Here is a 48,743-nt window from a genome sequence, read left to right on the forward strand (position 1 = left end):
GCACGGTCTCGGCGTTCCAGGACCCGTGGCACCCGGCCGTGCTCCGCCTCGTCGGCGAGGTCGGCCGCGCGGGAGCGGCGCTGGGCAAGCCCGTCGGGAGAGGGCGGGGCCGGGTCCCGCAGGCGCCTGATGCGACCCGGTGAGGGTCGCCGTCACGCTCCAGGGGCTGCCGCGGCTACCGGCGCCGTGGGCGCCGGGGCCGGCCGCCTCGCGTGACGCTAGGCGTCACGCGTCGTGGTCGGTGGTGAGGAAGGTCGCGAGCTCCTCGAGCACGGCCTGCTCGTTGTCGCCCTCGACGCTGACGGTGAGCTCGTCGCCGTGCTCGATGCCGAGCGAGATGATCCCGAGGATCGACGCGGCGTTGACCGGGGTCGCGTCGCCCTTGGCGACGAGGACCTTCTGACCCGACTTCGCCGCGGCCTGGCTGAAGAGCGAGGCGGGGCGGGCGTGGAGGCCCTTCGACGATGCAACCTGCACGGTGCGCTCGACCATGAACGTTTCTCCTTGATCCTGCAGTCGCGACTGCATCAGTGGTGCCCGGAGTCGGGCTCGCCCGGACGGACCGGGCGGGTGGAGGAGTCCCCGTCCGCGCCTGCGACGACCGCGCGAGCGGCGAAGAGGACGGGCAGGGTCTCGAGCACGGCATCGGCACCGTGCGCTCCGAAGACATCGGACGGGAGGAGGGCGGCCGCGGCTCCCACGAGCTCCGCACGGTGGCGGAGTCCGTCGAACTGCGACTCGAGGTGCGGCCCCACGAGGAGGACGTCGGCCTCGGGGAGGGAGTGGTCGAGACCGGTGAGGGTCTCGGAGCGGAACACGGCATCCATGCCGCGCTCCTTCGCGCCCGCTCGCAGCCGGTGGGCCAGGAACGTGCTCGACGCGCCTGCACCGCAGACGATCAGGATCTTCCGCACCTCGTTCGCCTCCTCGCGTCCGGGTCGTGATTCATCCAAGCATCCCCTCGGAGGGGCGGCACCCTCCAGCAGACAATCTTCCGCGGGGGCGGAAGACGGCCCCTTCCACCCGCGGCGCGGGGGCTCCCGGGCGCGTCGCCGGGGTGATTGACTGACGGGACGTACGACTCGCCGCCCGCGTCCTGCGGGCCCGCGGCAGGGTCGTGGCGCTCCCGGCGCCCGCCCCGACCGCACGCCTGGAGCCTGATGCCTGACAACCGCGAACGACTGCTGGAGTACCTCTCCCGCGCCGACGGCTGGGTGACGGCGCACGAGCTCGCCGACAGGCTCGGAGTCACCACCCGCAGCGTCCGGAGCTACGTCACCGCGGTGAAGGCGCAGGCCGCCCCGCTGGAGCCGGTCGAGTCCTCCGCGAACGGCTACCGGCTCGCGCGCGAGGCGTACGCGGCCTACCTGGAGGCGCAGCGCAGCCACGACGTCGAGCCCGACACCCCGCGCGACCGGCTGTACAGCATCGTCCGCCGCCTGGTCGACTCCGACGAGGGCCTGGACGTCTTCGCCCTCGCCGACGCGCTGTCGGTGAGCGAGTCGACCGTCGACGCCGATCTGCGCCGGGTGAAGGCCCTCGCCGACGAGGCCGGCCTCGGGCTGGTCCGGCGCGGCCCGTCGGTGCGCCTCGAGGGCAGCGAGGAGGCCCGCCGCCGCCTGATCTCGCGGATGTTCCGCGACGAGAGCGCGCAGGGCGTCTTCACGCTCGACGACGTCCAGCGCGAGTTCGCCTCCCCCGGCCTCGGCGCCTTCAAGACCGAGCTGCTGGCCGAGCTCGAGACCCGCGGCTACTACATCAACGACTACGGCGTGAACAGCGTCCTCCTCCACATCGCGATCGCCGTCGACCGCGTCGCCCGGGGCATCGGGGACCCCTCCGGCTCCCGCCCCTCCCCCGCGATCCACGGCGAGCTCGCGGCCCTGCTGGCGGAGCTGGTGGAACGGCACTTCGCGACGCGCCTGACCGACGCCGAGCTCGCCCAGCTCGCGATCCTGATGACGACGCGGGTGGCGACGCCCGGGCAGAACGAGCCGGTCGCCGCCGTGGTCGAGAACTACCTCGACCCGGAGGACCTCGCCGTCGTCCGCGAGCTCGTCGCCGACGTCAACCGCGAGTACCTGGTCGACCTCGACGACGAGGGCTTCATCGTCCGCCTCGCCCTGCACGTGCGGAACCTGATCGCCCGGGCCGCCGAGGGCGGCTACTCTCGCAACCCGCTCACCCGCTCGATCAAGACCAGCTACCCGATGACCTACGAGATCGCCGTGTTCCTGGCGAGCGGGCTGCAGCGCCGGCGGGGCGTCGTGGTCAACGAGGACGAGATCGCCTACATCGCCCTCCACGTCGGCTCGTTCCTCGAGCGGGTGTCCCGGCGGGAGGAGCGTCTGTCCTGCGTGATCGTCTGCCCCAACTACTACGACCTCGCTCACATGCTGCGCCTGCGCGTCGAGCGCTCGCTCGGCACCGAGGTGGAGGTGCGCTCGCTGATCACGCGGAGCGACGTCGACTGGGACCGGCTCACCGCCGACCTCGTGATCACCACGATCGACGAGCGCCCCGCGTCCGATGACGTCGTGGTCGTGCAGCCGTTCCTCACCGACCACGACGTCGAGACGGTGCGCCGGGCCATCGCCCGCGTCCGCCGGCACCGCCGCCGCGCGCAGATCAAGGACGAGCTGCTGCAGTTCTTCGACGAGGAGCTGTTCTTCCGCAACGTGCACGCGCGCGACGAGGCGGCGATGATCCGGATGCTGGGCGAGCGGATGATCGCCGGCGGCATCATCGACGAGGACTACGTCGACGGCGCCATCGAGCGCGAGCGGATGAGCTCCACGGCGTTCACCGACAACCTCGCGGTCCCGCACGCGATGGCGATGAGCGCCCGCCGCACCTCCATCGCGATCGTCGTGAACGACACCGCGATGGAGTGGGGCGAGCAGCGGGTGAACGTGATCGCGATGATCGCGTTCGCCTCGGCCGGCCGCAGCACCTTCCAGTCGGTGTTCGACCAGTTCGTCGAGGTGTTCGCCGACCGGGCGGAGGTGCAGCGCCTCATCCGGCGCTCCACGGACTTCGGCGGCTTCATCGAGGAGCTGGTGCGGGTGATCGACAGCTAGCCGACACCCGCACTCCGGGTGGAGCCGGAGGGCGCTGTCGCCCTCCCGCTCCCGCGCTTCGCGGGCGCCCGACGGACCCCCGCCGGGCGCGAGAGGCCACGAGGAGCCTCCTTCGCATCGGATCTGAGGAGCTCCGCGTCGGGGCCTCTAGGCGAAGGGCGTCGGCACGATCCCGTAGGGGGCGAGGCCGGCCGCGCCGCCGTCGGCGAGCGTGGTGACCCAGATGCCGTCGTGGTGCACGGCGACGGAGTGCTCCCAGTGGGCGGCCATGCTGCTGTCCTCGGTCGCGACCGTCCACTCGTCCTCGCGGACGAAGGTCTCGGCGCTGCCCGCGGTGACCATCGGCTCGATCGCGACGACGAGTCCCGGCTTCACCTCGGGGCCGCGCTGGCGCACCCGGTAGTTGAAGACCGGCGGAGCCTCGTGCATGGTGCGCCCGATGCCGTGGCCGATGTAGTCGGTGAGGATGCCGTAGACGCGGCCCGAGCGCTCGGCCTCGTCCTCGATGTACTCCTCGATCGCCGCGCCGACCTCGTTCAGATGGCGGGCGGAGGCGAGGGCGGCGATCCCCCGCCACAGGGATCCCTCGGTCACCCGCGAGAGCTCGGCGCGTGCCGCGACCTCCTCCGGGCGGGAGGGATCGGGCAGGACCACCGTCATCGCGGAGTCGCCGTTCCAGCCGTCGATCTCGGCGCCGCTGTCGATGGAGACCAGGTCGCCCGGCTCGAGCACGCGCCCGCCGGGGATTCCGTGGACCACCTCGTCGTTGACCGAGGCGCAGATCGTGTGCCGGTAGCCCGGGACGAGCTGGAAGTTCGAGCGGCCGCCGAGCGCGACGATCGCCGCCTCGGCGATCGCGTCGAGCTCGAGCGTGGTGACGCCCGGGCGGACCGCCGCGCGGACCGCGTCGAGCGAGGCGGCCGTGGCGAGGCCCGGAGCGAGCATCGACCGCAGCTGCGCGGGCGTCTTGTAGAGCGAGGAGTGGAACGCCACGGCTCAGGCGGCCGGGGTGTCGAGGCGGCCCACGCGGTGGCCCTCGAGGGCGACGACGATCCGCTCGGTCACCTCGTCGACCGGCCCGAGGCCGTCGACCACGACCACGAGCCCGCGGGCCGCGTAGACGTCGATGAGCGGAGCGGTCTGCTCCTCGTAGAGCGCGAGTCGGCGCCGGATGACGTCCTCGGTGTCGTCGCTGCGCCCCTGCTCGAGCGAGCGCTTGAGAAGGCGGCCGACGACCTCGTCGGGATCGGCCGTCAGCTGGACGACCGCGTCGAGCCGGTTGTCGTCCGCGGCGAGGATGCGGTCGAGCTCGTCGACCTGCTCCGTGGTGCGCGGGTAGCCGTCGAGCAGGAACCCGGTCGACGCGTCCGCCTCCTGGAGGCGGTCGTGCACGATCGCGTTGGTCAGCTCGTCCGGCACGTAGCGCCCGTTGTCGAGGTAGGCCTTCGCCTGGAGACCGAGGTCGGTCTCGTTGGCGACGTTCGCGCGGAAGATGTCCCCGGTCGAGATGGCGGGCACCCGGAGGATGTCGCTCAGCCGAGCGGCCTGGGTCCCCTTGCCTGCGCCGGGAGGGCCGATCAGCAGGAGACGGAAGCCGATCGGGTGCGACGTCATCGGAGGAGTCCTTCGTAGTGGCGCTGCTGCAGCTGGGAGTCGATCTGCTTCACCGTCTCCAGGCCGACTCCGACGATGATCAGGATGGACGTGCCGCCGAAGGGGAAGTTCTGGTTCGCACCGACCAGCGCGAGGGCCACGAGGGGCACGAGCGCGATGAGGCCGAGGTAGACCGACCCGGGCAGCGTCACCCGGGTGAGCACGTAGTTGAGGTACTCGGCGGTCGGGCGGCCGGCGCGGATGCCGGGGATGAAGCCGCCGTAGCGCTTCATGTTGTCGGCGACCTCGTCCGGGTTGAAGGTGATCGCGACGTAGAAGTAGGTGAAGCCCACGATCAGGAGGAAGTACAGCGCCATGTAGAGCGGGTGATCGCCCTTGGTGAGGTAATTCGTGATCCAGGTGACCCAGACCGGGGCCTCCTGGCCAGCGGCGGGCTGGTTGAACTGCGCGATGAGCGCGGGCAGGTACAGCAGCGACGAGGCGAAGATGACGGGCACGACGCCGGCCATGTTGACCTTGATCGGGATGTAGGTGTTGTTGCCGCCGTAGGTGCGGCGGCCGACCATCCGCTTGGCGTACTGCACGGGGATCCGCCGCTGCGACTGCTCCACGAAGACCACGGCGACCACGAGCACGAGGCCCACGCCGAGGACGAGGAGGAAGGTCTCGAAGCCGCGCGACTGCGCGATCGACCACAGGGAGGTGGGGAACTGGGCGGCGATCGAGGTGAAGATCAGCAGCGACATGCCGTTGCCGATGCCGCGCTCGGTGATGAGCTCGCCCATCCACATGATGATCCCGGTGCCCGCGGTCATGGTGATGACCATGAGGAGGATGGAGTACCACTCGTCGGTGATGATGAGCGCCGAGCACTCCGGGACGCCGGAGTTGCCGAAGAGGGCGCCCGAGCGGGCGACGGTGATCAGCGTCGTTGACTGGAGGACGCCGAGCGCGATGGTGAGGTACCGCGTGTACTGGGTGAGCTTGCCCTGACCGGACTGCCCCTCCTTGTACAGGGTCTCGAAGTGAGGGATGACCACGCGCAGCAGCTGCACGATGATCGACGCCGTGATGTACGGCATGATCCCGAGCGCGAAGATCGACAGCTGGAGCAGTGCTCCACCGCTGAAGAGGTTCACGAGCTCGTAGAGACCCGAGGTGCCCTGGTTGCCGGCGAGACAGGCCTGCACGGCGCTGAAGTCGACGAACGGAGCAGGGATGAAGGATCCCAGCCGGAAGATCGCCACGATCGCGAGGGTGAAGCCGATCTTGCGGCGGAGGTCGGGGGTGCGGAAGATCCGCGCAACGGCGCCAAACACTACCTAAGGTCTCCTGCTCAATTCTGTGGTGCGGGATACAGGTCGAGCTTGCCACGCGCTCCCGGAGGGAGTCGGCGTGACAAGCTCGACCGACAAGCTGCTGGTGCTACTTGATGGATCCGCCCGCAGCGACGATCTTCTGCTCGGCAGAGCTGGAGACCTTGTCGACCGCGACGTTCAGCTTAACCGCAATGTCGCCGTCCCCGAGGACTTTGACCTTCTCGTTCTTGCGGACAGCGCCCTTGGCGACCAGGTCGCCGATGGTGACGTCGCCGCCCTGGGGGTAGAGCTCCGCGAGAGCGGACAGGTTCACGACCTGGTACTCGACCCGGAACGGATTCTTGAAGCCGCGGAGCTTCGGGGTGCGCATGTGCAACGGCATCTGCCCACCCTCGAAGCCGACGCGCACCTGGTAGCGGGCCTTGGTGCCCTTGGTGCCGCGACCGGCGGTCTTTCCCTTGGAGCCCTCACCGCGACCCACGCGGGTCTTGGCCTTCTTGGCTCCGGCAGCGGGGCGGAGGTGGTGGACCTTGAGCACGTGCTCCTTGGTCGCCGGCGCCGCCGCGCCCTTCGTGGTGGTCGCCTGCGCGGGAGTCGTGGACTCCGCGGCGGCGGCCTTCTTCGTCTCAGCCATTAGTCAATCTCCTCGACCTTCACCAGGTGGGCGACGGTCTTCACGTATCCGCGGTTCTGGGCGTTGTCCTCGCGGACGACGCTCTGACCGATCTTCCTGAGGCCGAGCGAGCGCAGCGTGTCGCGCTGGTACTGCTTCTCGCTGACCTTCGACTTGATCTGGGTCACCTTGAGCTGGGCCATCAGGCACCTGCCTTCGCGTTGGACGCGGCGGCGAGGGCGTCGGCCTCGGCACGGACGAGACGTGCCGGCGCGACCTGGTCGAAGTCGAGACCACGACGAGCGGCGACGGCGCGCGGCTCCTCGAGCTGCTTCAGAGCCTCGACGGTCGCGTGGACGATGTTGATGGTGTTCGACGAGCCGAGCGACTTGCTCAGGACGTCGTGGATGCCGGCGCACTCGAGGACGGCGCGGACGGGACCGCCGGCGATGACACCGGTACCCGCGGCGGCGGGGCGCAGGAGCACCACACCGGCGGCGGCCTCACCCTGGACGGGGTGCGGGATGGTCGAGGCGACGCGGGGGACGCGGAAGAAGTTCTTCTTCGCCTCCTCGACGCCCTTGGAGATGGCGGTCGGGACCTCGCGGGCCTTGCCGTAGCCGACGCCCACCAGTCCGTTGCCGTCTCCGACGACCACGAGCGCGGTGAAGCTGAAGCGACGGCCGCCCTTGACGACCTTCGACACGCGGTTGATGGTCACGACGCGCTCGAGGAACTGGCTCTTCTCGGCGTCACGGCCACCGCGGTCGCGGCCACCCTGGTTGCGGTCGCGGCCGCCGCGGCGGGGCTCACGAGCCTCCTGCTGCGGCTGCGTGGACGCAGCGGTCTCGACGGGGGCCTCCGACACAGCGGCGACCTCGGGTTCCTTGTTCTCTGCGGCGCTCACAGGTTGAGCCCTGCCTCTCGTGCTCCATCGGCGATCGCGGCGACGCGACCGGCGTACTTGTTGCCTCCGCGGTCGAAGACGACCGCCTCGACACCGGCGTTCTTGGCGCGCTCGGCGACGAGCTCGCCGACCTTGCGGGCCTTGGCGGTCTTGTCGCCGTCGAACACGCGCAGGTCGGCCTCGAGGGTCGACGCCGACGCGAGGGTGCGGCCCTGAGCGTCGTCGACGACCTGCACGAAGACGTGGCGGGCCGAGCGGTTGACGACGAGGCGGGGGCGCTCGGCGGATCCGACGACCTTCTTGCGCAGACGGTCGTGACGACGACCGCGCGCAGCGGACTTGCTCTTTCCTCTGGTTCCGAGTCCCATGATCACTTACCGCTCTTTCCGGCCTTGCGGCGAACGACCTCGCCGGCGTAGCGCACGCCCTTGCCCTTGTAGGGCTCGGGCTTGCGGATCTTACGAATGTTGGCGGCCACCTCACCGACGGCCTGCTTCGAGATGCCGTGCACGGTGAGCTTGTTGTTGCCCTCGACCGTGAACGAGATGCCCGCGGGCGGGGTGACGACGACCGGGTGCGAGAAGCCGAGCGCGAACTCGATGTCCGAGCCCTTCGCCAGCACGCGGTAACCGGTTCCGACGACCTCGAGGCCCTTGGAGTAGCCCTGCGTGACACCGATGATGTCGTTCGCGATGAGCGTGCGGGTGAGGCCGTGGAGCGAGCGCGACTCGCGCTCGTCATCGGGACGCGAGACCAGCACCTGGCCGTTCTCGACGGACACCTGGATGGGGCTGGCGACCGAGACGGTCAGCTCGCCCTTGGGGCCCTTGACGGTCACAGCGGATCCGGCGACGGAGACGTCGACGCCCGCCGGGATCTCGATGGGGAGTCTTCCAATACGCGACATGAGGGGTTACCACACGTAGGCGAGGACTTCCCCACCCACGCCCTTCTTCTCGGCCTGGCGGTCGGTCAGGAGACCGCTCGAGGTGGACAGGATGGCGACGCCGAGGCCGCCGAGCACGGTGGGGATCTCGGCCGACTTCGCGTACACGCGGAGTCCGGGCTTCGAGACCCGCTTGATGCCGGCGATCGAGCGCTCGCGGTTCGGGCCGTACTTGAGGGAGATGGAGAGCGTCGTGCCGACGCGCGCCTCCTCGACCTTCCAGTCGGCGATGTAGCCCTCGGTCTTGAGGATCTCGGCGATGTTCGCCTTGAGCTTCGAGCCCGGGAGGGTGATGGAGTCGTGGTGCGCGGAGTTCGCGTTACGGATTCTGGTCAGCAGATCTGCGACCGGATCAGTCATGGTCATGGCTGATGGTGCCTTTCTCGCCTGGTTTCGGCACCCTTTACAAGAGTGACGACCTGTGGTGTGGGACGGCGCCGACGACGTCGACGCCCATGCGGCCGCGCGAACGCAGGCCAACGAGCCATGCTACATGGCGGAGGTCCTGCGGTCGAGGGCCGATCGTGCACGGGATCCGGGGATCCCGCGTGGCGCCCGCCGCCGGCTCCGGACGGACCGGTCCGGCGGCGGACGCACGACGAGGCCGGAGGGCGGTTCTCACCGTCCCCCGGCCTCGAGGCTTGCTGCTTACGCGTTGTCCGACGACTTGAACGGGAAGCCGAGCTGCTTGAGCAGCGCGCGACCCTCGTCGTCGGTCTTGGCGGTGGTCACGACGGTCACGTCGAAGCCGCGGACGCGGTCGATGCGGTCCTGGTCGATCTCGTGGAAGATCGACTGCTCCGTGATGCCGAAGGTGTAGTTGCCGTTGCCGTCGAACTGGCGGTCCGACAGACCGCGGAAGTCGCGGATGCGGGGCAGCGCCACCGAGAGCAGGCGGTCCAGGAACTCCCAGGCGCGGTCGCCCCGGAGGGTGACGTGAGCGCCGATGGCCTGGCCCTCGCGCAGCTTGAACTGCGCGATGGACTTGCGGGCCTTGGTGACCTGCGGCTTCTGACCGGTGATGGCGGTGAGGTCCTTGACCGCACCGTCGATGATCTTGCCATCGCGGGCGGCCTCACCGACACCGGTGTTGACGACGACCTTGACCAGGCCGGGGACCTGGTGGACGTTGCCGAAGCCGAACTGCTCCTTGAGAGCGGGGATGATGTCGGCCTGGTACTTGGCCTTGAGCCGCGGCTGAACCTTCGCAGCCACTGCGGTGGTGTCAGTCATTACAGTTCCTCACCCGACGCCTTCGCGTAGCGCACGCGAACGGTCTTGGTCACGCCGTCCTTGGTGACGGCCACGTTGCGGTGGCCGACCCGGGTCGGCTTCTTGGTCTTCGGGTCGACGAGCGCGACGTTGGAGATGTGGATCGAGGCCTCGACGGTCTCGATGCCGCCCTCCTTCGAGCCGCGCTGCGTCTGGCCGACGCGGACGTGCTTCTTGACGAAGTTCACGCCCTCGACGACGACGCGGTTGCGCTCGACCAGCACCTCGAGGACCTTGCCCTGCTTGCCGCGGTCTCCACCGCGGGCCTGGGTAGCGCCCGAGATGACCTGGACGAGGTCACCCTTCTTGATCTTGGCCATGACTAGATAACCTCCGGTGCCAGCGAGACGATCTTCATGAACTTCTTGTCGCGGAGCTCGCGACCGACCGGTCCGAAGATGCGGGTGCCACGGGGGTCCCCGTCGTTCTTGAGGATGACGGCGGCGTTCTCGTCGAACTTGATGTACGAGCCGTCGGCGCGACGGGTCTGCTTGATGGTGCGGACGATGACGGCCTTGACCACGTCGCCCTTCTTCACGTTGCCACCGGGGATCGCGTCCTTGACGGTGGCGACGATGATGTCACCGAGGCCCGCGTAGCGGCGGCCGGAGCCTCCGAGGACGCGGATGGTGAGGAGCATCTTGGCGCCGGTGTTGTCGGCGACCTTGACTCGGGATTCTTGCTGAAGCATGTGTCTCTCCTGCTAACTCAAGTAGGCCGCGGCCTACTTGGCCTTCTCGAGGATCTCGACCAGGCGCCAGCGCTTGGTGGCGCTGAGGGGACGGGTCTCGCTGATGACGACGGAGTCGCCGATGCCGGCGGAGTTCAGCTCGTCGTGGACCTTGACCTTGGACGTACGGCGGATGACCTTGCCGTACAGCGGGTGCTTCACCCGGTCCTCGACCTCGACGACGATGGTCTTGTCCATCTTGTCGCTGGTGACGTAGCCGCGACGGGTCTTGCGGTATCCGCGAGCGCCCGCCTCCTTCACGTCGTGGGCGGCCGACTCGTGGCCGGCGCTGTCATTGACGGTTGCCATTACTTGGCCTCCTCGTTCGACTCGGTCGCCTCGACCTCGGCCTTGGCGGCCTTCTTGGTCTTGGGCTTCTTCTCCGCCTTGGCCGGGGCCTCGACGGGTGCGGGGGTGGCGCGGATGCCCAGCTCGCGCTCACGGATGACCGTGTAGATGCGGGCGATGTCGCGCTTGACGGCACGCAGGCGGCCGTTGGTGTCCAGCTGACCGGTGGCCGACTGGAAGCGGAGGTTGAACAGCTCCTCCTTGGCCTTCTTCAGCTCGGTGACGAGACGCTCGTCCTCGTAGGTGTCGAGCTCGGCGGGGGCGAGCTCCTTGGATCCGATCGCCATTACGCGTCTCCCTCCTCGCGCTTGATGATGCGTGCCTTGAGGGGCAGCTTGTGGATGGCACGGGTCATGGCCTCACGAGCGAGCTGCTCGTCGACGCCGGCGACCTCGAAGAGGACGCGACCCGGCTTGACGTTCGCGACCCACCACTCCGGCGAGCCCTTACCGGAACCCATGCGGGTCTCGGCGGGCTTCTTGGTGAGCGGACGGTCGGGGTAGATGTTGATCCACACCTTTCCGCCGCGCTTGATGTGACGCGTCATCGCGATACGAGCGGACTCGATCTGACGGTTGGTCACGTAGGCGGGGGTGAGGGCCTGGATGCCGAACTCACCGAACGACACCTTGGTGCCACCGGTGGCCTGGCCGGACCGGCCCGGGTGGTGCTGCTTGCGGTGCTTGACTCGACGCGGAATCAACATGGTTATGCCTCAACTCCTGCTGCGACGGGCGCCTCGCTCTGCTGGCGGGGTGCACGGCGCGGACGGTCGCTGCGCTCCGGGCGCGACGACTTGCTGTTCGCCTGCTCGCGGGCGAGCTCCTTGTTGGTGATGTCGCCCTTGTAGATCCAGACCTTCACGCCGATGCGGCCGAAGGTGGTCTTCGCCTCGTAGAAGCCGTAGTCGATGTTCGCGCGGAGGGTGTGCAGCGGCACGCGTCCCTCGCGGTAGAACTCCGAGCGGCTCATCTCGGCGCCGCCGAGGCGGCCGGAGACCTGGATGCGGACGCCCTTGGCGCCGGCGCGCTGAGCACCCTGCAGGCCCTTGCGCATCGCGCGGCGGAAGGCCACGCGGGCGGAGAGCTGCTCGGCGATGCCCTGGGCGACCAGCTGAGCCTCGGCCTCGGGGTTCTTGACCTCGAGGATGTTCAGCTGGATCTGCTTGCCCGTGAGCTTCTCGAGGTCGGCACGGATGCGCTCGGCCTCGGCGCCGCGGCGGCCGATCACGATGCCCGGGCGGGCGGTGTGGATGTCGACGCGGACCCGGTCACGGGTGCGCTCGATCTCGATGCGGGCGACGCCCGCACGGTCGAGCTGCGTGGCGAGGAGTCGGCGGATCTTGACGTCCTCGGCGAGGTAGTCGCTGTACCGCTGGCCCTTCTTGGTGCTGTCGGAGAACCAGCGCGACACGTGGTCGGTGGTGATTCCCAGACGGAAACCGTAGGGGTTTACTTTCTGACCCATTACTTGGTCCCCTCCTCAGGAGTGGCCAGCACGACGGTGATGTGGCTGGTGCGCTTGTTGATGCGGAAGGCACGACCCTGAGCACGGGGCTGGAATCGCTTGAGGGTGGTTCCCTCATCGACGAAGGCGCGGGACACGATCAGGTCCTGGTCGTCGAGGTACTCGTTCGAGGCATCGGCCTTGACGCGAGCGTTGGCCATCGCCGAGGCGACGAGCTTGTAGACGGGCTCGGACGCACCCTGCGGCGCGAACTTCAGGATGGCCAGTGCCTCCTGAGCCTGCTTCCCGCGGATCAGGTTCACGACACGGCGAGCCTTCTGGGGGGTGACGCGGATGTGTCGCACGCGTGCGATCGACTCCACCATTTCTCTCCTCCTTCTCGTCGCCGCGTCAGCGGCGACGGCCCTTCTTGTCGTCCTTCTCGTGACCGCGGAAGGTCCGAGTGGGGGCGAACTCGCCGAGCTTGTGGCCGACCATGGTCTCGGTCACGAACACGGGGATGTGCTTGCGACCGTCGTGGACCGCGATGGTGTGACCCAGCATCGCCGGGATGATCATCGAACGGCGCGACCAGGTCTTGATGACGTTCTTGTTGCCGGCTTCGTTGGCCGTGAACACCTTGCGGAGCAGGTGGTCGTCAACGAAGGGGCCCTTCTTGAGACTGCGAGGCATCTTCTACAACTCCTACTTGCGCTTCTTACCGGCGGTGCGGCGGCGAACGATGAGCTTGTCGCTCTCCTTGTTGGGGCGACGGGTGCGTCCCTCGGACTGACCCCACGGGCTGACCGGGTGGCGTCCACCGGAGGTCTTGCCCTCTCCACCACCGTGCGGGTGGTCGACCGGGTTCATCGCGACACCGCGGACGGTCGGGCGGACGCCCTTCCAGCGCATGCGGCCGGCCTTGCCCCAGTTGATGTTCGACTGCTCGGCGTTGCCGACCTCGCCGATCGTGGCGCGGCAGCGCGCATCGACGTTGCGGATCTCGCCCGACGGCAGGCGGAGCTGCGCGTAGGGGCCGTCCTTGGCGACGAGGCGGACCGAGGTGCCGGCCGAGCGGGCGAGCTTGGCGCCGCCTCCCGGCTTGATCTCGATGGCGTGGATGACCGTACCGGTCGGGATGTTGCGCAGCGGCAGGTTGTTGCCGGGCTTGATGTCGGCGCCGGCGCCCGACTCCACGACGTCGCCCTGCGAGAGCTTGTTCGGGGCCAGGATGTAGCGCTTGGTGCCGTCCACGAAGTGGAGCAGCGCGATGCGCGCCGTGCGGTTGGGGTCGTACTCGATGTGAGCGACCTTGGCGTTGACGCCGTCCTTGTCGTTGCGACGGAAGTCGATCAGACGGTACTGGCGCTTGTGGCCACCACCGATGTGACGCGTCGTGATGCGGCCGGAGTTGTTGCGGCCACCGGTCTTGGACAGCGGGCGCAGGAGCGACTTCTCAGGCGTCGAGCGGGTGATCTCGGCGAAGTCGGCAACGCTGGAGCCGCGGCGACCGGGGGTCGTGGGCTTGTACTTACGAATAGCCATTGTCTGTTTCCTCTACGCTTCTTCGGCTCAGCCGACGCTCGTGAAGATGTCGATGGAGCCGGACTTCAGCGTGACGATCGCGCGCTTGGTGTCCTTGCGCTTGCCGGTGCCGAACTTCGTGCGGCGGGTCTTGCCCTGGCGGTTCAGCGTGTTGATCGACGCGACCTCGACGCCGAAGATCTTCTCGATGGCGAGCTTGATCTCGGTCTTGTTCGAACGCGGGTCGACCACGAAGGTGTACTTGCCCTCGTCGATCAGGCCGTAGGACTTCTCCGAGACCACCGGGGAGATGATGACGTCGCGGGGGTCCTTGTTGAACGCGGCGGACTGGCTCATGCGTTCACCTCTTCCTTGTTGGACTCGACGCCCGACTTGGCCGCGATGAACGCGTCGAGCGCGCCCTTCGAGAACACGATGTCGTCGGAGACGAGCACGTCGTACGCGTTGAGCTGGTCGGCCGGCAGGATGTGCACGAACGGCACGTTGCGGAGCGAGAGCTCGGCGATGTAGTCGTCACGCTCGAGCACCACGAGGACGTTGCGCGATACCGAGAGGGCGTCGAGCAGGACGAGGACGTCCTTGGTCCGGGGGGTGTCGCCGAGGGCGAGGGACTCGACCACGTGGATGCGGGCACCGCGGGCGCGGTCCGAGAGAGCACCGAGCAGAGCCGCGGCGATCATCTTCTTGGGGGTGCGCTGCGCGTAGCTGCGGGGGGTCGGTCCGTGGACCACGCCACCGCCGGTCATGTGCGGGGCGCGGATCGAGCCCTGACGAGCGCGACCGGTTCCCTTCTGCTTGAACGGCTTGCGACCGGCTCCGGAGACCTCACCGCGGTTCTTCGTCTTGTGGGTTCCCTGGCGCGCCGCGGCGAGCTGGGCCACGACGACCTGGTGGATGAGGGGGATGTTGGTCTGGACGTCGAAGAGCGCGGCGGGGAGCTCGACCGAGCCCGCCTTCTGGCCCTTGACGTCGATGATGTCGACAGAGGTAGCCATGGAACTACGCTCCCTTCACGGCGTTGCGAACGAACACGAGGCGACCGCGGGCACCGGGGACGGCGCCCTTGACGAGCAGCAGGCCCTTCTCGGCGTCGACGGAGTGCACCTTGAGGTTGAGCACGGTGACGCGCTCGCCACCCATGCGACCGGCCATGCGCATGCCCTTGAAGACACGGCTGGGGGTCGAGGAGGCGCCGATGGAGCCGGGCTTGCGGTGGTTGCGGTGCGAACCGTGCGAAGCCGAGACGCCCTTGAAGTTGTGACGCTTCATGACGCCGGCGAAGCCCTTGCCCTTGCTGGTGCCGACGACGTCGACCTTGGTGCCGGCCTCGAAGACGGCGTCCACGGTCAGCTCCTGGCCTGCCGAGTAGTCGGCGGCGTCGGAGGTGCGGACCTCGGTGAGGTGGCGGCGGGGGGTGACGCCCGCGGCGTCGAAGTGACCGGCGGCGGGCTTGTTCACCTTGCGCGGGTCGATCGCACCGGCGGCGAGCTGGACGGCGGTGTAGCCGTCCTTCTCCTCCGTGCGGACCTGGGTCACGACGTTGGGGCTGATCTCGATGACGGTGACCGGCACGAGCTTGTTGTTCTCGTCCCAGACCTGGGTCATTCCGAGCTTGGTGCCGAGGAGGCCCTTGCTGGTCTTCAGCGTGGGGGAAACAGTGACAGACATGGTGGCACTCCTCCTTAGAGCTTGATCTCGATGTTGACGTCGGCCGGCAGGTCGAGGCGCATGAGCGAGTCGACGGCCTTGGGCGTCGGGTCGATGATGTCGATGAGGCGCTTGTGGGTGCGCATCTCGAAGTGCTCGCGGCTGTCCTTGTACTTGTGGGGAGAACGGATCACGCAGACCACGTTCTTCTCGGTCGGCAGCGGCACGGGGCCGACCACCGTTGCACCGGCACGGGTGACCGTGTCGACGATCTTGCGCGCCGACGTGTCGATGACCTCGTGGTCGTACGACTTCAGTCGGATGCGGATCTTCTGTCCCGCCATGTGTGATCTCTCACTCTCTTGTTATTGCGTCGTACGCGACTCCCCCGGCCGGAGCCGGACTCGTCTCGCATTGGACGCGCTCGCGAAGGAACTCCGGTGACCCGGAAAAGTGCAACCAGTGTTCTTCTGTCAAAAGCACCGCACCCTCGGGGCGCTCCAATCGGCGTGCAGAACGCACGACGCACGGAGAACCCGTTGAGATGTCGGTTGTTGTCGTTCTGCTACCCGCCGCCTCGACGTCGCATCCGCGCGGCCGCCCTCTCGGGTCGAGCCTCCGCGATGCCGTCTCGGCACTGCCTGGCAGTGTTCCCCTCCGAGCAGCACGCCGCCCGAGAAGAAATTTGAACTAGAAGAGTCTCCCACAGATGCCCCACCCCTGCAACCCGGGCGTGTCGCGCCGGAGGGCTCCTTCGCGAGCACGTCGTGACGGCCCCTGGGAGCCGGTCGCTCCGAGCAGCAGCGCGGGCCGGAGGGCCTCCCCCGCTACTCGAAGAGCAGCGCCCGGACGGCGGTCTCGGCCGACGCGGGGCGCGACGCGTCGATGGTCTCGCCGGCGCGGAAGTGGTCCAGAAGCCGCGGGTCGACGTAGCTGGCGCGGGCGACCGTCGGCGTGTTACCGAGCACGTCGGAGGCGTCGCGCATCGCCTGGGCGATCGCGGAGTTCCGAGCGCGCTGCGTGGCCTGCGGACCCGACTTCGCCAGGCTCAGCGCGGCCGCCACCGTGCCGTGCAGAGTGCGGAAGTCCTTCGCCGTGAAGTCGTCGCCGGCGCGCTCGCGCACGTAGTCGTTGATCTCGGGTGCCGAGATCGGCCGCCACTCCCGCCCGTCCTTCCAGGCGAGCAGGCGGGCGTTCGGCCCGCGACGCTTGAGTGCACGGACGACGCGCGAGAGGTCGTGGTCGAGGATCTCGCTCGTCCACGCCTGGTGGCTCTTCCCGGGGAAGGCGAGGGCGACCCGGTCCCCGTGGGTCGTGGCGTGCGCGCACAGGAGCGTCGAGAGGCCGATGCTGCCGTGCTCCTTCGCGTACCTCTCGCTGCCGACGCGGAGCGACCCGGTGTCGAGCATCCGGAAGGCGGTGGCCAGCGCGCGCTCGCGGCTGGGTCCGTCCGAGCGGAGGGCGATGGTCACGGCCCGGCGCGCCCCGGGCAGGGCCTCCGCGAGCCGCAGCGCCCGGTCGAACTTGATCCGGTCCTTCTGCTCGCGCCAGGTCGGATGGTAGATGTACTGGCGGCGGCCGGCCGAGTCGACGCCGGTGGCCTGGATGTGCCCGTTGGGGTACGGGGCGATCCAGACGTCCGTCCAGGCCGGCGGGATGCCGAGATGATCGAACCGCGCGCGCAGCTCCTTGTCGGCGACGGTCGCGCCCTTCGGGTCGCGGTAGCTGAAGCCGGAGCCCGCGCGCACCCGGGTGTAGCCGCGCCCGCTCGAATCGGTCCTGCGGAGTCGTTGCGCGCGAGTGTCAGCCATCGATCCGACGATAGGACGGCGGATCGGAGGCCCGCACCCGCTTGACGGTGGGGAGGAGCAGTCGGACGGCAGCCGCTACTCGTTGCCGATCCGCTTGTCGGCCTGGCGCTTCAGGTCCTCGATGCGGTCGTCGTACTTGCCGTTGGTGAGGCGGCTGGCGATCTCGCCCGCCTTCTCGAGGGTCTGGTCGGAGACCTGCTCGGCCTTCTCGCTCCGCAGCGCGTCCTGGGCCTTCCGGCTGTTGAGCAGTTCGCCGGCCTGGCGTCCGAGCTTCCCGAGATCCACGATGATGCCTCCTTGTAAACGCGCACAGGGCGGCGCGTGCCTCAGTGTGGCGCTCCCGGCTGGGGGAACGGTGCGGGCGCGCCGGTCAGCCGGCCAGTGCGATCACCTGCTCCGCCGCGTCTGCCAGGGCGCGGCCGTAGGAGGGACCGTGACCGGCGGCGTGGACGGCGAGCGGGTGCAGCTGGTGGAGCGGCACCCGCTCCTCGTAGCCGGCCCCCAGCGGATGCTGCTCGCGGTAGCCCTCGAGGACGGCGTCGAGGTGCGGAGCACCGAAGAGGGCCAGCATCGCGAGATCGGTCTCGCGGTGGCCCCCGTGAGCGGCGGGGTCGATCAGGACGGCGCCGTCCGCCGACCAGAGCACGTTGCCGGTCCAGAGATCCCCGTGGATCCTGGCGGGCCCCGCACCGTCGTCGAAGGCTCCGGCCGCCACCCGGTCCAGAGCCTGCTCGACGAGCCGCGACTCGGCTGCCGTGAGGTTGCCCGCCTCCACGGCGGGGCCGAGGAACGGCCGCACCCGCTGCTCCGCGTAGAAGCGCCCCCACGAGTCGTCCGGGCGGCACGGCATCTCGCGGCGGCCGATGTAGGCGGGGCCGGTCCATCCCGGGGGCGGCGCTCCGAAGGCCGCGGCTCCGGCGTCGTGCGTCCGGGCGAGCGCGGCGCCGAAGGCCCGAGCCGACTCGGCGGAGGGTCGCGCGGAGCGGATCTCCTCCAGCTCGATGCGCCCGGGCGACACCCTCTCCACCCCGACACAGCGCGCACCGCCGTCCGCCTCGCGCAGCCAGTCCAGGCCGGCCGCCTCCCACTCGAAGAACTGCGGGAGGGCACGGGGGTCGCTCTTCACGAAGGGCATGCCGCCACGCTAGCCGGGCGTCCCCGGGAACGACGAGAGGGGCCGCCCGCCGAAGCGGACGACCCCTCTCGAGAGATCAGTAGGACGGACCTACTTGATGATCTTGGTGACCGTACCGGCACCCACGGTGCGTCCACCCTCACGGATGGCGAAGCCGAGGCCCTCCTCCATGGCGATCGGCTGGATCAGCGCGACCGTCATGTCGGTGGTGTCGCCGGGCATGACCATCTCGGTGCCCTCGGGCAGCGTGATGACGCCGGTGACGTCGGTGGTGCGGAAGTAGAACTGCGGACGGTAGTTCGCGTAGAACGGGTTGTGACGCCCACCCTCATCCTTGGACAGGATGTACGCGGTGCCCTCGAAGTCCGTGTGCGGCGTGACCGAACCCGGCTTGACGACGACCTGGCCGCGCTCGACGTCCTCGCGCTTGGTGCCGCGGAGGAGCAGACCGCAGTTCTCGCCGGCCCAGGCCTCGTCGAGCTGCTTGTGGAACATCTCGATTCCGGTGACCGTGGTCTTCTGCGTCGGGCGGATGCCGACGATCTCGACCTCGGAGTTCAGAGCGAGGGTTCCACGCTCCGCACGGCCGGTGACGACGGTTCCACGACCGGTGATCGTGAAGACGTCCTCGATCGGCATGAGGAACGGCTTGTCCTTGTCGCGCACCGGGTCCGGGATGGACTCGTCGACCGCGTCCATCAGGTCGAGGATCGACTGGGTCCAGGTGTCGTCGCCCTCGAGGGCCTTGAGGCCGGAGACGCGCACGACGGGGGCGTCGTCGCCGGGGAAGCCCTGCGACGAGAGGAGCTCGCGGACCTCGAGCTCGACGAGCTCCAGGATCTCCTCGTCGTCCACCATGTCAGCCTTGTTCAGCGCGACGAGGAGGTAGGGGACGCCGACCTGCTTGGCGAGGAGGACGTGCTCACGGGTCTGAGCCATCGGGCCGTCGGTGGCGGCGACCACGAGGATCGCGCCGTCCATCTGGGCCGCGCCGGTGATCATGTTCTTGATGTAGTCGGCGTGACCCGGGGCGTCGACGTGCGCGTAGTGGCGCTTCGGCGTCTCGTACTCGACGTGCGAGATGTTGATCGTGATGCCGCGCTGGCGCTCCTCGGGAGCGGAGTCGATCGACGCGAAGTCACGCTGGACGTTGGTCGCGGACGGGAACTTGTCCGCCAGAACCTTCGAGATCGCCGCGGTGAGCGTGGTCTTTCCGTGGTCGACGTGACCGATGGTTCCGATGTTGACGTGCGGCTTGGTCCGCTCGAACTTGGCCTTAGCCACTGTGGGTCCTCCTCAGGACTTAGGTGCAAGCATCCGCATCCGGGCGGCCGCACGGGGCGGCACGAGGACAGGAGGACTTGCGGGGGTTTTGTGTACGTATGTTACCGGCAGTGGTCGTGCGGCCGTCCCGCTGCGACAGGGGGCGCGCTGCACTCGGCAGCAAACCCGCACGACACTACCAGGCCGCCGCCGTTCCGGGGAACGGCGACGGCCCAGGGGCGGAGCTACTCGCCCTTGTTCTTCTGGACGATCTCCTCGGCCACGGCCTTGGGGACCTCGGCGTAGGTCTCGAACGTCATCGAGTAGACGGCGCGGCCCGAGGTCTTCGAGCGCAGGTCTCCGATGTAGCCGAACATCTCGGACAGCGGGACGTTGGCCCGGATGACCTTGATGCCGGTGGCGTCCTCCATCGACTGGATCATCCCGCGACGCGAGTTGATGTCGCCGATGACGTCGCCCATGTACTCCTCGGGAGTACGGACCTCGACGGCCATGAGCGGCTCGAGGAGGACCGGCTGCGCCTTGCGCGAGGCCTCCTTGAACGCGATCGAGCCGGCGATCTTGAACGCCATCTCGGAGGAGTCGACGTCGTGCGCCGCTCCGTCGACCAGGGTCGCCTTCACGCCGACCATGGGGTAGCCGGCGAGCACGCCGACCTGCATGGCGTCGCGGATGCCCGCGTCGACGGAGGGGATGTACTCGCGCGGGACGCGGCCACCGGTGACGCCGTTGACGAACTCGTAGGTCTTGTCGGCCTCGACCTCCATCGGCTCGATGGTGATCTGGACCTTCGCGAACTGGCCGGAGCCACCCGTCTGCTTCTTGTGGGTGTAGTCGTACTTCTCGACCGTGCGGCGGATCGTCTCGCGGTACGCGACCTGGGGCTTGCCCACGTTGGCCTCGACGTTGAACTCGCGCTTCATGCGGTCGACCAGGATGTCGAGGTGCAGCTCGCCCATTCCCTTGATGACCGTCTGACCGGTCTCCTGGTTCTGCTCGGTGCGGAAGGTGGGGTCCTCCTCCGCGAGCTTCTGGATCGCGGTGCCGAGCTTCTCCTGGTCCGCCTTCGTCTTGGGCTCGATGGCGACCTCGATGACGGGCTCCGGGAAGGTCATCGACTCGAGCACGACCTGCGCGGCCGGGTCGCTCAGGGTGTCACCGGTGGTGGTGTCCTTGAGGCCGATGACGGCGTAGATGTGGCCGGCGGTGACCGAGTCGACCGGGTTCTCCTTGTTGGAGTGCATCTGGAAGATCTTGCCGATGCGCTCCTTCTTGCCCTTGGTCGAGTTGATGACCTGGGCGCCGGAGTCGAGCTTGCCCGAGTAGACGCGGACGTAGGTCAGGCGGCCGAAGAACGGGTGCACGGCGACCTTGAACGCGAGCGCCGAGAAGGGCTCGGTCGAGTCCGCGTGGCGCATGATGACCTTCTCCTCGTCGCGGACGTCGTGCGCCTCGATGGCGGGGACGTCGAGCGGGGAGGGGAGGTAGTCCACGACAGCGTCGAGCATCGGCTGGACGCCGCGGTTCTTGAACGCCGAGCCGCAGAGCACCGGGTAGATCTCGGAGTTGACGGTCATCTTGCGGATGGCGCCCTTGATCTCCGCGACGGTGAGCTCCTCGCCGCCGAAGTACTTCTCGAGCAGCTCGTCGGAGGTCTCCGCGACGGTCTCGAGGAGCTTCTCGCGGTACTCCGCCGCCTTGTCGGCGAGGTCGGCCGGGACCTCCTCGATCTCGTACTTCGCGCCGAGCGCGACGTCGCCCTTCGAGTCGCCGCGCCACGTGAGCGCGCGCATCTCGACCAGGTCGACGACGCCCTCGAAGGAGGACTCCGCGCCGATGGGCAGCTGGATGACCAGCGGCTTCGCGCCGAGGCGCTTGATGATCGTGTCGACCGTGTAGTAGAAGTCGGCGCCGAGCTTGTCCATCTTGTTGACGAAGCAGATGCGCGGGACGTCGTACTTGTCGGCCTGACGCCAGACGGTCTCGGACTGGGGCTCGACGCCCTCCTTGCCGTCGAAGACGGCGACGGCGCCGTCGAGGACGCGGAGCGAGCGCTCGACCTCGACCGTGAAGTCGACGTGACCGGGGGTGTCGATGATGTTGATCTGGTTCTTGTTCCAGAAGCAGGTCGTCGCGGCGGACGTGATCGTGATGCCGCGCTCCTGCTCCTGCGCCATCCAGTCCATCGTCGCGGCGCCGTCGTGGACCTCGCCGATCTTGTGCGTGATACCCGTGTAGAACAGGATGCGCTCGGTGGTGGTGGTCTTGCCGGCATCGATGTGGGCCATGATGCCGATGTTGCGGACCTTGTTCAGGTCGGTGAGCACATCTTGTGCCACGGAGTTCCTCCGATAGGTGATGGAGCCAGCGCACCGGGTTCATGGCCGAATGGCTGGGATTCTGGTGGTGGCGGTCGCCCGGTCGCGGGGATCGGGCGATCCGCCGCCGGGACCGGGCCCGCAGCGGTGACGCCGCGGGCCCGGTGGTCGCGGTCGCCCGGAGGCGGCCGCGGGGTGCGCTACCAGCGGTAGTGCGCGAAGGCCTTGTTCGACTCGGCCATCTTGTGGGTGTCCTCGCGACGCTTGACAGCGGCGCCCAGACCGTTCGACGCGTCGAGGATCTCGTTCATGAGACGCTCGGTCATCGTCTTCTCGCGACGGGCCTTCGCGTAGCTGGTGAGCCAGCGGAGCGCGAGGGTGTTGGCGCGGTGGGGCTTGACCTCGACCGGGACCTGGTAGGTCGAGCCGCCGACGCGGCGGCTGCGGACCTCGAGGGTCGGGCGGACGTTGTCGAGCGCCTTCTTGAGGGTGACGACCGCGTCCTGGCCGTTCTTGCCGGCGACGCCCTCGAGGGCACCGTAGACGATGCGCTCGGCGAGGCCCTTCTTGCCGTCCAGGAGGATCTTGTTGACGAGCTGGCTGACGATGGGGGCGCCGTAGACGGGGTCTGCGACGACGGGGCGCTTGGGAGCGGGGCCCTTACGAGGCATTACTTCTTCTCCATCTTCGCGCCGTACCGGCTGCGAGCCTGCTTGCGGTTCTTGACGGCCTGGGTGTCCAGGGCGCCGCGAACGATCTTGTAGCGGACACCGGGGAGGTCCTTGACGCGACCGCCGCGCACGAGCACCATCGAGTGCTCCTGCAGGTTGTGGCCCTCGCCGGGGATGTAGGCGGTGACCTCGGTGCCGTTGGAGAGCTTCACGCGGGCCACCTTGCGGAGGGCCGAGTTCGGCTTCTTGGGCGTGGTCGTGTAGACGCGCGTGCAGACGCCGCGCTGCTGGGGGTTGGCCTTCAGGGCGGGCGCCTTGGTCTTGGTGACCTTCGGCGTGCGTCCCTTGCGGACCAACTGCTGAATCGTTGGCACTGGTTTTGCTCCTTGAATGCTGCACGGTGACAGCGGATCGATGGTCGACATTCGGCCCTCCCGTCTCCGGGAACGGCCGAGTTCATCTGGACCCGACGCACCCCGCGGCCCCGCGAGCGGGACCGGGAGGGTGAGGGGTATGCCGTGGGGGCCGCCCGATCGGACGAACCCGCGGATCCTCGCGGACCCGGTGGAGCGAAGTGCGGCGACCGCATCGACCCGGAGGCACGACACGAGCGCACGGCAAAGCGCACACCCGAAGAACATTACGGGGAGTGACGGGGCCGGTCAACCGAGCGGCGTTCGCCCTGGGAGATGCCGCAGCGCCGCGACGAGCCGCGCCGGGACTCCGCCCTCACTCCCGCTCGTCGCCCTCCCAGCCCCAGTGAGGGCTGCGGCCGCCGGCGTCGCGACGGGCCAGGAGCAGGAGGAACACGAGCTGGACGGCCGCCGCGAGCACGCCGGTCGCGATCGCGAAGACAGTGGGGGCGTGGTCGAGGATCCAGCCGAGGATCTCCCCCGGCTCCTGGCGGCCGAGCCCGTAGAGCGCTCCGCCCGTGACGAGGAAGAGCAGGTAGACGACGACCCCGGTCAGCAGCGTCGGGCCGAGGACGCGGTGGACGGCGGGACGGGCGGCGAGGGTCACCATCGCGACCAGCACGGCGACGACGCAGACCGCCACCGACACCGGCCCCAGCAGCGGACCGGCGTCGCGCTCGGGCACGACGTCCTGGTCCAGCAGGAGGCTGAGGACCCCGAACGCGCACACGACCAGGGCGAGGTAGAGGAACGCGGCGAAGCCGGCCAGCGCGAGGCCGTAGCCCAGACCGGCTCCGCGGCCCTGCCCCTGCCCCTCCGGAGTCACGACTGCGCGGCCGCTTCGCGCTCGGCGTTGCGGCGCTTGACGCCCCGGGCGCGGGCCGCGATCGCGGCGCCGCCCCAGACGCTCGCCTCCCGGCCGAGGACGCCGGCGGCGAGGACCGCCGCGAGGACGGCGGGATCGCGGACGTAGTCGAGCGCGAGGGAGCGGTCGATCGGCAGGGCGAGCGGTCCGACGGCGCTCCAGCCGCCGACCAGCGCGGCCGCGGCCGTGAGGAGGGCGACGAGGAAGCCGCCGAGGACGTAGGCCCACCAGCCCGCGCGGTTCACGACCAGCACGATCAGCGCCAGGCCGACGAGGAACGCGGCCACCGGGGCGAGGAAGAGCGCGGTCGGCGCAGCGTCGAGCGCGAGGGCGACCGGGTCGCCGCCGACGCGGTCGACCAGCAGGCGGATCGCCGTCAGGGCGACGAGGTACAGGACGGCGAAGACCGCGGTCGTCAGGAGGGCGAGCGCGAGGCCCGCGAGGCGGTTGCCGGAGCGCCGGACCGGCTCGGGCTCGGCCTCGACCGGCCCGAGGGCGCTGGGGGCTGACGCCGCGACGGCCGGGGCGACGGGCTCGACGGTCGGCTGCCGGCCCGTCACGGGTTCGGGCCAGACGTACTCCCGGGTCGGCTGGGGTCCGGTTCCGCCGGACGTCTCGGTCGCGGAGGGGATCCGCGTGGTCTCGGCGTCGCTGCTCCAGGTCACCCGGACAGCATAGGCACGCCTTCCGCCGCGCCCGGTGCGCCGCGCGGCTCCCCGTCGACGGGGGACAGCGCCGACCGTCTACTCGAGCGGGTGGAGGAGGCGGTGCAGGAACTGCCGGGTGCGAGTCTCTCGCGGCTCACGGAGGATCTGCGCAGGGGCGCCCCGCTCGACGACCACGCCGTCGGCCATGAAGACGACCTCCGAGGCCACCTGCCGGGCGAACTCGAGCTCGTGCGTCACGACGAGCATGGTCCAGCCCTCCCCCGCCAGCTCCCGCATCAGCGAGAGCACGTCGCCGACCAGCTCCGGGTCCAGCGCCGAGGTGGGCTCGTCGAAGAGGAGCAGATCGGGCCGCAGCGCGAGCGCCCGGACGATGCCCACGCGCTGCTGCTGACCGCCGGAGAGCTCGAAGGGGTAGGCGCTCCCCCGGCCGCCGAGGCCGACGCGCTCGAGCAGGCGCTCCGCCTCCGGGACCACCTCGGACGCGGGACGGCGCTGCACTCGCAGCGGCCCCTCCGTCACGTTCTGGAGGACGGTCAGGTGCGGGAAGAGGTTGAAGTGCTGGAAGACCATCGCGGAGTGGTCGCGCAGCCCGGTCAGCGCCTTCCGTCCGACGCCGCGGTCGAAGTCGAGGACGCTGCCGTCGGCGAGCTCGACCACCCCGCCGTCCGGCACCTCGAGGCTGTTCAGCGAGCGCAGGACGGTGGTCTTGCCCGAGCCGGACGGCCCGATCAGGGCGACGACCTCGCCGCGATGGACCTCCAGGTCGATGCCGCGCAGCACCTCCACCCCGCCGAACGACTTGCGGAGGCCGCGGGCCGTGAGCACGGGCCGGGCGTCGGTCGGAGTGTCAGCGGGCGACATAGCGGTCCAATCGCTTCTCGAGCAGGCCCTGGCCGCTGGAGAGCACCAGGCAGATGAGCCAGTAGATCAGAGCGGCCTCGAGGTAGAGGAGCATGAACTCGCTCGACGCGGTGGCGATCTTCTGCGCCTGCCGGAAGAGCTCGGTCACCAGGATGAGGGAGGCCAGCGAGGTGTCCTTCACCAGCGAGATGAAGGTGTTCGACAGCGGCGGGACGGAGACGCGCGCGGCCTGCGGGAGGATGATGCGCCGCAGCGAGAGCGAGCGGCTCATGCCGATCGTGTGCGCCGCCTCCCACTGCCCCTTCGGGACGCTGAGGATCGCCGCGCGGATCACCTCCGCCGCGTAGCCGCCCACGTTGAGGGCGAACGCGATGGTGGCGCTGGGCCAGGGATCGATCTTCAGTCCGAGGCTCGGCAGCCCGTAGAAGATCACGAACAGCTGCACCAGGAGCGGCGTGCCCCGGATGACGGAGATGTAGGCACGCGCGATCCAGGAGAGGATCCGCACCCGCGAGAGCCGCATCAGGGCGACCGCCAGCGCGAGCACGAGCCCGATGGCGAAGCTCGCCAGCGCGAGCGGGATCGTCCCGACGATGCCCCCGGAGAGGATCGGCCAGAACGACCGGAGGACGAGGTCCATTGTGTTCTCCCGCCTTCGCGGGAGGATCCGCGATCGGCTCGATCGGGTGGTGGCGTCGGGGGCGGATCGTGTCCGCCTCCTGGGGAATGCTGGCACGCTTCGCGCCGGGGCGGGCGCCCTTGCGGGCGGACCCGCTGCCTGAGCCGCTCCGCCGCTCCCCCGCGACGGGACCGCTCACGCACGAGACGGCCCCTCCCGGAAGGGGAGGAGCCGCCTCGGGGTGGGGCTACTGGGAGACGTCGGCTCCGAAGTAGCGCTCGGAGATGGAGGCGAGGGTGCCGTCCTCGCGCAGCTCGTCGAGGGCGGAGTCGACGGCCTCGACGAGGCCGTCCGAGCCCTTCGGGAAGGTGAAGGCGCTCTCGGAGGTGTCGTCGGTGGTGACGGCGACCTTGAGCCCCGCGGCCTGGTCGGGGTAGGTCGTGGACCAGTCGAGCCAGGTGAGGCGGTCGTTCACGGTCGCGTCGACGCGGCCCTGCTCGACGAGGGCGATGGCCTGCGCCCAGCCCTCGACGCCCTCGACCTCGGCGCCGTTCTCCTGCGCGACGGTGTACCAGTTGCTCGAGAGCGACTGCGCGGTGGTCTTGCCGGAGAGGCCGGCGAGGTCGGTGATCGAGGTGTCGCTCGAGGGGACGATCACGACGCCGGGGCTGACCGAGTACGGCTCCGAGAAGTCGTACTTCGCCTCGCGCTCGTCGTTGATCGAGACCTGATTCGCGATCACGTCGAAGCGCGCTCCGTCCAGGCCCGCGAACATCGCGTCCCACTGCGTCTCCTGGAAGTCGGGCTCGACGCCCAGCTTCTCGGCCACGGCGGTGATCACGTCGACGTCGTAGCCGGTGAGAGCTCCGGTCCCGCCGTCGGCGTGGAAGGAGAAGGGCGGGTAGGTGCCCTCGGTGCCGATGGTGAGCTTCCCCGAGTCCTCGACCTCGGCCAGGGTCAGACCGGAGCTGGCGGAGGCGGTTCCCTCGCCGCTCGAGCCGGAGACCACGTCGTCGGTCGAGGCGGGCGCGCAGCCGGCGAGGACCAGGGCGGCGGCGGCGGCGGTCGTGCCGAGCAGGACGCGCAGGGAGGTGCGGGCGGAGAGGGTCACGGTGTTGTCCTTCGGTGCATCACGGAGTCGTGGCGGTCCCGCTGCGCCGGATGCGGCGCGGGGATCGACGAGGGGACGGGTCGTCCCGGGGCGGACCGCTGCTCGGCGGAACCGCCCGGAGTGACGATAACCAGTGGAGGGGGCGGCCCTATTCCCGGATGTCGCCGTGTGACGCCGGGAGTCCGGCCAGGAAGTGCTCGGTACCGGCGACCTCGTCGCTCGTGAGGCCCGTCGCCGACTCCGGACGCACCAGGTGGAAGGGGGTGCTCTGCTCGCGGGCCCAGTCGTAGGCGTCCTCGTGGAGGTTGTCGTCGATCCACACCACGGCGTCGATCGCGCCGCGCTCGGCGGCCGCCTCCAACCACACCGCGATGGGCTGGAGCTTGCCCGTCCGGCCCGAGAACCGCGGGTCGCGCGGGAGGCCGCCGTCGAAGACGATCGCCTCCGTGCCCGCCGGCAGCCCGAGGTCCTGGGCGAGGACCCGCGTCAAGCGCGGCGGCCAGGTCGTGGCCCACACGATCGTGCCGACCGCGGCCAGGCGGGCGACGAGCGCCGCCCGCTCCGGCTCGAGCTCCAGGCGGTGCGAGCCCGAGGCGCGATCGCTGCGGACGGAGGGGTTCAGGACGCCGTCGACGTCGAGCAGGATCAGGGCGGCCATGCCTGTCACCGTAGCGGCGGAGGAGAGGGTCGCGCGAGGAGCGCTAGCGTGACGGGATGCCTCCGTCCCTCGTGCTGCCGGACGGCCGCACGGCGGCGCTGGAACCCGATCCGCTGCGGCCGGAGGCGCTGCTGCTCACGGTCGACGGCGCGGAGCAGTCGCTGATCGATCCGGGCGATCCCCGGGCTCTGCACCTCGAGTACCTCGCGCGCCTCGGCGCGGTGGTCGACGCCGCCGCCCCTCCCGGCGAGCCGCTGCGCGTGCTGCACCTCGGAGCCGGAGCCCTGGCCCTGGCCCGGTACGTCGCCGCGACCCGGCCGGGCTCCGAGCAGCTCGCGGTGGAGAGCGCGGTAGGACTCGTGGAGTTCGTGCTCGAGCACGCGCCGCTCCCCCGCGGCGCGCGCGTCCGACTCCTCACGGCCGACGCCGCAGGGCCCCTGCCGCCCTGGAGCGCCGACCTCGTCGTGCTCGACGTCTACGACGGGGACGAGATCCCGGAGCCGTTCTACCGCGCGTCCGTCCTCGCTCCGCTCGCCGCCCGGGTCGGCGCCGACGGGCTCCTCGCGGTCAACGTCGCCGACGACGCCGACCACCGGAGGCTGGACCGCCTGCGCGGGGTCGTCCGGGAGCTGCTCCCGGTCACCGCAGCGGTCGGATCGACGGCCTTCGTCGAGGGGCGCACCGGCGGGAACGCGATCCTGCTCGCCTCAGGCTCGGCGCTCGCCGACCACGTCGCCGGCCGCCTGCTGCGCGCCGGCCCGCACCCGGTCTCCGCCGCGGCGGATGGCGACGTCGTGGTCGCCGAGGTGGCGGTAGAAGTCGACCCGTGAGTCGAGAGTGACGCCGGTCTCGAGGTACTTGGCGCGGATCCGCTTGATGTAGGTGCGGACGGTGTGCTCGGCGACGCTGAGGTCGACCGCGACGGTGCGGACCGCGGCACCCGCTCCGTAGGCGCGCATCACACGGCTCTCCTGCGGGCTCAGCACCGGGCGGCGCTCCTCGCGCCCGTGCACGAGCCGGTGGCGGGCGGTGTCCGAGATCCAGGTGCGACCAGAGGCGACCGAGACGACCGCCGCCGCGAGCTCGCTGGGGTCGTCGCCCTTCCAGACGTACGCCGCCCTCTCCCGTCGCAGCACGGCCCGCACCGGCTCCAGGGAGTCGGAGGAGGAGAGCACGACGAGGCCGACGGTCCGGGCCGCCGCACGCTCGAGGGTGTCGGCCACCTCCTCGCCGGGCACGCCGTCCAGGTCGAGGACCGCGATGCGGTCGACGCCCTCCTCGTCGTGCGAGAACTGCGGCAGCAGCTGCGCGAGCAGCGCCTGCAGCGCGGCACGCTCGATCGCTGGTCCGTCGACGACGGCCAGCGTGAACCGATCGAATCCGGTCACGGGGGTCCCCTAGCAGGGGCAGGTTCGGGTCCGCCCCGGCTGCACCGTAGCGGTCCGCGACGTCGTCGTGCACGTGATGGGACATTCCGTCTCAGTGGGAGGACGCCCCAGAGCACTCCGGATCGGCTCACGGAGCGCGTGGAGGACCACCCGCGGCACCGTCTCCGGCTAGTGTCCCTCTCCATGGACGACAGCGCAGAGGGCTCCCGGCGGGCCCGGAGGATCCCCGCGGAGCAGGTCCGCAGCCGCATGATCGCCACGGCGCGCGACGTCGTCTCGAACCACGGCCTCACGGTGAGCTTCGCGCACCTGCCCATGGAGGAGTACATCCGCCTGGCCGGCGTGCCGCGCAGCTCCGTCTACCGGATCTGGAGCACGCGCGAGGAGTTCGTGGCCGACCTGGTCGGCGAGGTCTTCGTGCGGGACCGGTACGCGGAGGGCGCCGATCCCGAGGCCCAGCAGGAGATGCGCAAAGTCTACGAGCGCTCCACCGATCTGCTCTCCACGGCCGCCGGCCGCCGCCGGGTCGCCTGGGAGACCATCCGCATCGGCGCGCGGGCCAATGCCGAATCGCTCCGCCGCTCCGCCGACTGGTCGTCGTACAACGCGCTGCTCACCTGCACCTTCTCGATGGAGGAGGGGCCTGCACGCGACGCCGTGCGCGCCACGGCGAAGCGGATCGAGGGCATGCTCACGCGCCGGATGCGCGACTTCTACGAGGAGACGCTGCAGGTCTTCGGCGGGACGATGCGCCCGGGATTCACGACGCTCCAGCTCGCCCACCTCACCGCGATCGTGATCGACGGGCTCGCCCACCGCGGCCGGCTCCTCGACGACGACCTCGACGCTCCGGTGACCGCCCCCGGCCTCGACGGCGAGCCGGTCGAGTGGACCCTGGCGGCCTGGACGATCCGCTCGATCGTCGACGGGATGCTGGAGCCGGTCGCGGAGGACTGAGCGGACCACGCGACCCGGATCACTCGTCCGGTTCGGTGAACCCGTCGATCAGCAGCAGCACCGACACCACCGCCAGTGACGGTCCGTCGGGATCGGCCGGGTCGAGCGGGCCGGTCACCAGCTCCGGTGCCGCGATCCGCGCGATGCACAGACCCTCGATCAGGGCCGAGACGGCGGAGGCGAGAGCGGCGGCGCCGCGGTCCGGGCGCAGCCGGAGCCCCGCCTCGGCGAGGGTGTGCTCGTAGTACTTCGCCATGTTGTCGATGAAGTGCAGCTGGCGGGACCGCAGAGCGGATCCGATGGCGGTCCGCGCCGGCTCCTCGTGCGAGCCCACCGCGCCGGCGAGAGCGATGAAGTTGCGCCAGTGCTGCGACGAGAAGATGTTGTCGACGTTCGCGTCGACGGCGACCCGGACGGAGGCGATCAGGGCCTCGCGGCGCTGCGCCGGGGTCGGCTCGGGGTCGAGGCTGCGGTGGAGGTGGGAGTTCCCGGCCCGCAGGGACGGCTGGTCGAGGCGGGTGGCGAGGACCCGCTCCGGGATCGCGGCGATCAGCTCGTCGTAGAACGACTGGCGAGTGGGCCAGATCCGGTAGACGGTGCTGCGCGGAACACCCGCCGAGCGGATGACGTCCTCGAGGGGCAGGTGGGCGACTCCGACGCGCAGGCCCTCGGCGCGGACGACCGCGAGAGCGGCGTCCAGCAGGCGGGTGCGGACCTGCTCGCGGGTCAGGCGGGGAGGACGCGCCGGCTCCTCCGCATCGAGGGGGTCGTCGCTCATCAGGCCTCCGGCGCCGGGATGCACGGAGGAGCCTCCGACATCTGCTGTCCAGCCGAGCGTACCCGGAGGGAGCGCGGAACGTGAGAGGAGATCGGAGACGGGCGCGGCCCGCGCATGCGGCTCGGGTGCCGCGCGGGCCGCGCTGCCTGTCCCCCAGGCGGCCTCCCCATGGGCCGGTCCGACCGTATGCTTCCCGACAGACGTCCGTCAACTGACGCGACATGGTGTCTCCTCGGCGGTGTCCGCCGACCGGTCACGAGGACCGCCTCCGGGACTCCTCCGCCGCCGGGAGCGCCCTCGCCGCGGTCTGCGCTCGAGAGGCGTGCGGAGCGGACAGCTCGCCCGCGACGACGTCCGACACGACGACGGTGGCGTGCTCGACGAGGTCGACGTTCCGGGTCAGCCGCGCGTGGTGGCACGGGCTCGCGTCGACGTCGACCACGAGCTTCGCGAAGCGCAGAGCATCGCCGAGCCGCGCGAACGGCGAGAGCTCGGCGACGAGGGACGGCACGTCCGCCGCGGCGAGGTAGGTGTAGCGGCAGGTCGAGACCACGTAGTCGTCGACTCCGGCCGTCGCCGATCCGGTCGCGACCATGATGTCGCCGAGGTCGACCGGCGCGGTGGCGAGGCCGAGCGCCACCGCGGCGGTCACCTGGATGTCACCCACCAGTGCCGTCACGTGCACGCCGGCGGGCCAGGGCGGCAGGGAGCCGAGCTCGGTCGATCCCGTCCGCAGGCCCTTGCCCGCCGCCGAGGCGAGGGCGTCGATCATCGGCACTCCCGTGCACTCCCCCGCGTGCTCGGCGTCCTCCGAGACGGCGTCCCCGCAGGAGGCGAGCATCGCCGAGACGCTCAGCCGGCTGTGCGGGTCCAGTCCTGCGATCACCGCGGGGCTGACCTGGCCGGAGTCGTCGACCATTCGTCCGAGGCGCTCCGCGACGTCGGATCCCGTGTTCGGGGTGCCGAAGGTGAGGACGGACGAGACCATCGAGGCGACGGCGGTCCCGTCGACCGAGCCGCTCAGCGCCTGGCGGGCGGCGAGCCCTCCCATCGAGTGCGCGACGACGACGGCGCGGTGCCCGGTCGCGGAGACGAGGCAGGCGATCGAGGAGGCGAGCGCGTCGCTGATCCCCGGGTCGGTGACCCAGCGCGCGGCGAGCCGGCGGTAGTCGAAGGTGTAGACCGCGGCGCCGTCGATCTGCTGCAGCCGGCCGAGGAGGGACGGCTCGGGAGCGTCGAGCGGAGCGGTCGCCGACTCCGACGACACCATGTCGACGAGATGGGAGAAGGCCCCTGTGCGGTCGGCGTCGTGCGTCGCCGTGCCCAGCCAGCCGTGCAGCATCACGATGGGGACCAGCGCGGCGGCGGAGCGCGGCCGGACGTCGTCGCCCGCGAGCACGGGAGCCAGCTCCGCGACGCCGCAGGACGAGGGTGCGACCGCCTCTGCCGCCTCCGCCCGCCCCGCGGGCACCACGACGACGCCGACCACCACGAGCAGTGCGGCCAGCACGACGATCACGAGTCTCATCCGCGCATTTCCTCACGTGCCGCGACCAGGACGGGGAACGGGTACAGGCTCGACCCGACGAGCACCCATCGAGTCAATCACCCCGCTCCTGCGGGGAAGGCCGCTCGTCGCGAACGGGCGGCCCCCCGTGCGGGTGACCGCGGGTCGGGGACGACGAAGGCCCCGCCGGTGTCCCGACGGGGCCTTCGATCGTTCAGCTCACCTGGATCAGCTGTAGTTGCCCGGCTCGTAGCCGTCGCTCGAGAACGAGTCGAAGTCGACGAACGAGAGGTCGGCGTCGCTGAACGCGGCGTCGTCGGCGAAGATGCGGTTGGGGTACCGCTCGGCCTTCGCCTCCTCGGTCGCCTCGACCGACACGTTCCGGTACTTGGGCAGACCGGTTCCCGCCGGGATCAGCTTTCCGATGATCACGTTCTCCTTCAGGCCCATCAGCGGGTCGCGCTTGCCCTCCATGGCCGCCTGCGTCAGGACGCGGGTGGTCTCCTGGAAGGACGCGGCCGACAGCCACGACTCGGTCGCGAGCGAGGCCTTGGTGATGCCCATGACCTCCTGGCGGGCGGACGCGGTCCGCTTGCCCTCGGTCAGAGCCGCACGGTTGACCTCGCTGTAGCGCGAGCGGTCGACGAGCTCGCCCGGCAGCAGCTCCGTGTCGCCGTGGTCGACCACGGTGACCTTGCGGAGCATCTGACGCACGATGACCTCGATGTGCTTGTCGTGGATCGGGACACCCTGCGAGCGGTAGACGCCCTGGACGCCGCCCACCAGGTGCTTTTGGACCTCGCGGACGCCCAGCACGCGCAGGACCTCCTTGGGGTCGACCGTTCCGACGTGCAGCTGCTGCCCGAGCTCGACGTGCTGGCCGTCCTCGATGAGGAGCTGCGAGCGCTTGAGCACCGGGTAGATGACCGCCTCGTCGCCGTTGTCCGGCTGGAGGATGACGCGGCGGGCACGGTCGGTGTCCTCGATGGTGATCCGGCCGGCGGCCTCCGCGATCGGCGACGCGCCCTTGGGGGTGCGGGCCTCGAAGAGCTCCTGCACGCGGGGAAGACCCTGCGTGATGTCGTCGGCCGAGGCCGATCCACCGGTGTGGAAGGTGCGCATCGTGAGCTGCGTGCCGGGCTCGCCGATCGACTGGGCCGCGATGATGCCGACGGCCTCTCCGATGTCGACGAGCTTGCCGGTGGCGAGCGAGCGGCCGTAGCAGGCCGCGCAGACGCCGACGGCGGACTCGCAGGTCAGGACGGAGCGCACCTTGATGTGGCGCACGCCCGCTCCGACCAGCTTCTCGATGAGCACGTCGCCCACGTCCTCGCCGGCCTCGGCGACGAGCTCGCCGGCCTCGTTCGACGCCGGGGTGGCGAGCGAACGGGCGTAGACGGAGTTCTCGACGTTGGAGTCCTTGATCCAGGCGCCGGTGGCGTCCTGGAGCATGATCGGCAGGTCGAGGCCCTTCGACGTGCCGCAGTCCTCCTCGCGGATGATGACGTCCTGCGAGACGTCGACGAGTCGACGCGTCAGGTAGCCCGAGTCCGCGGTGCGGAGCGCGGTGTCGGCCAGGCCCTTGCGGGCACCGTGCGTGGCGATGAAGTACTCGGCGACCGACAGGCCCTCGCGGTACGAGGAGATGATCGGTCGGGCGATGATCTCGCCCTTCGGGTTGTTCACCAGGCCTCGCATGCCGGCGATGTTGCGCACCTGCAGCCAGTTGCCGCGGGCACCGGAGGTGACCATGCGGTTGATGGTGTTGTCCGTCGGGAAGTTCGCGCGCATGGCCTTGGCGACCTCGTCGGTCGCCTCGGTCCAGATCTTCACGAGCTCCTGGCGGCGCTCGGCCTGAGTGGTCAGACCCTTGTCGTACTCGGACTCGACCTTCGCGGCCTTCTTCTCGTAGCCCGCGATGATCTCGGGCTTCGACGGAGGCGTGAGGATGTCGGACAGCGCCACGGTGACACCCGAGCGGGTGGCCCAGTAGAAGCCGGCGTCCTTGATCCGGTCGAGGGAGGCGGCGACCTCCACCTTCGGGTAGCGCTCCGCGAGGTCGTTGACGATCCCGGAGATGGTCGTCTTGTCGGCGACCTGCTCGAAGTAGGGGTAGTCGACCGGCAGCGCCTCGTTGAAGAGGGCGCGGCCGAGCGTGGTCTCGAGGAGGACCGGCGCGGTGACCTTGCCGTTCTCGTCGATCTCGACGCCCTCGGGTGCCTGACCCTGCGCGAAGTACACGTCCGACATGCGGATCCGGACCTTCGAGTTCAGGTGCAGCGAGCCCTGGTCCTTCGCGAGGATCGCCTCCGAGACGGAGGAGAACGCGCGGCCCTCGCCGGCGGCGCCCTCGCGGATCGTCGTCAGGTGGTGGAGGCCGATGATCATGTCCTGCGTGGGCAGGGTGACCGGACGGCCGTCCGAGGGCTTGAGGATGTTGTTCGACGCGAGCATCAGGATGCGCGCCTCGGCCTGGGCCTCGACGGACAGCGGCAGGTGGACGGCCATCTGGTCGCCGTCGAAGTCCGCGTTGAACGCGGCGCAGACGAGCGGGTGCAGCTGGATCGCCTTGCCCTCGACCAGCTGGGGCTCGAACGCCTGGATGCCGAGACGGTGCAGCGTGGGCGCACGGTTCAGCAGGACGGGGCGCTCGCGGATGATCTCCTCGAGCACGTCCCACACCTGCGGGCGCGAGCGCTCCACCATGCGCTTGGCGGCCTTGATGTTCTGCGCGTGCGACAGGTCGATCAGGCGCTTGATCACGAACGGCTTGAACAGCTCCAGCGCCATCTGCTTGGGCAGACCGCACTGGTGCAGCTTGAGCTGCGGGCCGACGATGATGACCGAGCGTCCCGAGTAGTCGACGCGCTTGCCCAGCAGGTTCTGGCGGAAGCGACCCTGCTTTCCCTTGAGCATGTCGCTCAGGGACTTGAGGGCGCGGTTGCCGGTTCCGGTGACGGGGCGGCCGCGGCGGCCGTTGTCGAAGAGGGCGTCGACCGCCTCCTGGAGCATGCGCTTCTCGTTGTTCACGATGATCTCGGGGGCACCGAGGTCGAGCAGGCGGCGGAGTCGGTTGTTGCGGTTGATCACGCGACGGTAGAGGTCGTTCAGGTCGCTGGTCGCGAACCGGCCTCCGTCGAGCTGCACCATCGGGCGCAGCTCCGGCGGGATGACCGGGACGACGTCGAGGACCATCGCGGCCGGCGAGTTGCCGGTGGCGAGGAACGAGTTGACGACGCGCAGGCGCTTGATGGCGCGGATCTTCTTCTGACCCTTGCCCTCGGCGATCTGCAGGTGCAGCGTCTCGGCCTCGGCCTGGAGGTCGAACTGCTCGAGGCGCTTCTTGATCGCCTCGGCGCCCATGTAGGCCTCGAAGTAGACGCCGTACCGGTCGACGAGCTCGTTGAAGACCGCGTCCTCGGGCTTGAGGTCGCCGACCTTGAGGGTGCGGAACTGCTCCCACACGCTCTCGAGCCGCGCGATGTCCTCGTCGAAGGACTTGCGGATCTGGCCCATCTCCTTCTCGGCGCCGTCCTTCGTGCGGCGCTTCTGGTCGCTCTTGGCGCCCTCCGCCTCCAGGGCGGCGAGGTCGGTCTCCAGGCGCGCCAGGCGGTCCGCGATGCGGGAGTCGCGCTGGTCCGAGAGGGTCTTGATCTCGAGCCGGAGCTCGTTCTCGAGCCCGGGCATGTCGGCGTGACGGCCGTCGTCGTCCACGTCGATGATCATGTACGCCGCGAAGTAGATGACCTTCTCGAGGTCCTTCGGCGCCATGTCCAGCAGGTATCCGAGGCGCGAGGGGACGCCCTTGAAGTACCAGATGTGGGTGACGGGGGCGGCGAGCTCGATGTGGCCCATCCGCTCGCGGCGGACCGAGGACTTGGTGACCTCGACGCCGCAGCGCTCGCAGACGATGCCCTTGAAGCGGACTCGCTTGTACTTGCCGCAGGAGCACTCCCAGTCGCGAGAGGGTCCGAAGATCTGCTCGCCGAACAGGCCGTCCTTCTCGGGCTTCAGGGTGCGGTAGTTGATGGTCTCGGGCTTCTTCACTTCACCGTGCGACCAGCGACGGATGTCATCGGCCGTTGCGAGGCCGATGCGCAGCTCATCGAAAGTGGTTACGTCGAGCAATGTTTTCTCCTTGTCGGAAAACAGGGTGTCTCGTCAGAGACGGGAGGTCGTCAGATGCTGGCGCGGATCAGATGTCGTCGACGGAGGACGACTCGAACCGGGAGGAGATGTTGATGCCGAGCTCTTCCGCGGCGCGGTAGACCTCGTCATCGGTGTCGCGCAGGCTGACCGCGGTGCCGTCGGCCGAGAGGACCTCGACGTTCAGGCACAGGGACTGCATCTCCTTGATGAGGACCTTGAAGGACTCCGGGATGCCGGGCTCCTGGATGTTCTCGCCCTTGACGATGGCCTCGTACACCTTCACGCGGCCGAGGATGTCGTCCGACTTGATGGTGAGGAGCTCCTGGAGGGCGTAGGCGGCGCCGTAGGCCTCGAGGGCCCACACCTCCATCTCGCCGAAGCGCTGTCCGCCGAACTGCGCCTTACCACCGAGCGGCTGCTGGGTGATCATCGAGTACGGGCCCGTCGAGCGCGCGTGGATCTTGTCGTCGACGAGGTGGTGCAGCTTCAGGATGTACATGTAGCCGACCGAGACCGGGTCCGGGAAGGGCTCCCCGGAGCGGCCGTCGAACAGCTGCGTCTTGCCGGACGAGCCGATCAGGCGCTCTCCGTCGCGCGTCGGGGTGGTGGAGTCGAGGAGCCCTGCGAGCTCCTCCTCCGCCGCACCGTCGAAGACGGGGGTCGCGACCTTGGTGCCGGGCGCCGCCTCGCGGGCGTGCTCGGGCAGGCGCGCGGCCCACTCCGGCTGACCCTCGACCTTCCAGCCCTGCTTCGCGATCCACCCGAGGTGGATCTCGAGGACCTGGCCGAAGTTCATGCGGCCGGGGACGCCGAGCGGGTTGAGGACGATGTCGACCGGGGTGCCGTCGGCGAGGAACGGCATGTCCTCGACCGGCAGGATCTTCGAGATGACGCCCTTGTTGCCGTGGCGGCCGGCGAGCTTGTCGCCCTCGGTGATCTTGCGCTTCTGGGCGATGTAGACGACCACGCGCTGGTTGACGCCCGAGCCGAGCTCGTCGTCGCCGTCCTGCGCGTCGAACACCTTGACGCCGATGATCGTGCCCTGCTCGCCGTGGGGCACCTTCAGCGACGTGTCGCGGACCTCGCGGCTCTTCTCGTTGAAGATCGCGCGGAGCAGGCGCTCCTCGGCCGAGAGCTCGGTCTCGCCCTTGGGCGTGACCTTGCCGACGAGGATGTCGCCGGGGCGGACCTCGGCGCCGATGCGGATGATGCCGCGCTCGTCCAGGTCGGCCAGGAGCTCCGGGCTGACGTTGGGGAGGTCGCGGGTGATCTCCTCCTTGCCGAGCTTGGTGTCGCGGGCGTCGACCTCGTACTCCTCGATGTGGATCGAGGAGAGGACGTCGTCCTTCACCAGGTTCTGGCTGAGGATGATCGCGTCCTCGAAGTTGTGGCCCTCCCACGGCATGAACGCGACGAGCAGGTTCTTGCCCAGCGCGAGCTCGCCGTTCTCGGTGGCGGGGCCGTCGGCGACGACCTCGCCGACCTCGATGCGCTCGCCGGCCGAGACGACCACGCGGTTGTTGTACGAGGTGCCCTGGTTGGAGCGGTCGAACTTGCGGAGGAAGTAGGTCTGCGTGCCGCCCTCGTCCAGCTGGACGGTGACGGAGTCGGCGGAGACCTCCTGGACGACACCGGCCTTGTCGGCGGTGATGACGTCGCCGGCGTCGATGGCCGCGAATCCCTCCATGCCGGTTCCGACGACGGGCGACTCGCTGCGCAGCAGCGGGACGGCCTGACGCTGCATGTTCGCGCCCATGAGCGCGCGGTTCGCGTCGTCGTGCTCGAGGAACGGGATCAGCGAGGTCGCGACCGAGACCATCTGGCGCGGCGAGACGTCCATGTAGTGGACGCGCTCGGCGTCGACGAGCTCGACCTCTCCGCCCTTGGGGCGGACCAGGACCTTGCCCTCCGCGAAGCGGAAGTCCTTCGTGAGGGGGGCGTTCGCCTGGGCGACCAGGTACTCGTCCTCCTCGGACGCGGTGAGGTAGTCGATCTGCGAGGTGACGGTGCCGTCGACGACCTTGCGGTACGGGGTCTCGATGAAGCCGAACGAGTTGATGCGCGCGAAGGACGCGAGCGATCCGATCAGGCCGATGTTCGGGCCTTCCGGGGTCTCGATCGGGCACATGCGGCCGTAGTGCGAGGGGTGGACGTCGCGGACCTCGACGCCGGCGCGCTCGCGGGAGAGTCCGCCGGGGCCGAGCGCCGACAGGCGGCGCTTGTGGGTCAGACCCGCGAGCGGGTTGTTCTGGTCCATGAACTGCGACAGCTGGCTGGTCCCGAAGAACTCCTTGATCGCGGCGACGACGGGGCGCACGTTGATCAGGGTCTGCGGGGTGATCGCCTCGATGTCCTGCGTGGTCATGCGCTCGCGGACGACGCGCTCCATGCGGGACAGTCCGGTGCGGACCTGGTTCTGGATCAGCTCGCCGACCGCGCGGATTCGGCGGTTGCCGAAGTGGTCGATGTCGTCGACGTCGAGACGCAGCTCGACCGACTCGCCGTCGCGCACGCCGGGGAGGGCGGTGCGGCCGTCGTGCAGGGCGACCAGGTACTTGATGGTCGCGATGATGTCCTCGACCGTGAGCACCGAGTCGGACAGCGCCTTGTCGATGCCGAGCTTGCGGTTGATCTTGTAGCGGCCGACCTTCGCGAGGTCGTAGCGCTTGGAGTTGAAGTAGAAGTTGTCCAGCAGCGCGCGGGCGGCCTCGGCGGCGACCTGCTCGCCCGGACGGAGCTTGCGGTAGATGTCGCGGAGGGCGTCCTCCTTGGTGAGGATGTTGTCCTTCTCGAGGGTCAGCTCGATCGACTCGTAGCCGGCGAACTGCTCGAGGATCTCCTCGCTCGTGAGGCCGAGGGCCTTGAGGAACACGGTGACCGACTGCTTGCGCTTGCGGTCGATGCGCACGCCGACCTGGTCGCGCTTGTCGATCTCGAACTCGAGCCAGGCGCCGCGGCTCGGGATGACGCGGGCGGAGTAGATGTCCTTGTCGGACGTCTTCTCCTGCTGGCGCTCGAAGTAGACGCCGGGGCTGCGCACGAGCTGGGACACGACGACACGCTCGGTGCCGTTGATGATGAACGTGCCCTTCTCGGTCATCAGCGGGAAGTCGCCCATGAAGACCGTCTGGGTCTTGATCTCACCCGTGAGGTGGTTCATGAACTCGGCCTCGACGTACAGCGGAGCGGCGTAGGTCTTGCCGCGCTCCTTGCACTCCTCGATCGTGTACTTCTCGGGCTCGAGGTACGGGTTCGTGAAGCTCAGCTGCATCGTCTCGCTGAGGTCCTCGATCGGGGAGATCTCCTCGAAGATCTCGTCGAGGCCGGAGTTGGCGGGGAGGTCCTCCCGGCCGGCGGCCTTCGCCTCGGCGACGCGGGTCTTCCACGCCTCCGAGCCGACGAGCCAGTCGAAGCTCTCGGTCTGCAGCGCGAGCAGATCCGGAACGGTCAGGGTGTCGCTGATCTTGGCGAACGAGAGACGCGAAGCTCCGCGTCCGTTCTTGGGTGAGGTGGTGGTCGCGGTGGACGCAGCAGCCAAGGAAGGAACCTCCGTAGACCCTCGCGGGTCTCAATCTGTGGGATGTGTGGAGTGGGCTCCCGCCGGACGGGCCGCCACCCCTGCCCGCACGCCGTGCGGACCGAGGCGACTCGGTCTTGGGGGCGGGGCTAGAGTGTGGCAACGGCATCCACCATCTGATGCCGGGTTCCGGTGACCTGCCGACCGCGATATGAGGGCATGGGTACTCGGGAGCGCAAAGTACGAATATAGCCGCATCGCGCCACGCCGCGCAAGTGCGGATGCTTGCGCCGCCCCGCGGGGTCCGGTATACGAGGCCACGGCCTCCCGGACCGATCCGACCGGGCCGGGCGCGGAGCCCCGCCGTCCCGCCGCCGCGGCAGACTGGTCGGATGCAGGAACGCACCGGCCGCCGACGCGGAGACGACTCCGAGCACCCCCGCGCCGTGCTCGCCAGCGGGTACACCGCGCGGATCGAGCCCGACCGCCACTCGCCCGAGGCGGCGACCCTGGTCGTCGACGGCACTCCGCAGTCGCACGTCGACCTCGCGGATCCGACGCACCTCTCGTTCGAGTACGTCCGCCGGATCGGCCACGCGATCGACCTCGTCGCCCCCGAGGGCGAGAGCGTCACGGCGCTCCACCTGGGCGCCGGAGCGCTGACCCTCCCCCGCTACGTCGCCGCGACCCGGCCGGGCTCGCGCCAGCAGGTCGTCGAGATCGAGGGCGCTCTGGTCGAGCTGGTGCGCGAGGCGCTCCCGCTCCCCCGCGGGGCGCAGATCCGCATCCGCCAGGGCGACGCCCGCGAGGTGCTCGGCAAGCTGCCGCCCGGGCTGCGCGGCACGGTCGACGTGGTCGTCGTCGACATCTTCTCGGGCGCGCGCACTCCCGCGCACGTGACCAGCGCCGAGTTCTACGGGGCGATCGCGCCGCTGCTCGCCCCCGGCGGCCTGGTCGCGGTGAACGTGGCCGACGGCGGCGCGCTCGCCTTCGCCCGCGCCCAGGCCGCGACGCTCGCCTCCGTCTTCGCGCACACCGCGATCATGACCGACACCCAGATGCTCAAGGCCAAGCGCTTCGGGAACGTGGTGATGCTCGCCTCGGCCGATCCGCTGCCGCTCGACGGCCTGCCGCGGCGCCTCGCCTCCGACCCCGCGCCCTCCAAGCTGGTGCAGGGGCGGGAGCTCGAGAACTTCATCGCCGGCGCCCTCGTCGTCACGGACGAGACCGCCACCCCGTCGCCGCTGCCGGCGCGGAGCATCTTCCAGGTGCGACGGGGCTGACCCGGGCCGCGCGTCGGGGCGCCGTCCGGGGACCCGCCGGTACACTCGACGCCGGGGTCAGCGACCCCGACCGTCCTCTCGTCCGCCGCGCGCGACGATCCGGATCCGCACTCCACGAGGAAGCATCGCCCTGAGCATCATCATCCGCCACGACCCCGCGACCCTCCACGAGGAGATCGACGTCGACGCCGCCCAGGAGCGCCTGGAGGAGATCGGCGCGCTGCGCAGCCTCGCCGCGCTCACCGAGAAGGCGGAGCTGCTGCGCCTGCTCGGGCGCGTCGACGAGGCGTGGGACCTCGCGAACGAGGCCGTCCGCCGCACCCGCTTCTCCGGCGACCGCGCCGAGCTGCTCACCGCCCGCGTCCGCCGCGCCCGCCTCATGCAGCTGCGGGGCCGCACCGACGAGGCCCTCTCGGAGCTCGCGCTCTGCGTCGAGGAGGCCCGCACGCACGAGTGGCACCTCGAGCACTCCTTCGCGCTCAAGCACCGCGGCCTCACCTTCTTCGAGCTGGGCGAGTACGGCCGGGCGATGCGCGACTTCGACGCCGCGACCGCCCTCGGCGAGCGCGTCGGGGTCCCCGAGGAGGAGCTCGAGGTCGCCCGCCTGGGCTACGCCGCCGCCTCCGAGTTCCAGGACGGGACCGACCGCGAAGCCCGCACCGACGGCACCGCCCGCGGCCGCCGCCGCGCCGACGGCGACGAGTCCTAGGCAGCGCCGCCGGTGGCCGACCTCGAGGACGTGGCCCGCTGGGCCGACGCGCTGATCGAGGAGCACCTCGACCCCTCCTGGTCCTTCGCGCTCGACCACGCGCGCACCCGCGGCGGCGCCTGCCACTGGACGCGCCGCCGGATCACGGTCTCGCGCCACCTCGCCGCCCGCTGGAGCGACGAGGAGGTCCGGCAGACCCTCCTGCACGAGGTCGCTCACGCGCTCGCGGGGCCCGACGCCGGGCACGGACCGCAGTGGCGGCGGATCGCGGCGCGGCTCGGCTACACGGGATCGCGCACCCACAGCAACCCGACCGCGGACGAGCTCGCACCGTGGGTCGGCACCTGCCCGGGCGGACACCTCTTCTACCGCCATCGCCGGCCCACCCGGCCCCTGGCCTGCGGCCGCTGCGCGCGCCGGTTCGAGCCCGCGAACGCGATCCAGTGGCGGCGCCGACCGGTCCCGGCGCCGTGACCCCGGACGAGGCCCCGCACGGCGGGCGCACGCCGGTCACCGGGCAGTGGCTCCCCGAGGCCGACGGCCGGCGCTGGTGGTTCGACTCCGGGAGCCTCGCACTCGACTTCGCCACGACCGGAGCACTGCCTCCGGGAGCGGCCGAGCACCTCGACTCCGATGCCGCCCTGGCCGCCTGGCTCGCCGAGCGCTTCGAGGCGGTCGTCCCCGAGAGCCGGGACGCGCGCCTCGACGACGCGCTGATGCTCCGAGGCGCTATCGCCCGGCTGGCCGTCGCGGCCGAGGCGGGCACCGCGCTCGACCCGCGCGACGTCGACGTGGTCAACCTGGTCGCGGCGATGCCCGACATCCCACCGGTGCTGGGCGGAGGGTCGCGGCAGGCAGGACGGCTCCATGCGGCGGGCAGGCAGGCGCTCGCGTCCATCGCCCGGGAGGCCGTGGGGCTGCTGGGCCCGGCCGTGGCCGGACGGCTGAGGCGCTGCGCGGATCCGGAGTGCCGGATGCTCTACCTCGACACGTCCCGCGCCGGCTCGCGCCGCTGGTGCTCGATGCAGCGCTGCGGGAACCGGTCGAAGGTCCGGGCCTACCGGGCGCGCGCCGCAACCCCGCGCGGCTGACGCACCGCCGCGGCACCGGGAGCGGCGCCGCGGCGGGACGGGTCAGTCGGAGACGCGGACCGAGCGGTCGAAGGCGACGTAGCCCGAGAAGTCCTTGCCGACGCGGTCGAACGCCGTCGGGTAGGGGTGCGGGTACGACCAGGCCTTGTCCTTCTGCAGGCCGTCGCCGGTCTGCACCGAGAAGTACTGGCACTCGCCCTTCCACGGGCAGGTGTAGGGCGTGGGGCTCTCGACGAGCACGCCCTCGGCGATGCTCGACGGCGGGAAGTACCAGTTGCCCTCGATCGAGATCAGGTCGGAGTCGGGGGCGTCGGCGAGGACGACGTCGTTGAGGACGGCTTTCATGCGGGCCAGCTTTCGGTCGGGGCGGGGGGCGGAGGGACCGCCTCCGCCGAACGCTACGCCGGGGGCGGGCGAGTGGTCGAGGCGGCGGCTCGGATCCGCAGGGGCTTGTGCGCTCCGCGGACGCCCTGCACCTCTCGGAGGCCGCGCCCGCCGGAGCGGCGGGTCAGCGGAGGACCGCCACCTCGTCGACGGTGTCGACCCGGGCGGCGGCGCGGACCTCGTCCGCCCGCCCCTCGGCGGCGAGCAGGCGGCCGGACTCGGACGCGGTGAGCAGATGCGCGCACGCCCGGCGCAGGCCCTCGTAGGACGCGCAGGCCACCGCGGCCTCGGGCGAGACGTGGTCGATGCCCAGCCCGATGAGCGCGTCGACGACGGCGCCGGCCGCCAGCTGGTCCTCCATCGCGAACCGCGCCGCTCCGCTGTCGTCGACGTCGCCGAGTGCGATCACGTTGACGCTGGTGCGCCCGCCGTTCTCGTGCTGGCGCTCCAGGATCCAGCGGGCGACGGCCGAGCGGTCGGCCAGGCCCGCGCGGACGACGCGGCCCTCCACTCCCCCGAGGTCGGGGCTCTCGCCTCCGGGCAGAGCGTCGACGAGCACCGTGACGTGGGCTGGGGCGAGCACGCGGAGGGCGCGGGCCCCCCACTCGAAGCGGATCTGGTAGGTCGACTGGTCGACGGAGGCGGCGGGAGCGGTCACCCTGACACGGTAGCGAGCCCCGGAGGCGCATACACGTCCGGGGCTCCGCGCGCACCCGGTTCCCGCGCAGGGGCGGGCGGAGGAGGATGTCCCTCGTGAAGGTGATGCTCAAGCACGTGCTCGACACCGACGCCGACTCCGCCTGGCGCGCCCTGCAGAGTCCGGCCGTGTTCCGGGAGGTGATGTCCCCTCTCCTGACCGCCGCGTCGCTGGACGAGGGCGGCTTCCGCCCGACCTGGGGGCTCGGCTCCCACGAGGTCGCGATGGACGCCCTCGGGATCGTGCCGATGGGCGCGCAGGAGATCGACCTCTCCTACCGCCGCGTCCCCTCGATGCCCGACGTGCGGATCCTGCGCGACAGCGGCGGGCCCCTCACGGGCTCCCTCCGCCTCATCACCGCGTGGGACCACCGCATGGCCGTGGCCCCGCTCCCTGACGGGCGCACGCTCTTCCGCGACCGCCTCGAGTTCTCGGCGGGTCTCGCCTCGGCCGCGCTCTGGCCTTCGATGTGGGCGTTCTGGCAGTGGCGCGGCATCCGCATCCGCTCCCTCGCCCCGTCCTGGCGCCACGATCTCGGTGCCGACACCCGCCCGCGCGGGGAGTCCGCCGCATGAGCCCCGACGGCGTCGCCGAGGAGGAGACCGAGCTGTCGCGCTCGGAGCTCCTGCGCCTCCAGTGGCCCTCCGCCGACGAGGAAGAGCAGGACGACGACGGCGTCTCGCCCCGCCGCCGCCTCACGACGGCGGTCGAGGTGTCGGACTGGCGCCGCCATGTCCAGGCCCTCTACGCGGAGGTGCGCCGACTCTCGAACGTGGACCTGCTCGCCGCGCACGCGTCCTGGATCCGCGGGCGCAACGCGCTCTTCGCGCAGCACCCCTCCACCCCCCTCCTCCCGGCCGACCGCGCGCACTTCCGCTCGCTGCCGATCGCGCCCTACGACGCGGCCTGGCGCTTCGAGCTCGAGGTGGCCCCGGCCGAGGAGGCGCGGCGGATGGACGTGGAGACCGGCACCGACGGCACCGTCCCCTTCGAGCTGATCGGCACGGTTGAGGTGCCGGACACCGGCAGCCTCGACGTCTGGCGCCTGGCGTCCTACGGCGGAGGCCTGTTCCTGCCGGTCAAGGACGCCCTCGCGGGGACACCCGGCGGCACCTACGGCGGTGGCCGCTACCTCCTGGACACCGTGAAGGGCGCCGACCTCGGCCCGGGCTCCGCCCCGGGGACGCTGGTGCTCGACTTCAACTTCGCCTACAACCCCTCCTGCGCCTACGACCCGGCCTGGGCCTGCCCGCTCGCCCAGGCGGGCAACCGGCTGCCGGTCGAGGTGCCGGTCGGCGAGCGCTACCGGGGCTGACACCGACCCTGGACGTTCTCGGAGGGGCGGCCGATAGCCTCCGGGCGGCGCCGTCGTGCGCCGGAAAGCAGGAAAGCCGCATGCCCCGTCCCGTCCTCCTCGTCACCGGAACCTCCACCGGCATCGGCCGCGCCACCGCGATCGAGGCCGCGCGCGCGGGCTGGCGGGTGGTCGCCACAGTGCGGGATCCGGAGCGGGCGGAGGGCCTGCGCGCCGCCGCCGCCGAGGCCCGCGTCGAGCTCGACCTGCGGGCGCTCGACGTGACCGACGCGGACTCCGTCGCCGGCTGCCTCCGCGCCGTGGAGGAGGAGCTCGGCGGTCTCGACGCCCTCGTGAACAACGCCGGAGCCGGCCACCTCGGCACCCTCGAGCTGGAGGATCCGGAGGAGCTGCGCCGCGTGATGGAGGTCAACTTCTTCGGCACCGTCGCGGTCACCCGCGCCGCGATGCCGATGCTGCGCTCGTCCCGCGGCCGCATCGTCACCGTCTCGAGCGTCGGCGGCGCGATCGGGCAGCCGTTCAACGAGGACTACTGCGCGGCGAAGTTCGCGGTCGAGGGGTTCTTCGAGGCGCTCGCCCCGGTCGCCGCCTCCGTCGGCGTCCACGTGTCGCTGATCGAGCCGGGAGCGGTCCGCAGCAGCTTCGTCGAGAACGTCGGCATCGACGCGGCGGCGATGCTCGCGCAGGCCGGCCCCTACTCGCCGGCGCTCGGCGCCTACCTCGACCGCGCCGCGTCGTCCTTCTCCTCGACCCACGCGCAGGACCCGTCCGACGTCGCCGCCGTCATCCTGAAGACCCTGCGCGACCCGGAGCCGGCCTTCCGCGTGCAGACCTCGGACTGGGCGGGCGACTTCGTCGGGACCAAGCTGAGCGACCGCGACGGCTCCCGCGTGCAGGCCGCGATGCGCGGATGGATCGGCATCCACTAGAGTGGGATGGTGCGAGCGCAGCGACTGCGCTCCCCCGCGTCGTAGAACGCCCCTTGTCCCCTAGGACTCTGACCGTCGAGGATCCGTCCCGACCATCTGGCGCACGTGCATGAGGCCCCCGGCCGCGCGCACCGAATCGTACGGCGAACGGATGTGACCACCGTCACCTTCGCCCGAACGCCGATCACCCGCGCCCCGGCCACCGCCCGCGCGTCCTCGATCGGCATGATGCCCCCGAAAGGCACCACTCCATGTCGAACACCCCCCTCTCCTTCAGCGCCCTCGGCGTGCCGGCCCCCCTCGTGGCTGCGCTCACCGCGAGCGGCATCACCGAGCCCTTCCCGATCCAGGTCGACACGCTGCCCGACACCCTCGGCGGACGCGACGTCCTCGGCCGCGGCAAGACCGGCTCCGGCAAGACCCTCGCCTTCTCCATCCCGATGATCGCCCGACTCGGCGGCTCGCTCGCCGGCGGACGCCGCCGCCCCGGCCGCCCGCTCGGACTCGTCCTCGCGCCGACCCGCGAGCTCGCCACGCAGATCACCGCCGCGATGCAGCCCCTCGCCGACGCGTACGGCATCGTCACCACCACGATCTTCGGAGGCGTCTCGCAGCAGCGCCAGGTCGCCGCGCTCAAGCAGGGCGTCGACATCGTCGTGGCCTGCCCGGGCCGCCTCGAGGACCTGATGAAGCAGGGCTTCGTGAACCTCGACGCCGTCGAGATCACCGTCCTCGACGAGGCCGACCACATGGCCGACCTCGGCTTCCTGCCGGTCGTCACGCGCATCCTCGACAAGACCCCCCGCGGCGGGCAGCGCCTGCTGTTCTCCGCGACGCTCGACAACGGCGTGGACAAGCTGGTCAAGAAGTACCTCCAGAACGAGGTGCTCCACTCGGTCGACGAGGCCAACTCGCCGGTCGCGCTGATGACCCACCACGTGTTCGAGGTCGACGGCCTCGACGCCAAGAACGCTCTCGTGAAGACGCTCGCGTCCGGCACCGGCCGCCGCATCCTCTTCATGCGCACCAAGCACCACGCGAAGAAGCTCGCCAAGCAGCTCACCGGCCAGGGCATCCCCGCGGTCGACCTGCACGGCAACCTCTCGCAGGTCGCCCGCGACCGGAACCTCGCCGCGTTCGGCGCCGGCACCGTCAAGGTCCTCGTCGCCACCGACGTCGCCGCCCGCGGTGTGCACGTCGACGACGTCGAGCTCGTCATCCACGTCGACCCGCCGATGGAGCACAAGGCGTACCTGCACCGCTCGGGCCGCACCGCCCGCGCCGGCAGCGAGGGAGACGTCGTCACCGTCGTCCTGCCCACGCAGCGCAGCGACGTGAAGACCCTCCTCCGCAAGGCCGCGATCCAGGTCGCGCCCCAGCAGGTGACGGCCGACTCGGCCGCCGTCGCGAAGCTCGTCGGCGACGTCGCTCCGTACGTCACCCCCAGCGCCGTCGTCGAGCCCGTCCGCGGCCAGTCGCAGGGCGGACGCTCGCAGGGCGCCAACGCGCAACGCAAGCGCGCGGCCCGCACCGAGGGCACCGCCGCACCCCGCGGCGGACGCTCGACGGGTGCCGCGACCGGCGGAGGCGACCGCCCCCGCCGCGACCGCACCGCCGCCGAGGGACCCGCCCGCGGCGGCGCCCGCGGAGGCCGCAGCCGCTCGGCCGCCGGTGCCCCCTCGACCTCGGGCGGATCGCGCTCGTTCTACAGCACCGCGACCGGCGGAGCGGCCTCGGCCGCTCCCGCCCGCGAGTCCGCCGGCGGCGGCGCCCGCCGCGGCGGCCGCCGCGCGCAGGGCTGAGTCCGATTGTGCGCCGCGGAGCGGCGCACCGCGGTCGGCTTCAAGCACGGTCGCGACGCGCAGAGCGTGTCGCGACCGGCTAGGCCGATCCGCTCGCACGCGGATCGACCGTTCGCCTCGCGGGCAGCCGCGGAGCGGCGCACCGCGGTCGGCTTCAAGCATGGTCGCGGCGCGCAGAGCGTGTCGCGACCGGCTAGGCCGATCCGCTCGCACGCGGATCGACCGTTCGCCTCGCGGGCAGCCGCGGAGCGGCGCACCGCGGTCGGCTTCAAGCATGGTCGCGGCGCGCAGAGCGTGTCGCGACCGGCTAGGCCGATCCGCTCGCACGCGGATCGACCGTTCGCCTCGCGGGCAGC

Annotated in this window: 55 protein-coding genes; 10 read left to right on the forward strand and 45 right to left on the reverse strand. The window is 70.5% G+C overall.

Annotated elements, in window-relative coordinates:
* Positions 1–225: 225 nt before the first annotated feature.
* Together C5C50_RS08135 and C5C50_RS16945 are read right to left on the reverse strand one after the other, a co-directional pair.
* Positions 226–492, reverse strand: a complete 267-nt coding sequence (locus C5C50_RS08135) for an HPr family phosphocarrier protein (RefSeq protein WP_104224553.1) — start codon at positions 490–492, stop codon at positions 226–228.
* A gap of 35 nt (positions 493–527) precedes the next feature.
* Positions 528–953 (reverse strand): PTS sugar transporter subunit IIB, encoded by a 426-nt coding sequence (locus C5C50_RS16945; protein WP_181133903.1) that lies wholly within the window; start codon positions 951–953, stop codon positions 528–530.
* A 207-nt stretch (positions 954–1,160) separates the two neighbouring features.
* Between C5C50_RS16945 and C5C50_RS08145 the strand changes: the two genes are divergently transcribed.
* Entirely contained in the window at positions 1,161–3,080 is a 1,920-nt protein-coding gene (locus tag C5C50_RS08145) for a BglG family transcription antiterminator (protein ID WP_104273238.1), read from the forward strand.
* 147 nt (positions 3,081–3,227) lie between these two features.
* Here C5C50_RS08145 and map read toward each other — a convergent pair whose 3' ends face one another.
* The 37 genes from map to C5C50_RS08330 form a co-directional block, all read right to left on the reverse strand.
* Positions 3,228–4,073: a type I methionyl aminopeptidase gene (gene map, locus C5C50_RS08150; RefSeq protein WP_104273239.1), complete on the reverse strand. Its 846-nt coding sequence runs from the start codon at positions 4,071–4,073 to the stop codon at positions 3,228–3,230.
* Between the two features lie 3 nt (positions 4,074–4,076).
* The gene (locus tag C5C50_RS08155; RefSeq protein WP_181065530.1) at positions 4,077–4,694 is read right to left on the reverse strand and encodes an adenylate kinase; all 618 of its coding nucleotides are present in this window, start codon (positions 4,692–4,694) and stop codon (positions 4,077–4,079) included.
* Complete coding sequence (gene secY / locus C5C50_RS08160; RefSeq protein WP_104224557.1) at positions 4,691–6,013, reverse strand: preprotein translocase subunit SecY; 1,323 nt, start codon at positions 6,011–6,013, stop codon at positions 4,691–4,693. Before secY ends, C5C50_RS08155 begins: the two co-directional genes overlap by 4 nt.
* A 106-nt stretch (positions 6,014–6,119) precedes the next feature.
* Positions 6,120–6,647 carry a 50S ribosomal protein L15 gene (rplO, locus tag C5C50_RS08165; RefSeq protein ID WP_104226755.1) on the reverse strand — a complete coding sequence of 176 codons (528 nt, stop codon included), beginning with the start codon at positions 6,645–6,647 and terminating at the stop codon, positions 6,120–6,122.
* Positions 6,647–6,829: a 50S ribosomal protein L30 gene (rpmD, locus tag C5C50_RS08170; RefSeq protein WP_181024623.1), complete on the reverse strand. Its 183-nt coding sequence runs from the start codon at positions 6,827–6,829 to the stop codon at positions 6,647–6,649. Before rpmD ends, rplO begins: the two co-directional genes overlap by 1 nt.
* Positions 6,829–7,533, reverse strand: coding sequence for a 30S ribosomal protein S5 (gene rpsE, locus C5C50_RS08175; protein WP_104224559.1), 705 nt, complete (start codon positions 7,531–7,533; stop codon positions 6,829–6,831). Before rpsE ends, rpmD begins: the two co-directional genes overlap by 1 nt.
* Positions 7,530–7,901, reverse strand: a complete 372-nt coding sequence (rplR, locus tag C5C50_RS08180; RefSeq protein ID WP_056037296.1) for a 50S ribosomal protein L18 — start codon at positions 7,899–7,901, stop codon at positions 7,530–7,532. Before rplR ends, rpsE begins: the two co-directional genes overlap by 4 nt.
* A 2-nt stretch (positions 7,902–7,903) precedes the next feature.
* Positions 7,904–8,440 (reverse strand): 50S ribosomal protein L6, encoded by a 537-nt coding sequence (gene rplF, locus C5C50_RS08185; protein ID WP_104224560.1) that lies wholly within the window; start codon positions 8,438–8,440, stop codon positions 7,904–7,906.
* A 6-nt stretch (positions 8,441–8,446) separates the two neighbouring features.
* Complete coding sequence (rpsH, locus tag C5C50_RS08190) at positions 8,447–8,845, reverse strand: 30S ribosomal protein S8 (RefSeq protein ID WP_068209423.1); 399 nt, start codon at positions 8,843–8,845, stop codon at positions 8,447–8,449.
* Positions 8,846–9,127: 282 nt separating this feature from the next.
* On the reverse strand, positions 9,128–9,712 hold the full coding sequence (rplE, locus tag C5C50_RS08195) for a 50S ribosomal protein L5 (RefSeq protein WP_068209425.1): 585 nt from the start codon (positions 9,710–9,712) through the stop codon (positions 9,128–9,130).
* A complete protein-coding gene (gene rplX / locus C5C50_RS08200) occupies positions 9,712–10,071 on the reverse strand; it encodes a 50S ribosomal protein L24 (protein ID WP_104224561.1) in 360 nt (119 codons plus the stop codon). The genes rplE and rplX overlap by 1 nt, the downstream gene beginning before the upstream one ends.
* Before the next feature lie 2 nt (positions 10,072–10,073).
* Positions 10,074–10,442, reverse strand: coding sequence for a 50S ribosomal protein L14 (rplN, locus tag C5C50_RS08205; protein WP_104224562.1), 369 nt, complete (start codon positions 10,440–10,442; stop codon positions 10,074–10,076).
* A 33-nt stretch (positions 10,443–10,475) separates the two neighbouring features.
* Positions 10,476–10,790, reverse strand: a complete 315-nt coding sequence (rpsQ, locus tag C5C50_RS08210) for a 30S ribosomal protein S17 (protein WP_104224563.1) — start codon at positions 10,788–10,790, stop codon at positions 10,476–10,478.
* Positions 10,790–11,116 carry a 50S ribosomal protein L29 gene (gene rpmC / locus C5C50_RS08215; protein ID WP_104224564.1) on the reverse strand — a complete coding sequence of 109 codons (327 nt, stop codon included), beginning with the start codon at positions 11,114–11,116 and terminating at the stop codon, positions 10,790–10,792. Before rpmC ends, rpsQ begins: the two co-directional genes overlap by 1 nt.
* Positions 11,116–11,535 carry a 50S ribosomal protein L16 gene (gene rplP, locus C5C50_RS08220; protein WP_068209436.1) on the reverse strand — a complete coding sequence of 140 codons (420 nt, stop codon included), beginning with the start codon at positions 11,533–11,535 and terminating at the stop codon, positions 11,116–11,118. Before rplP ends, rpmC begins: the two co-directional genes overlap by 1 nt.
* Positions 11,536–11,537: 2 nt before the next feature.
* Complete coding sequence (rpsC, locus tag C5C50_RS08225; protein WP_068209439.1) at positions 11,538–12,296, reverse strand: 30S ribosomal protein S3; 759 nt, start codon at positions 12,294–12,296, stop codon at positions 11,538–11,540.
* The gene (gene rplV, locus C5C50_RS08230) at positions 12,296–12,661 is read right to left on the reverse strand and encodes a 50S ribosomal protein L22 (RefSeq protein ID WP_077221988.1); all 366 of its coding nucleotides are present in this window, start codon (positions 12,659–12,661) and stop codon (positions 12,296–12,298) included. Before rplV ends, rpsC begins: the two co-directional genes overlap by 1 nt.
* A gap of 25 nt (positions 12,662–12,686) precedes the next feature.
* Positions 12,687–12,968, reverse strand: coding sequence for a 30S ribosomal protein S19 (gene rpsS, locus C5C50_RS08235; protein WP_055787078.1), 282 nt, complete (start codon positions 12,966–12,968; stop codon positions 12,687–12,689).
* 12 nt (positions 12,969–12,980) lie between these two features.
* On the reverse strand, positions 12,981–13,820 hold the full coding sequence (rplB, locus tag C5C50_RS08240) for a 50S ribosomal protein L2 (protein WP_068251462.1): 840 nt from the start codon (positions 13,818–13,820) through the stop codon (positions 12,981–12,983).
* 27 nt (positions 13,821–13,847) lie between these two features.
* Positions 13,848–14,156 carry a 50S ribosomal protein L23 gene (gene rplW, locus C5C50_RS08245; RefSeq protein ID WP_068209445.1) on the reverse strand — a complete coding sequence of 103 codons (309 nt, stop codon included), beginning with the start codon at positions 14,154–14,156 and terminating at the stop codon, positions 13,848–13,850.
* Complete coding sequence (rplD, locus tag C5C50_RS08250) at positions 14,153–14,815, reverse strand: 50S ribosomal protein L4 (protein ID WP_104224565.1); 663 nt, start codon at positions 14,813–14,815, stop codon at positions 14,153–14,155. The genes rplW and rplD overlap by 4 nt, the downstream gene beginning before the upstream one ends.
* A 4-nt stretch (positions 14,816–14,819) precedes the next feature.
* Complete coding sequence (rplC, locus tag C5C50_RS08255) at positions 14,820–15,488, reverse strand: 50S ribosomal protein L3 (protein ID WP_104224566.1); 669 nt, start codon at positions 15,486–15,488, stop codon at positions 14,820–14,822.
* 14 nt (positions 15,489–15,502) lie between these two features.
* Positions 15,503–15,811: a 30S ribosomal protein S10 gene (rpsJ, locus tag C5C50_RS08260; RefSeq protein WP_005050520.1), complete on the reverse strand. Its 309-nt coding sequence runs from the start codon at positions 15,809–15,811 to the stop codon at positions 15,503–15,505.
* A 483-nt stretch (positions 15,812–16,294) separates the two neighbouring features.
* Entirely contained in the window at positions 16,295–17,278 is a 984-nt protein-coding gene (locus C5C50_RS08265; protein WP_104224567.1) for a DNA topoisomerase IB, read from the reverse strand.
* A 75-nt stretch (positions 17,279–17,353) separates the two neighbouring features.
* A complete protein-coding gene (locus tag C5C50_RS08270; RefSeq protein WP_159939075.1) occupies positions 17,354–17,563 on the reverse strand; it encodes an antitoxin in 210 nt (69 codons plus the stop codon).
* Between the two features lie 85 nt (positions 17,564–17,648).
* Positions 17,649–18,413, reverse strand: coding sequence for a fructosamine kinase family protein (locus C5C50_RS08275; protein ID WP_104224569.1), 765 nt, complete (start codon positions 18,411–18,413; stop codon positions 17,649–17,651).
* Positions 18,414–18,503: 90 nt separating this feature from the next.
* On the reverse strand, positions 18,504–19,697 hold the full coding sequence (gene tuf, locus C5C50_RS08280; protein ID WP_104224570.1) for an elongation factor Tu: 1,194 nt from the start codon (positions 19,695–19,697) through the stop codon (positions 18,504–18,506).
* Between the two features lie 224 nt (positions 19,698–19,921).
* Complete coding sequence (gene fusA / locus C5C50_RS08285) at positions 19,922–22,036, reverse strand: elongation factor G (protein WP_104273240.1); 2,115 nt, start codon at positions 22,034–22,036, stop codon at positions 19,922–19,924.
* 179 nt (positions 22,037–22,215) lie between these two features.
* Positions 22,216–22,686, reverse strand: coding sequence for a 30S ribosomal protein S7 (gene rpsG / locus C5C50_RS08290; RefSeq protein WP_068251443.1), 471 nt, complete (start codon positions 22,684–22,686; stop codon positions 22,216–22,218).
* Entirely contained in the window at positions 22,686–23,060 is a 375-nt protein-coding gene (rpsL, locus tag C5C50_RS08295) for a 30S ribosomal protein S12 (protein WP_011186743.1), read from the reverse strand. Before rpsL ends, rpsG begins: the two co-directional genes overlap by 1 nt.
* A gap of 355 nt (positions 23,061–23,415) precedes the next feature.
* Entirely contained in the window at positions 23,416–23,925 is a 510-nt protein-coding gene (locus C5C50_RS08300) for a DUF6121 family protein (RefSeq protein ID WP_104273241.1), read from the reverse strand.
* Positions 23,922–24,629 carry a hypothetical protein gene (locus tag C5C50_RS16950; protein ID WP_181133904.1) on the reverse strand — a complete coding sequence of 236 codons (708 nt, stop codon included), beginning with the start codon at positions 24,627–24,629 and terminating at the stop codon, positions 23,922–23,924. Before C5C50_RS16950 ends, C5C50_RS08300 begins: the two co-directional genes overlap by 4 nt.
* 78 nt (positions 24,630–24,707) lie before the next feature.
* Positions 24,708–25,493, reverse strand: coding sequence for an amino acid ABC transporter ATP-binding protein (locus C5C50_RS08310; RefSeq protein ID WP_104273242.1), 786 nt, complete (start codon positions 25,491–25,493; stop codon positions 24,708–24,710).
* Positions 25,480–26,133: an amino acid ABC transporter permease gene (locus C5C50_RS08315; protein WP_104224574.1), complete on the reverse strand. Its 654-nt coding sequence runs from the start codon at positions 26,131–26,133 to the stop codon at positions 25,480–25,482. The genes C5C50_RS08310 and C5C50_RS08315 overlap by 14 nt, the downstream gene beginning before the upstream one ends.
* Before the next feature lie 226 nt (positions 26,134–26,359).
* Positions 26,360–27,223 (reverse strand): amino acid ABC transporter substrate-binding protein, encoded by an 864-nt coding sequence (locus C5C50_RS08320; protein WP_374954500.1) that lies wholly within the window; start codon positions 27,221–27,223, stop codon positions 26,360–26,362.
* Positions 27,224–27,371: 148 nt separating this feature from the next.
* On the reverse strand, positions 27,372–27,881 hold the full coding sequence (locus C5C50_RS08325; RefSeq protein ID WP_104273243.1) for an HAD domain-containing protein: 510 nt from the start codon (positions 27,879–27,881) through the stop codon (positions 27,372–27,374).
* Between the two features lie 707 nt (positions 27,882–28,588).
* Positions 28,589–29,269, reverse strand: coding sequence for a LuxR C-terminal-related transcriptional regulator (locus C5C50_RS08330; protein ID WP_104255699.1), 681 nt, complete (start codon positions 29,267–29,269; stop codon positions 28,589–28,591).
* Between the two features lie 183 nt (positions 29,270–29,452).
* Between C5C50_RS08330 and C5C50_RS08335 the strand changes: the two genes are divergently transcribed.
* Positions 29,453–30,226 carry a hypothetical protein gene (locus C5C50_RS08335; protein WP_146085876.1) on the forward strand — a complete coding sequence of 258 codons (774 nt, stop codon included), beginning with the start codon at positions 29,453–29,455 and terminating at the stop codon, positions 30,224–30,226.
* Positions 30,227–30,245: 19 nt separating this feature from the next.
* Here C5C50_RS08335 and C5C50_RS08340 read toward each other — a convergent pair whose 3' ends face one another.
* The 4 genes from C5C50_RS08340 to rpoB all read right to left on the reverse strand — a co-directional run bounded on the left by C5C50_RS08340 (position 30,246) and on the right by rpoB (position 40,198).
* The gene (locus C5C50_RS08340) at positions 30,246–31,004 is read right to left on the reverse strand and encodes a TetR/AcrR family transcriptional regulator (protein ID WP_104247591.1); all 759 of its coding nucleotides are present in this window, start codon (positions 31,002–31,004) and stop codon (positions 30,246–30,248) included.
* 253 nt (positions 31,005–31,257) lie between these two features.
* Positions 31,258–32,532: a triacylglycerol lipase gene (locus C5C50_RS08345; protein WP_104273245.1), complete on the reverse strand. Its 1,275-nt coding sequence runs from the start codon at positions 32,530–32,532 to the stop codon at positions 31,258–31,260.
* 207 nt (positions 32,533–32,739) lie between these two features.
* On the reverse strand, positions 32,740–36,639 hold the full coding sequence (locus C5C50_RS08350) for a DNA-directed RNA polymerase subunit beta' (RefSeq protein WP_104224580.1): 3,900 nt from the start codon (positions 36,637–36,639) through the stop codon (positions 32,740–32,742).
* Between the two features lie 67 nt (positions 36,640–36,706).
* On the reverse strand, positions 36,707–40,198 hold the full coding sequence (gene rpoB / locus C5C50_RS08355; protein WP_104260909.1) for a DNA-directed RNA polymerase subunit beta: 3,492 nt from the start codon (positions 40,196–40,198) through the stop codon (positions 36,707–36,709).
* 371 nt (positions 40,199–40,569) lie between these two features.
* On the opposite strand from rpoB, the gene C5C50_RS08360 reads away from it, so the two are divergent.
* The 4 genes from C5C50_RS08360 to C5C50_RS08375 all read left to right on the forward strand — a co-directional run bounded on the left by C5C50_RS08360 (position 40,570) and on the right by C5C50_RS08375 (position 43,260).
* Positions 40,570–41,460 carry a spermidine synthase gene (locus C5C50_RS08360; protein ID WP_104226766.1) on the forward strand — a complete coding sequence of 297 codons (891 nt, stop codon included), beginning with the start codon at positions 40,570–40,572 and terminating at the stop codon, positions 41,458–41,460.
* A 379-nt stretch (positions 41,461–41,839) separates the two neighbouring features.
* The gene (locus C5C50_RS16955) at positions 41,840–42,169 is read left to right on the forward strand and encodes a hypothetical protein (RefSeq protein ID WP_181027192.1); all 330 of its coding nucleotides are present in this window, start codon (positions 41,840–41,842) and stop codon (positions 42,167–42,169) included.
* A gap of 12 nt (positions 42,170–42,181) precedes the next feature.
* Entirely contained in the window at positions 42,182–42,643 is a 462-nt protein-coding gene (locus C5C50_RS08370; RefSeq protein ID WP_104250885.1) for a SprT-like domain-containing protein, read from the forward strand.
* Positions 42,613–43,260 carry a CGNR zinc finger domain-containing protein gene (locus C5C50_RS08375; RefSeq protein ID WP_258065684.1) on the forward strand — a complete coding sequence of 216 codons (648 nt, stop codon included), beginning with the start codon at positions 42,613–42,615 and terminating at the stop codon, positions 43,258–43,260. The genes C5C50_RS08370 and C5C50_RS08375 overlap by 31 nt, the downstream gene beginning before the upstream one ends.
* A gap of 42 nt (positions 43,261–43,302) precedes the next feature.
* On the opposite strand, the gene C5C50_RS08380 is transcribed toward C5C50_RS08375, so the two are convergent.
* Positions 43,303–43,605 (reverse strand): DUF427 domain-containing protein, encoded by a 303-nt coding sequence (locus C5C50_RS08380; RefSeq protein ID WP_104224584.1) that lies wholly within the window; start codon positions 43,603–43,605, stop codon positions 43,303–43,305.
* A 163-nt stretch (positions 43,606–43,768) separates the two neighbouring features.
* Positions 43,769–44,302, reverse strand: a complete 534-nt coding sequence (locus C5C50_RS08385) for a 2-phosphosulfolactate phosphatase (protein WP_104233930.1) — start codon at positions 44,300–44,302, stop codon at positions 43,769–43,771.
* 86 nt (positions 44,303–44,388) lie between these two features.
* On the opposite strand from C5C50_RS08385, the gene C5C50_RS08390 reads away from it, so the two are divergent.
* The 4 genes from C5C50_RS08390 (at position 44,389) to C5C50_RS08405 (ending at position 48,387) form a co-directional block, all read left to right on the forward strand.
* On the forward strand, positions 44,389–44,916 hold the full coding sequence (locus C5C50_RS08390; protein ID WP_244248113.1) for a hypothetical protein: 528 nt from the start codon (positions 44,389–44,391) through the stop codon (positions 44,914–44,916).
* Complete coding sequence (locus C5C50_RS08395) at positions 44,913–45,656, forward strand: DUF1684 domain-containing protein (protein ID WP_104226769.1); 744 nt, start codon at positions 44,913–44,915, stop codon at positions 45,654–45,656. The genes C5C50_RS08390 and C5C50_RS08395 overlap by 4 nt, the downstream gene beginning before the upstream one ends.
* A gap of 80 nt (positions 45,657–45,736) precedes the next feature.
* Complete coding sequence (locus tag C5C50_RS08400; RefSeq protein WP_104233932.1) at positions 45,737–46,585, forward strand: SDR family oxidoreductase; 849 nt, start codon at positions 45,737–45,739, stop codon at positions 46,583–46,585.
* A gap of 251 nt (positions 46,586–46,836) precedes the next feature.
* Positions 46,837–48,387 carry a DEAD/DEAH box helicase gene (locus tag C5C50_RS08405; RefSeq protein WP_104225114.1) on the forward strand — a complete coding sequence of 517 codons (1,551 nt, stop codon included), beginning with the start codon at positions 46,837–46,839 and terminating at the stop codon, positions 48,385–48,387.
* Positions 48,388–48,743 lie beyond the last annotated feature (356 nt).

Source organism: Rathayibacter sp. AY1D9 (genome assembly GCF_002932395.1).
Lineage (GTDB): Bacteria > Actinomycetota > Actinomycetes > Actinomycetales > Microbacteriaceae > Rathayibacter.

Coding starts and splice junctions, on each gene's coding strand:
- C5C50_RS08135 (WP_104224553.1), bottom strand. CDS start 492: ATGGTCGAGCGCACCGTGCAGGTTGCATCGTCGAAGGGCCTCCACGCC.
- C5C50_RS08145 (WP_104273238.1), top strand. CDS start 1,161: ATGCCTGACAACCGCGAACGACTGCTGGAGTACCTCTCCCGCGCCGAC.
- C5C50_RS08155 (WP_181065530.1), bottom strand. CDS start 4,694: ATGACGTCGCACCCGATCGGCTTCCGTCTCCTGCTGATCGGCCCTCCC.
- rplO (WP_104226755.1), bottom strand. CDS start 6,647: ATGGCTGAGACGAAGAAGGCCGCCGCCGCGGAGTCCACGACTCCCGCG.
- rpmD (WP_181024623.1), bottom strand. CDS start 6,829: ATGGCCCAGCTCAAGGTGACCCAGATCAAGTCGAAGGTCAGCGAGAAG.
- rplR (WP_056037296.1), bottom strand. CDS start 7,901: ATGGGACTCGGAACCAGAGGAAAGAGCAAGTCCGCTGCGCGCGGTCGT.
- rplF (WP_104224560.1), bottom strand. CDS start 8,440: ATGTCGCGTATTGGAAGACTCCCCATCGAGATCCCGGCGGGCGTCGAC.
- rpsH (WP_068209423.1), bottom strand. CDS start 8,845: ATGACCATGACTGATCCGGTCGCAGATCTGCTGACCAGAATCCGTAAC.
- rplE (WP_068209425.1), bottom strand. CDS start 9,712: ATGACTGACACCACCGCAGTGGCTGCGAAGGTTCAGCCGCGGCTCAAG.
- rplX (WP_104224561.1), bottom strand. CDS start 10,071: ATGGCCAAGATCAAGAAGGGTGACCTCGTCCAGGTCATCTCGGGCGCT.
- rplN (WP_104224562.1), bottom strand. CDS start 10,442: ATGCTTCAGCAAGAATCCCGAGTCAAGGTCGCCGACAACACCGGCGCC.
- rpsQ (WP_104224563.1), bottom strand. CDS start 10,790: ATGGCAACCGTCAATGACAGCGCCGGCCACGAGTCGGCCGCCCACGAC.
- rpmC (WP_104224564.1), bottom strand. CDS start 11,116: ATGGCGATCGGATCCAAGGAGCTCGCCCCCGCCGAGCTCGACACCTAC.
- rplP (WP_068209436.1), bottom strand. CDS start 11,535: ATGTTGATTCCGCGTCGAGTCAAGCACCGCAAGCAGCACCACCCGGGC.
- rpsC (WP_068209439.1), bottom strand. CDS start 12,296: ATGGGTCAGAAAGTAAACCCCTACGGTTTCCGTCTGGGAATCACCACC.
- rplV (WP_077221988.1), bottom strand. CDS start 12,661: ATGGTGGAGTCGATCGCACGCGTGCGACACATCCGCGTCACCCCCCAG.
- rpsS (WP_055787078.1), bottom strand. CDS start 12,968: ATGCCTCGCAGTCTCAAGAAGGGCCCCTTCGTTGACGACCACCTGCTC.
- rplB (WP_068251462.1), bottom strand. CDS start 13,820: ATGGCTATTCGTAAGTACAAGCCCACGACCCCCGGTCGCCGCGGCTCC.
- rplW (WP_068209445.1), bottom strand. CDS start 14,156: ATGAGCCAGTCCGCCGCGTTCAACAAGGACCCCCGCGACGTCATCATC.
- rplD (WP_104224565.1), bottom strand. CDS start 14,815: ATGGCTACCTCTGTCGACATCATCGACGTCAAGGGCCAGAAGGCGGGC.
- rplC (WP_104224566.1), bottom strand. CDS start 15,488: ATGTCTGTCACTGTTTCCCCCACGCTGAAGACCAGCAAGGGCCTCCTC.
- rpsJ (WP_005050520.1), bottom strand. CDS start 15,811: ATGGCGGGACAGAAGATCCGCATCCGACTGAAGTCGTACGACCACGAG.
- C5C50_RS08265 (WP_104224567.1), bottom strand. CDS start 17,278: ATGGCTGACACTCGCGCGCAACGACTCCGCAGGACCGATTCGAGCGGG.
- C5C50_RS08275 (WP_104224569.1), bottom strand. CDS start 18,413: ATGCCCTTCGTGAAGAGCGACCCCCGTGCCCTCCCGCAGTTCTTCGAG.
- rpsG (WP_068251443.1), bottom strand. CDS start 22,686: ATGCCTCGTAAGGGCCCCGCTCCCAAGCGCCCCGTCGTCGCAGACCCC.
- C5C50_RS08310 (WP_104273242.1), bottom strand. CDS start 25,493: ATGTCGCCCGCTGACACTCCGACCGACGCCCGGCCCGTGCTCACGGCC.
- C5C50_RS08315 (WP_104224574.1), bottom strand. CDS start 26,133: ATGGACCTCGTCCTCCGGTCGTTCTGGCCGATCCTCTCCGGGGGCATC.
- C5C50_RS08325 (WP_104273243.1), bottom strand. CDS start 27,881: ATGGCCGCCCTGATCCTGCTCGACGTCGACGGCGTCCTGAACCCCTCC.
- C5C50_RS08335 (WP_146085876.1), top strand. CDS start 29,453: ATGGACGACAGCGCAGAGGGCTCCCGGCGGGCCCGGAGGATCCCCGCG.
- C5C50_RS08340 (WP_104247591.1), bottom strand. CDS start 31,004: ATGAGCGACGACCCCCTCGATGCGGAGGAGCCGGCGCGTCCTCCCCGC.
- C5C50_RS08345 (WP_104273245.1), bottom strand. CDS start 32,532: ATGAGACTCGTGATCGTCGTGCTGGCCGCACTGCTCGTGGTGGTCGGC.
- C5C50_RS08360 (WP_104226766.1), top strand. CDS start 40,570: ATGCAGGAACGCACCGGCCGCCGACGCGGAGACGACTCCGAGCACCCC.
- C5C50_RS16955 (WP_181027192.1), top strand. CDS start 41,840: ATGCAGCTGCGGGGCCGCACCGACGAGGCCCTCTCGGAGCTCGCGCTC.
- C5C50_RS08380 (WP_104224584.1), bottom strand. CDS start 43,605: ATGAAAGCCGTCCTCAACGACGTCGTCCTCGCCGACGCCCCCGACTCC.
- C5C50_RS08390 (WP_244248113.1), top strand. CDS start 44,389: ATGTCCCTCGTGAAGGTGATGCTCAAGCACGTGCTCGACACCGACGCC.
- C5C50_RS08395 (WP_104226769.1), top strand. CDS start 44,913: ATGAGCCCCGACGGCGTCGCCGAGGAGGAGACCGAGCTGTCGCGCTCG.
- C5C50_RS08400 (WP_104233932.1), top strand. CDS start 45,737: ATGCCCCGTCCCGTCCTCCTCGTCACCGGAACCTCCACCGGCATCGGC.
- C5C50_RS08405 (WP_104225114.1), top strand. CDS start 46,837: ATGTCGAACACCCCCCTCTCCTTCAGCGCCCTCGGCGTGCCGGCCCCC.